The sequence below is a fragment of the Photobacterium nomapromontoriensis genome, assembly GCF_050336815.1.
Lineage (GTDB): Bacteria > Pseudomonadota > Gammaproteobacteria > Enterobacterales > Vibrionaceae > Photobacterium > Photobacterium nomapromontoriensis.
Window position 1 is genome coordinate 1 of sequence record NZ_JAKJSL010000017.1, and the last position, 57,671, is coordinate 57,671.

Annotated in this window: 53 protein-coding genes and 1 riboswitch (1 of these 54 running past the window's edge); of the genes, 34 read left to right on the forward strand and 19 right to left on the reverse strand. The window is 44.4% G+C overall.

Features of this window, described 5'->3' with window-relative positions; genetic code table 11:
* Window positions 1-127: 127 nt before the first annotated feature.
* The 3 genes from L4D12_RS03120 to rsuA all read right to left on the reverse strand — a co-directional run bounded on the left by L4D12_RS03120 (window position 128) and on the right by rsuA (window position 2,861).
* Window positions 128-775 carry a DUF2913 family protein gene (locus L4D12_RS03120; RefSeq protein WP_428446370.1) on the reverse strand — a complete coding sequence of 216 codons (648 nt, stop codon included), beginning with the start codon at window positions 773-775 and terminating at the stop codon, window positions 128-130.
* A gap of 8 nt (window positions 776-783) precedes the next feature.
* The gene (locus L4D12_RS03125) at window positions 784-1,974 is read right to left on the reverse strand and encodes a Bcr/CflA family multidrug efflux MFS transporter (RefSeq protein WP_428446371.1); all 1,191 of its coding nucleotides are present in this window, start codon (window positions 1,972-1,974) and stop codon (window positions 784-786) included.
* A 191-nt stretch (window positions 1,975-2,165) separates the two neighbouring features.
* Complete coding sequence (gene rsuA / locus L4D12_RS03130) at window positions 2,166-2,861, reverse strand: 16S rRNA pseudouridine(516) synthase RsuA (protein ID WP_428446372.1); 696 nt, start codon at window positions 2,859-2,861, stop codon at window positions 2,166-2,168.
* A gap of 336 nt (window positions 2,862-3,197) precedes the next feature.
* On the opposite strand from rsuA, the gene L4D12_RS03135 reads away from it, so the two are divergent.
* Window positions 3,198-3,692 (forward strand): GNAT family N-acetyltransferase, encoded by a 495-nt coding sequence (locus L4D12_RS03135; RefSeq protein WP_428446373.1) that lies wholly within the window; start codon window positions 3,198-3,200, stop codon window positions 3,690-3,692.
* Between the two features lie 171 nt (window positions 3,693-3,863).
* Window positions 3,864-5,615 carry a DNA repair helicase RadD gene (gene radD, locus L4D12_RS03140; protein ID WP_428446374.1) on the forward strand — a complete coding sequence of 584 codons (1,752 nt, stop codon included), beginning with the start codon at window positions 3,864-3,866 and terminating at the stop codon, window positions 5,613-5,615.
* Window positions 5,616-5,692: 77 nt separating this feature from the next.
* On the opposite strand, the gene L4D12_RS03145 is transcribed toward radD, so the two are convergent.
* Window positions 5,693-6,004, reverse strand: coding sequence for a hypothetical protein (locus L4D12_RS03145; RefSeq protein WP_428446375.1), 312 nt, complete (start codon window positions 6,002-6,004; stop codon window positions 5,693-5,695).
* Between the two features lie 365 nt (window positions 6,005-6,369).
* Between L4D12_RS03145 and rplY the strand changes: the two genes are divergently transcribed.
* Entirely contained in the window at window positions 6,370-6,648 is a 279-nt protein-coding gene (gene rplY / locus L4D12_RS03150) for a 50S ribosomal protein L25 (protein WP_428446376.1), read from the forward strand.
* A gap of 78 nt (window positions 6,649-6,726) precedes the next feature.
* On the opposite strand, the gene L4D12_RS03155 is transcribed toward rplY, so the two are convergent.
* Window positions 6,727-6,984 carry a DUF1289 domain-containing protein gene (locus L4D12_RS03155; protein ID WP_428446377.1) on the reverse strand — a complete coding sequence of 86 codons (258 nt, stop codon included), beginning with the start codon at window positions 6,982-6,984 and terminating at the stop codon, window positions 6,727-6,729.
* A gap of 154 nt (window positions 6,985-7,138) precedes the next feature.
* Here L4D12_RS03155 and L4D12_RS03160 point away from each other — a divergent pair, with 154 nt between their 5' ends.
* The gene (locus L4D12_RS03160) at window positions 7,139-7,456 is read left to right on the forward strand and encodes a hypothetical protein (RefSeq protein ID WP_428446378.1); all 318 of its coding nucleotides are present in this window, start codon (window positions 7,139-7,141) and stop codon (window positions 7,454-7,456) included.
* An 81-nt stretch (window positions 7,457-7,537) separates the two neighbouring features.
* Here the strand turns inward: L4D12_RS03160 and cobT are convergent, their stop codons facing one another.
* The 3 genes from cobT to L4D12_RS03175 are packed head-to-tail and all read right to left on the reverse strand — an operon-like array spanning window position 7,538 to window position 11,803.
* Entirely contained in the window at window positions 7,538-8,566 is a 1,029-nt protein-coding gene (gene cobT, locus L4D12_RS03165) for a nicotinate-nucleotide--dimethylbenzimidazole phosphoribosyltransferase (RefSeq protein ID WP_428446379.1), read from the reverse strand.
* Window positions 8,567-8,589: 23 nt separating this feature from the next.
* Window positions 8,590-10,968, reverse strand: a complete 2,379-nt coding sequence (locus L4D12_RS03170; protein WP_428446380.1) for a DNA polymerase II — start codon at window positions 10,966-10,968, stop codon at window positions 8,590-8,592.
* 25 nt (window positions 10,969-10,993) lie between these two features.
* Complete coding sequence (locus tag L4D12_RS03175; RefSeq protein ID WP_428446381.1) at window positions 10,994-11,803, reverse strand: nucleotidyltransferase domain-containing protein; 810 nt, start codon at window positions 11,801-11,803, stop codon at window positions 10,994-10,996.
* A gap of 321 nt (window positions 11,804-12,124) precedes the next feature.
* On the opposite strand from L4D12_RS03175, the gene L4D12_RS03180 reads away from it, so the two are divergent.
* From L4D12_RS03180 to L4D12_RS03190, 3 genes are all read left to right on the forward strand, one after another.
* A complete protein-coding gene (locus tag L4D12_RS03180) occupies window positions 12,125-13,645 on the forward strand; it encodes an EAL domain-containing protein (RefSeq protein ID WP_428446382.1) in 1,521 nt (506 codons plus the stop codon).
* Between the two features lie 113 nt (window positions 13,646-13,758).
* A complete protein-coding gene (efpL, locus tag L4D12_RS03185; protein WP_428446383.1) occupies window positions 13,759-14,325 on the forward strand; it encodes an elongation factor P-like protein EfpL in 567 nt (188 codons plus the stop codon).
* Window positions 14,326-14,500: 175 nt separating this feature from the next.
* A complete protein-coding gene (locus L4D12_RS03190; protein ID WP_428446384.1) occupies window positions 14,501-14,827 on the forward strand; it encodes an HI1450 family dsDNA-mimic protein in 327 nt (108 codons plus the stop codon).
* An 80-nt stretch (window positions 14,828-14,907) separates the two neighbouring features.
* Here L4D12_RS03190 and emrD read toward each other — a convergent pair whose 3' ends face one another.
* From emrD to L4D12_RS03205, 3 genes are all read right to left on the reverse strand, one after another.
* Window positions 14,908-16,092: a multidrug efflux MFS transporter EmrD gene (gene emrD, locus L4D12_RS03195; RefSeq protein WP_428446566.1), complete on the reverse strand. Its 1,185-nt coding sequence runs from the start codon at window positions 16,090-16,092 to the stop codon at window positions 14,908-14,910.
* A 436-nt stretch (window positions 16,093-16,528) separates the two neighbouring features.
* Window positions 16,529-17,128 (reverse strand): GTP cyclohydrolase II, encoded by a 600-nt coding sequence (locus L4D12_RS03200; RefSeq protein ID WP_428446385.1) that lies wholly within the window; start codon window positions 17,126-17,128, stop codon window positions 16,529-16,531.
* 289 nt (window positions 17,129-17,417) lie between these two features.
* Window positions 17,418-17,771 carry a hypothetical protein gene (locus tag L4D12_RS03205; protein WP_428446386.1) on the reverse strand — a complete coding sequence of 118 codons (354 nt, stop codon included), beginning with the start codon at window positions 17,769-17,771 and terminating at the stop codon, window positions 17,418-17,420.
* 243 nt (window positions 17,772-18,014) lie between these two features.
* Between L4D12_RS03205 and L4D12_RS03210 the strand changes: the two genes are divergently transcribed.
* Window positions 18,015-18,920, forward strand: coding sequence for a manganese-dependent inorganic pyrophosphatase (locus tag L4D12_RS03210; RefSeq protein WP_428446387.1), 906 nt, complete (start codon window positions 18,015-18,017; stop codon window positions 18,918-18,920).
* A 50-nt stretch (window positions 18,921-18,970) separates the two neighbouring features.
* Here the strand turns inward: L4D12_RS03210 and L4D12_RS03215 are convergent, their stop codons facing one another.
* A complete protein-coding gene (locus tag L4D12_RS03215; RefSeq protein WP_428446388.1) occupies window positions 18,971-20,182 on the reverse strand; it encodes a patatin-like phospholipase family protein in 1,212 nt (403 codons plus the stop codon).
* Window positions 20,183-20,277: 95 nt separating this feature from the next.
* Window positions 20,278-20,370 carry a cytochrome bd-I oxidase subunit CydH gene (gene cydH / locus L4D12_RS03220; protein WP_428446389.1) on the reverse strand — a complete coding sequence of 31 codons (93 nt, stop codon included), beginning with the start codon at window positions 20,368-20,370 and terminating at the stop codon, window positions 20,278-20,280.
* 137 nt (window positions 20,371-20,507) lie between these two features.
* Between cydH and L4D12_RS03225 the strand changes: the two genes are divergently transcribed.
* The 6 genes from L4D12_RS03225 (at window position 20,508) to panP (ending at window position 26,432) form a co-directional block, all read left to right on the forward strand.
* Window positions 20,508-21,098: a hypothetical protein gene (locus L4D12_RS03225; protein WP_428446390.1), complete on the forward strand. Its 591-nt coding sequence runs from the start codon at window positions 20,508-20,510 to the stop codon at window positions 21,096-21,098.
* 234 nt (window positions 21,099-21,332) lie between these two features.
* The gene (locus L4D12_RS03230) at window positions 21,333-22,817 is read left to right on the forward strand and encodes a sodium-dependent transporter (RefSeq protein WP_428446391.1); all 1,485 of its coding nucleotides are present in this window, start codon (window positions 21,333-21,335) and stop codon (window positions 22,815-22,817) included.
* Window positions 22,814-22,915 carry a MetS family NSS transporter small subunit gene (locus tag L4D12_RS03235; RefSeq protein ID WP_428446392.1) on the forward strand — a complete coding sequence of 34 codons (102 nt, stop codon included), beginning with the start codon at window positions 22,814-22,816 and terminating at the stop codon, window positions 22,913-22,915. Before L4D12_RS03230 ends, L4D12_RS03235 begins: the two co-directional genes overlap by 4 nt.
* Before the next feature lie 104 nt (window positions 22,916-23,019).
* Window positions 23,020-23,931, forward strand: coding sequence for a sensor domain-containing diguanylate cyclase (locus L4D12_RS03240; RefSeq protein WP_428446393.1), 912 nt, complete (start codon window positions 23,020-23,022; stop codon window positions 23,929-23,931).
* Between the two features lie 157 nt (window positions 23,932-24,088).
* On the forward strand, window positions 24,089-24,604 hold the full coding sequence (locus tag L4D12_RS03245; RefSeq protein WP_428446394.1) for a hypothetical protein: 516 nt from the start codon (window positions 24,089-24,091) through the stop codon (window positions 24,602-24,604).
* Between the two features lie 154 nt (window positions 24,605-24,758).
* A complete protein-coding gene (gene panP / locus L4D12_RS03250; protein WP_428446395.1) occupies window positions 24,759-26,432 on the forward strand; it encodes a pyridoxal-dependent aspartate 1-decarboxylase PanP in 1,674 nt (557 codons plus the stop codon).
* A 545-nt stretch (window positions 26,433-26,977) separates the two neighbouring features.
* Here panP and torR read toward each other — a convergent pair.
* Window positions 26,978-27,691 (reverse strand): two-component system response regulator TorR, encoded by a 714-nt coding sequence (torR, locus tag L4D12_RS03255; protein WP_428446396.1) that lies wholly within the window; start codon window positions 27,689-27,691, stop codon window positions 26,978-26,980.
* Between the two features lie 201 nt (window positions 27,692-27,892).
* On the opposite strand from torR, the gene torC reads away from it, so the two are divergent.
* The 4 genes from torC (at window position 27,893) to L4D12_RS03275 (ending at window position 33,286) form a co-directional block, all read left to right on the forward strand.
* Complete coding sequence (torC, locus tag L4D12_RS03260; protein ID WP_428446397.1) at window positions 27,893-29,059, forward strand: pentaheme c-type cytochrome TorC; 1,167 nt, start codon at window positions 27,893-27,895, stop codon at window positions 29,057-29,059.
* Between the two features lie 67 nt (window positions 29,060-29,126).
* Window positions 29,127-31,658 (forward strand): trimethylamine-N-oxide reductase TorA, encoded by a 2,532-nt coding sequence (torA, locus tag L4D12_RS03265; protein WP_428446398.1) that lies wholly within the window; start codon window positions 29,127-29,129, stop codon window positions 31,656-31,658.
* A gap of 164 nt (window positions 31,659-31,822) precedes the next feature.
* Window positions 31,823-32,476, forward strand: a complete 654-nt coding sequence (gene torD / locus L4D12_RS03270; protein ID WP_428446399.1) for a molecular chaperone TorD — start codon at window positions 31,823-31,825, stop codon at window positions 32,474-32,476.
* 204 nt (window positions 32,477-32,680) lie between these two features.
* The gene (locus L4D12_RS03275; RefSeq protein WP_428446400.1) at window positions 32,681-33,286 is read left to right on the forward strand and encodes a hypothetical protein; all 606 of its coding nucleotides are present in this window, start codon (window positions 32,681-32,683) and stop codon (window positions 33,284-33,286) included.
* A 70-nt stretch (window positions 33,287-33,356) separates the two neighbouring features.
* Here L4D12_RS03275 and L4D12_RS03280 read toward each other — a convergent pair whose 3' ends face one another.
* Window positions 33,357-33,563 (reverse strand): hypothetical protein, encoded by a 207-nt coding sequence (locus L4D12_RS03280; RefSeq protein WP_428446401.1) that lies wholly within the window; start codon window positions 33,561-33,563, stop codon window positions 33,357-33,359.
* Between the two features lie 138 nt (window positions 33,564-33,701).
* The gene (locus L4D12_RS03285; protein ID WP_428446402.1) at window positions 33,702-34,097 is read right to left on the reverse strand and encodes a hypothetical protein; all 396 of its coding nucleotides are present in this window, start codon (window positions 34,095-34,097) and stop codon (window positions 33,702-33,704) included.
* Between the two features lie 542 nt (window positions 34,098-34,639).
* Here L4D12_RS03285 and purR point away from each other — a divergent pair.
* The 13 genes from purR (at window position 34,640) to L4D12_RS03350 (ending at window position 51,489) form a co-directional block, all read left to right on the forward strand.
* Entirely contained in the window at window positions 34,640-35,647 is a 1,008-nt protein-coding gene (gene purR, locus L4D12_RS03290) for an HTH-type transcriptional repressor PurR (protein ID WP_428446403.1), read from the forward strand.
* Window positions 35,648-35,845: 198 nt separating this feature from the next.
* Window positions 35,846-35,949: riboswitch (cyclic di-GMP riboswitch) on the forward strand.
* A 23-nt stretch (window positions 35,950-35,972) separates the two neighbouring features.
* Entirely contained in the window at window positions 35,973-36,563 is a 591-nt protein-coding gene (locus L4D12_RS03295) for a TfoX/Sxy family DNA transformation protein (RefSeq protein WP_428446404.1), read from the forward strand.
* A 242-nt stretch (window positions 36,564-36,805) separates the two neighbouring features.
* On the forward strand, window positions 36,806-37,576 hold the full coding sequence (locus L4D12_RS03300; RefSeq protein WP_428446405.1) for a phospholipase A: 771 nt from the start codon (window positions 36,806-36,808) through the stop codon (window positions 37,574-37,576).
* Window positions 37,577-37,788: 212 nt separating this feature from the next.
* Window positions 37,789-38,955 (forward strand): efflux RND transporter periplasmic adaptor subunit, encoded by a 1,167-nt coding sequence (locus L4D12_RS03305; RefSeq protein ID WP_428446567.1) that lies wholly within the window; start codon window positions 37,789-37,791, stop codon window positions 38,953-38,955.
* Between the two features lie 9 nt (window positions 38,956-38,964).
* Window positions 38,965-42,135 carry an efflux RND transporter permease subunit gene (locus L4D12_RS03310; protein ID WP_428446406.1) on the forward strand — a complete coding sequence of 1,057 codons (3,171 nt, stop codon included), beginning with the start codon at window positions 38,965-38,967 and terminating at the stop codon, window positions 42,133-42,135.
* Window positions 42,128-43,747 carry an efflux transporter outer membrane subunit gene (locus L4D12_RS03315; protein WP_428446407.1) on the forward strand — a complete coding sequence of 540 codons (1,620 nt, stop codon included), beginning with the start codon at window positions 42,128-42,130 and terminating at the stop codon, window positions 43,745-43,747. Before L4D12_RS03310 ends, L4D12_RS03315 begins: the two co-directional genes overlap by 8 nt.
* 245 nt (window positions 43,748-43,992) lie before the next feature.
* The gene (locus L4D12_RS03320) at window positions 43,993-44,307 is read left to right on the forward strand and encodes a hypothetical protein (protein WP_428446408.1); all 315 of its coding nucleotides are present in this window, start codon (window positions 43,993-43,995) and stop codon (window positions 44,305-44,307) included.
* Between the two features lie 148 nt (window positions 44,308-44,455).
* Window positions 44,456-45,046, forward strand: coding sequence for a carboxymuconolactone decarboxylase family protein (locus L4D12_RS03325; RefSeq protein ID WP_428446409.1), 591 nt, complete (start codon window positions 44,456-44,458; stop codon window positions 45,044-45,046).
* 9 nt (window positions 45,047-45,055) lie between these two features.
* Window positions 45,056-47,299: a dihydrolipoyl dehydrogenase family protein gene (locus tag L4D12_RS03330; protein ID WP_428446410.1), complete on the forward strand. Its 2,244-nt coding sequence runs from the start codon at window positions 45,056-45,058 to the stop codon at window positions 47,297-47,299.
* Window positions 47,300-47,301: 2 nt separating this feature from the next.
* The gene (locus tag L4D12_RS03335; RefSeq protein WP_428446411.1) at window positions 47,302-48,477 is read left to right on the forward strand and encodes an ABC transporter substrate-binding protein; all 1,176 of its coding nucleotides are present in this window, start codon (window positions 47,302-47,304) and stop codon (window positions 48,475-48,477) included.
* A 54-nt stretch (window positions 48,478-48,531) separates the two neighbouring features.
* Window positions 48,532-50,259, forward strand: a complete 1,728-nt coding sequence (locus L4D12_RS03340; protein WP_428446412.1) for an ABC transporter permease — start codon at window positions 48,532-48,534, stop codon at window positions 50,257-50,259.
* On the forward strand, window positions 50,225-50,884 hold the full coding sequence (locus L4D12_RS03345) for an ATP-binding cassette domain-containing protein (RefSeq protein WP_428446413.1): 660 nt from the start codon (window positions 50,225-50,227) through the stop codon (window positions 50,882-50,884). Before L4D12_RS03340 ends, L4D12_RS03345 begins: the two co-directional genes overlap by 35 nt.
* The gene (locus L4D12_RS03350; protein ID WP_428446414.1) at window positions 50,878-51,489 is read left to right on the forward strand and encodes a CDP-alcohol phosphatidyltransferase family protein; all 612 of its coding nucleotides are present in this window, start codon (window positions 50,878-50,880) and stop codon (window positions 51,487-51,489) included. Before L4D12_RS03345 ends, L4D12_RS03350 begins: the two co-directional genes overlap by 7 nt.
* A 99-nt stretch (window positions 51,490-51,588) precedes the next feature.
* Here the strand turns inward: L4D12_RS03350 and L4D12_RS03355 are convergent, their stop codons facing one another.
* Together L4D12_RS03355 and L4D12_RS03360 are read right to left on the reverse strand one after the other, a co-directional pair.
* Complete coding sequence (locus L4D12_RS03355; RefSeq protein WP_428446415.1) at window positions 51,589-52,929, reverse strand: hypothetical protein; 1,341 nt, start codon at window positions 52,927-52,929, stop codon at window positions 51,589-51,591.
* A gap of 11 nt (window positions 52,930-52,940) precedes the next feature.
* Window positions 52,941-54,131: a hypothetical protein gene (locus L4D12_RS03360; RefSeq protein WP_428446416.1), complete on the reverse strand. Its 1,191-nt coding sequence runs from the start codon at window positions 54,129-54,131 to the stop codon at window positions 52,941-52,943.
* Window positions 54,132-54,626: 495 nt separating this feature from the next.
* On the opposite strand from L4D12_RS03360, the gene L4D12_RS03365 reads away from it, so the two are divergent.
* Window positions 54,627-54,863, forward strand: coding sequence for a DUF2986 domain-containing protein (locus L4D12_RS03365; protein ID WP_428446417.1), 237 nt, complete (start codon window positions 54,627-54,629; stop codon window positions 54,861-54,863).
* 78 nt (window positions 54,864-54,941) lie between these two features.
* On the opposite strand, the gene punR is transcribed toward L4D12_RS03365, so the two are convergent.
* On the reverse strand, window positions 54,942-55,844 hold the full coding sequence (gene punR, locus L4D12_RS03370) for a DNA-binding transcriptional activator PunR (protein ID WP_428446418.1): 903 nt from the start codon (window positions 55,842-55,844) through the stop codon (window positions 54,942-54,944).
* 130 nt (window positions 55,845-55,974) lie between these two features.
* Between punR and punC the strand changes: the two genes are divergently transcribed.
* A complete protein-coding gene (punC, locus tag L4D12_RS03375) occupies window positions 55,975-57,183 on the forward strand; it encodes a purine nucleoside transporter PunC (RefSeq protein WP_428446419.1) in 1,209 nt (402 codons plus the stop codon).
* 303 nt (window positions 57,184-57,486) lie between these two features.
* Window positions 57,487-57,671 carry the 5' end (the start) of an arginine ABC transporter ATP-binding protein ArtP gene (gene artP / locus L4D12_RS03380; protein WP_428446420.1) on the forward strand. Its footprint extends 544 nt past the window's final position, so only the first 185 of its 729 coding nucleotides appear in the window; its start codon is at window positions 57,487-57,489; the stop codon falls past the right edge of the window.

Sequence of the window (57,671 nt, forward strand, 5' to 3'; positions counted from 1 at the left end):
GTGCGAGGTGCGAGGTGCGAGGTGCGAGGTGCGAGGTGCGAGGTGCGAGGTGCGAGGTGCGAGGTGCGAAAATATCAAGTTTTAGAGAAAAAGCGAGATGTTTCTCGCTTTTTCTCGTCTTACGGTATTACTGAACAATAAGCTCTGGAATATGTTTCCCTGCATTGTGCGGGTACACAATGTATTCGCCGTGATATTTCACTATCGACTTATAGTCCGTCACTTTATACAACAAGATACCCTGCTGATAAGCGATAGATACCAGTTGTTTCACATCGCCACGAACGAAAAGTGACAAGGGTTTTACCAGTTCGCCATCTTCAGCAAATGCCAGCTTGGCTTTCGCGGCACAGACCACTAATGAGCCCTGACCGTCAGTATGGTGGGTCACTTTACGGTTAATTTCATACTCAGTTGCGACCATCCAATCAGCCTGCTGCATCTCTGCATATAACGCATTAAACTGCTTAATGGAGACAGCGCTAAGCACGTCACCATCACGGGGGATCCCAGCATATGTCGTTTGGATTTGCTCAAACTGTTGCTTTAACAGGGAATGCTTACCCATGCTACGGGCTTGTTTTTGCCACGCAACCAGTGTATCTGCGACACAGTTATCATAGCGTTGCTGTTTAATCGCCTTCGTTACCCAAGCACTGAAAAAGTGCGTTTCACTCACCGGGTTTTTCGGTGTTTTGCCCGCTAATTGTGATTCTGATAATTCCTTTAAACCATCAGACACTAATGTATAAATTTCTTGATAAAACGTAGCCATGTGTTTCCTTAAGCGTCACGCGATAAGAACCAGTAAAAAATCGCAGATAAAACGGCACAAGCCGCCATCGACAGTGCCATCGGCCATGCGGTGGCATCTGGCATCATTGCCACTAACCCACCGACCACTGTTCCGGTTCCAAAGCGCATTGTACCTGCCAATGATGAGGCCGTTCCCGCCATATGCGGATACTTACCTAACAAGCAAGCCATTGTGTTACTACCAATAATAGAAATGGTACCGACAAACAGCATGACAGGGATAACTACCCCCCACAAGCCCAGATTAAGCAGTTGACCACATACCAAGCCTATTCCGGCGATTAACTGAACCGTCAGGCCAAACCGTAGCATCCAATGTGAGCCCTTCTTCTTCACCAGCCGACCATTGATGCTCGTCATCATAATCAAACAGACCACATTCAAGCCGAACAATAATCCGAAATGCTCAGTGCCAACATGGTATAGGTCAATGTATACAAACGCACCGACAGTCAGGAAGGTAAACATACCGGCAAAAGAGAAACCACTACAAAATATCAGCCCAACCGCTTGAGGGGTCGTTAGCATCTTGGCGTAATTACGCAGTGTGGTTCCTAAATGAAAAGGTAAGCGCTTTTCAACTGGCAGTGTTTCTGGGATCTTCAGGGTCACCGCGAGCATAATTAACACCGCAAACCCTGCCAGTACCCAAAATATAGCGCGCCAGCCAAACCAAATGGCAAGATAACCACCCAGCATAGGGGCAATCAACGGCGCGACTGTCATCACTAAGGTAATAAACGACATCATTCGAGCGAAATCTTCCCGCTCGAACATATCCCGGACTAACGCTTGAATGATGACGGCTGCCGCCGCACCAGCAAACCCCTGAGCAGCACGGATCCAAGTCAGCTCTACAATACCTTGAGATAATGCGCTACATATCGCCGCAAACGCAAATGCCATGATCCCGATAACCAATATCGGTTTACGACCATAACTGTCGGCCAATGGTCCATGCAATAACTGACCAATCGCAAAACCAGCAGTATAAGACGTCAATGTTGCCTGAACTAAGCTTGGTGATACCGCCAGGTCGCGCGCAATCGTCGGCATAGCGGGCAGATACATATCGATAGCTAAGGGGGTTAATGCACCGATCGCACCTAGGATCAGGATCAATTGAAAGCTCAGCGTTGGGCTGTCTTTTGTGGTCATGTTGTCTCAATAAAAAGTGATGGTTCTATCAAAGATAGATATTGTACGATGATTTAGCTGAATAAACTCTTTCTAACGAGGAAAGAGTCACTTTCTGTGATGATATATCTTTATATTCCAATAAATGAATATAAAAAAGAGGAGTCTGCACTCCTCCTTCACAATAACTATAGACGTTAAACAAGCTAGATTTACTTCATGAACGCCTGAACTTCAGCTTCCGTCAGTGGGCGATATTCACCTGGCTCTAACGCTTCATCAAGCTCAACGATACCCACCTTTTCACGGTGCAAGGCTTCGACTTTATTGCCTACTGCAGCAAACATTCGCTTCACTTGATGGTACTTACCTTCAGAAATGGTAATGATCGCCTCTCGTTCGCCCACGATTTCCAACTTAGCAGGACGAGTCAGCTCTTTTTCACCACGAAGCTGCACACCTTCAGCAAATTGTTGGATAGTCTCTTCCGGCACAGGATCGGCCAACTCGACATAATAGACTTTTTCACACTCATGACGAGGTGATGTGATCCGATGTGACCACTGACCGTCATCAGTCAACAGCACTAATCCGGTAGTATCGCCATCTAGTCGACCAGCAACATGCAGCTTTTCAGGACTGACGATATCAAGCAATACAAACACGGTTGGATTGTGATCATCAACGTGAGAGCAAACGAAACCCTGTGGCTTATTCAGCATATAATAACGAGGGCCCTCTAATCGCAAAGTACGGCCATTGAATTCAACATCACAATCATCTGTGATTTTCAATGACGTGCTCTTAACAACCTCACCATTTACTTCGATAAGTTTGTCTTTAAGCAGCTTAGCTGCCTCTCTGCGAGTGATACCGAGGGTGGTACACAGGAATTTATCAAGCCTCATTATTGGCTCCAGATGATACAAAAGGGGCATATCATAGCAACTTATGCCATGCGTTCACATGCCCATTGCTGGTTTTAGACTAAAATGGGAGCATAATGACTATACTCAAGCTACCTCAAGGTACCTCAAGGTATCGGTGCTTATGCAACATTGCGAATTCGTACTTATTTGTAAGTTCATTGCACTTTCCTATTATTCAACTAACCTCAAAATCTCAAACATTTTTAATAATTATTGGTCTTATTCAATGGACACATCGGATAGTGGTTTTGTATAAATGGACGTACACCTACTCTTCACTTCTAGGTGGCAATGCCTAACTGCAAAGGTCTAATTATGAACATCTCACTTGTTGCGCCGAGTCTGTCATCAACAGATATGCTTGTTAAGCTCGTTGAAGAGCTGTTTGAGTATGAAGTTCTCCCTCAAAAGAAAGAGCGCACCTTGAATGCAATTCATCAATTGCTTAGCAATCCGGAGCTTGGACAAGCTTGGTACATCGAAGTCAACGATGGCAATGATACTTTCATCGCCGGTCATATCATCATCAGCTATAGCTTCAGTCTGGAACATGGCGGTCGCATTGGGCTTATTGACCAATTTTATCTTAAACCAGAATGGCGCCAGCAAGGTATTGGCACCGAACTCATTCCTCAAATAGAACAACATGCTGCTGCGGCAGGTGTTAATGCTCTGTCTCTCGAGGTCAATATCGGCAACAAAGGGGCCCGTAAATTTTATGAAAATCACGGTTTTATTCCTCGTCGCCAATTCTGCATGATGACCAAAGTGATCCAACCCAGCGAAGTGTCTTTGACCATCGCATCATAAAACCATTCACTAATACGCATTAACATGATGTGACTGCCTCTTGTAGGCAGTCGCTATTACACGCTCTGCCCTGCTTGATCGCGGAACCAAGCATCTTGAGGTAACTAAGGTATGTAGATACACTATCACCGGTAATTATCACTCTCTGGCAGGCTTTGTCCGTTTCATCTTATGTATACTCTTCGTCCTTATCAGCAAGACAGCGTTAACGCCACTCTTCACTATTTTCGTAAACATAGCACTCCCGCCGTGCTCGCCTTACCAACCGGGGCCGGAAAAAGCTTGGTTGTCGCCGAGTTAGCCCGCATCGCTCGAGGGCGGGTACTGGTACTGACCCATGTCAAAGAGTTGGTGGAGCAAAACCACAGCAAATACGAAAGTTACGGCCTGAAAGCCTCGATCTTCTCAGCCGGATTAGGCCGTAAAGAAACAGACCGACAAGTTGTCTTTGCCTCTGTTCAATCAATGGCTAACAGCCTTGACCAGTTTGCTAATGAGTTTTCACTGTTGGTCATTGATGAGTGTCACCGTGTACCCGATGATGAAAACAGCGCCTACCGGAAAGTCATTAGTCATTTACAGACAATTAACCCCGGAATAAAAATCCTCGGCTTAACCGCGACCCCTTATCGTCTGGGGATGGGATGGATCTACAAATACCATACCCGTGGTCAGGTGCGCACCGAACAAGATCGCTTCTTCCGTGACTGCATTTTCGAGTTACCTATCCGCTATTTACTTGATGAAGGTTTTTTAACGGAGCCAAAAATGATGGATATGGCGGTAATGGGTTACGACTTTTCAACCCTAAAGCCCTCTGTCAATGGTCGCTATAAAGACGCTGACCTGGATAGCGTAATTGAGAATTCGCACCGAGCGACCCCCATGATCATTGAGCAGGTCATCGACTACGCCAAGGATCGCCGTGGGGTCATGATTTTTGCCTCTACAGTAAACCATGCAAAGGAGATCATGGGTTACCTTACTAATGAAAATGCCGCGTTGGTGATCGGCGATACACCACTTGATGAACGCGATCGGATCATTAACCAATTTAAGCAGCAAAAAATAAAATTTTTGGTCAATGTCTCTGTACTCACCACGGGATTCGATGCGCCTCATGTTGATCTCATTGCTGTGTTGCGACCAACCGAATCCATCAGCTTATATCAACAAATCGTCGGTCGAGGCTTACGCTTATTTGAGGGAAAAAAAGATTGCTTAGTACTGGAGTACGCGGGTAATTGCTATGACCTTTATCAACCGGAGGTCGGCGATCCTAAGCCTAACAGTGACAGTGAAGTGATCATGGTCCCTTGCCCGGCCTGTGGCTTTAACAATAGCTTCTGGGGGAAACTCGACCCTGCGGGTTTTTTGATTGAACACTATGGTCGTCGCTGCCAAGGCTATTTTGAAGATGATGACACCGGTGAGCGTGAAGAGTGTGGCTATCGCTTTCGTGCAAAATATTGTGAAGAATGCGGTGCTGACAATGACATTGCAGCTCGCCGCTGCCATGTGTGTGAAGCGGTCATGGTGGATCCAGATAAAAAACTGCGAGATGCCCTAAAACTGAAAGATGCGATGATAATGAACTGCACCGATTTACGTCTTGAGCCGGGGAAAAACAAATTTGGCAAGCCCCAGTTAAAAGTCATCTATATCAGTGATGAAAGTGCTGAAATCAGCGAAGTATGGACACTGTCGACCAAAGGACAAAAGCAAGAGTTCCTACAAAAGTTCATCAACCCGCATTTAGTTGATCGTCATCGCCCTTTCACCGATACCGCACCGACTAAGGTCGCTAACAATGAACACAGGTTACGCCCACCAGAGATCATCATCGCTCGAAAAAGCGGTCGATTCTGGGCTATCCGCGACAAACTGTTTGATCTAGACCAATATCAAAAGTCGAATAACTAACTAGTCACCAAACCACACTAAAAATCAAGCTCAACGTCAATGACTGGCAATGAAATTCGCTCTTCATCGTCAGTCAATTAATATGCCGTTTCTAGATGTTTTATCGCAGCATTACAATTAGTTAAGCGCTCTTTATCCACCATCATCATCTCAGCGGCTGTCATACTTCCTGGTTCATAATCCAGAATATTTGCCAATTCCATATGGTAACGATTTAATTCTCGTAACACTTGTTTCTTATCATGTGTATCCAGCAATACGTTTAACGCAGCGAACGTTATATCTGTCGACGATTCTTCCTTACTGTCGAAGGGGTTATTTGATACCGCAATACATCCCCGGACTTTTTCTTTCAGTTGTATAAAAGGCATTTCATTATTTGTCGTCATTACATCCACCCATCACTCAAAAATCAGTTATACATCTGTTACATAAATTACGTAAAATCATGATGGATAGCTAAATTTTCCCCCAAAACCCCCCAACCAACTTCATGTTTTGTGATGCAATACCCATTTTAAAGCATGGGTTACACCTCACCAGTTTTTAAGTAAAAAACCAGAATTAGCTCCCCACCCCATCATAAATAATACAAATACGGTAAAATTGATTAAAATATCTGTCATTGATGATGAATACTGACTATTACACTTGCTGTAAGCACAGATCATTGGTAATATCCGCGCTCGATTTATGGCAATGGATATGGTCGCATTTCCATTGTCTTATTTAGTTAACTTAAAGAGAATTTAAGATGAAATTTGAAGCAGTAGTACGTACTGATCTAGGTAAAGGTGCGAGCCGCCGCCTACGTCACGCAAACAAGTTCCCAGCAATCGTATACGGTGGCGAAGCCGCTCCTATCTCTATCGAGCTTGATCACGATAGCGTGATCAACCAGATGGACAAAGCTGCGTTCTACGAAGCAATCACTCTAGTGATCGATGGCCAGGAAGTTAAGGTTAAGCCTCAAGACATCCAGCGTCACGTGTTCAAGCCAAAAGTTGAGCACATGGACTTCAAACGCATCTAATTGCGGGTTCATACTCTTCAAAAAAGCGCCTTATAGGCGCTTTTTTATTAGCATCTGATATCAAATACATCGTAACTCTCAAAATAATTCTTGCTGTTTTGGCTCATCACCTGTTTGCTTAATCTCTTCCCATTGTTGATTTTTTTTTGCCCGCATAACACGTAGGTATCTTTGTCTACATAACCGAATAACATGGCGTTTTTGGGCGTTACTGAACTGCTGCCAATTAAAGCGCTCTTCCCGACTTCGAAAGCACCCTTTGCAATATCCACGATTGTTCACCTGACAAATTCCAACACAGGGGCTTGGAATCGAAAAAAAATCTAATTGTTCCATTACACTTCCCCCCCTCCGTAATAATCATATACCCAACCTGATACGAATAGGAAAAATCTCACTTGAGAATACATGTATAAAATTTGCACAGCAGACAATAATTTTGCTAGTCTTTGAAGGCTATCAAGGTAGATAGCGTAATCAGGAGGGAACCATGGATTTCTTTGTGCCATCGGCAACTAACCCACAACAAGCGGAAGCTGTTTTTAATTCAATTGCCACTCATATCGCGGCACCACAACAAAATAAACGTATTTACAAGCTCTCATGGCAGCATGAAGGGCAAGATTGTATCTGTGAAATTGGTCAGCCACTTCCCGCAATTTTTAGACTTAATGAAGCCGTGCTTGCTATTTTTGATTGCGGCAACGAGTATCAGATCTGCACCCCTAATCGTGGTGCGATAAAATTTGAACCGATTCATGCAGCAAAATCAGCCGTTAGTAATATTGAGTATTTTGATAGCCACTAATGACAAGAACTGGCCATCAAATACAGAAAAACGCGCATTTGCGCGTTTTTTTCTATTACTTTACGGTGTTAGCGACAACCGCTATACCGTCACACCTGCATCTGCAAAGCTTGCCATGTGATTATAGAACTCAGCTGCCGCATTAAGTAAAGGTACTGCTAAGACTGCACCAGTACCCTCACCTAAACGTAACGACAAATCCAATAATGGCTCAGCCTGAAGTAATTCCATTGCCAATCGATGACCTGATTCATGAGATTGATGAGCAAAAATCAGATAGTCTCTGCATGCGGGATCAATTGTCGTTGCTAATAATGCCGCAACAGTCACAATAAAGCCATCCACCAGCACAGGCGTTTGTTTTTCCATCGCGCCTAAAAAGGCACCTACCATCTGTACAATCTCAAAGCCACCCACTTCAGCCATTATCACCTCTGGGGTCTGTGACTGACATCTGGCGACACCTTGAGTAACCAATGCCTGCTTTTTAATATACTGCTCTTCAGATATACCCGTACCCAACCCGACACAACGTGTGATTGGTTCGCCAGAGATCGCAGCCAAAATTGCAGCAGCACTACTGGTATTCCCGATCCCCATTTCACCAAACATCACAAGATTACTGCCATCAGCAATCACGCCCTGTACAATCTCTCGGCCCCACGCTAAGCCATGTTTAACCTGAGATTCTGTCATCGCAGGTTGCATCGCAAAATTAGCCGTGCGATCACCTAATCGTTGTTTTATAAAACTTGGATGATCACTTTCAACGGGATGCAAGATCCCGCAATCGATCACTTTTATCGCAACATTATTCGCTCGACAAAAACAGTTTACTGCCGCACCTCCTGCTAAAAAATTCATGACCATCTGCTGCGTCACTGCACTCGGGGCAATACTCACCCCTTGATCTGCAATGCCATGGTCGCCAGCAAATACCAGCACAGTCGGGTTATTAATGCTGATAGCTGTGACTGCCGACGCCTTGCCCTGACTCTGAATCAGCGCCAATTGGTAAGCAACCGTTTCTAGCTGCCCCAACGCCCCTACTGGCTTGGTTTTTTGATCAATCCGATGCTGAATCTGTTCACTGTACGCTGTATTAAACATAATCACTTCTTTGCCTTTCCTTGCTAAAACAGTCCTAATTGAGGAGCTGTCAGGGTTTCAAAATATTGCCCGATAAAGGGTAAAATGCCGTTAGCGACGGGTTTAAGTTGCTTATCAACATAATGGTCATAGTCAATGAGACTCTGGTGACTTTCAAGTGGCTCAGGCCCATTAACGGTGATCACATATTCTATCCACCCACCATTTTGATATTGTAATGGCCGACCCGCTCGAAGATTGAGATCATCAGCCATTCTTGCCGCTCTGACATGTGGCGGAATATTTTTTTTATACTCGCTTAAGTTACGCCGTAACCGCTTGCGATAAACAAGATCAGCATCGTGAAGCCCTTCACGTGTCTCTCTCACATAACGTCGTACATAATCTTCAACATCCTGCTCATGAAAAACCCGATGATATAGCGATTGCTGAAAAGTCTGAGCTAACCGCGTCCAATCTGTACGAACGGTTTCTAACCCCTTATAAACAATCTGCTCCTTGTCCCCTTTTATCACCAAGCCAGCATAACGCTTTTTACTTCCCGTCTCCTGTCCTCGTATAGTTGGCATCAGAAACTTGTGGTAATGCGTTTCATACTCGATCTCTAACGCTGAATGAATATTATATTGCGTACGTAAATGATCCCGCCACCACTGGTTAATATGCGTCACCAGCATGTCGCCGATTTCATCCGCCTGTTCTGAACTGTAAGGCTTATTCAGTGAGACAAATGTTGAGTCTGTATCACCATAAATGACTTCATATCCTTTAGCTTCAATCAGTTCACGTGTCAACTTCATGATCTCATGACTGCGCATCGTGATTGAAGACGCGAGTCTATGATCAAAGAAACGGCAACCTGAAGAGCCTAGTACACCGTAAAATGAGTTCATGATGATCTTTATGGCCTGTGAGAAGGCTTTTTCACCATCGCGCTTTGCCTGATCTCTTGCTGCCCACAAGTTTTCAATCATCTTAGGCAAAAAATGTTTGTCGCGATGAAAACGCCCGCCTCGAAATCCCGCTATCGCCTGATCATCATCGCATCCTTCGTCAAGCAACAGCCCTTCAATCAAACCTACAGGATCAATCCGAAATGAGCGGATGATAGAAGGATACAGTGATTTAAAATCAAGCACTAACACAGAAGGATACAAGCCCGGTTTCGAGTCCATCACATACCCCCCCGGACTGGCTATCCAATTATCACTGGCGAGACTCGGCGCAACGTATCCTGCACGGTGAAGCTGTGGCAGATAAAGGTTAGTAAACGCCGCGACCGATCCGCCAATACGATCAAGCTCAACACCGGTTAAACAGCTACGCTCAATCACAAAATCCAGCATATGGGTATGATCAAAAATTCGTGATACTAACTTGCAGTCTTGTAGGTTATAGCGCGCTAACGCCACTTTATCATCCTGAAACATCTGATTGATTTCAGCCATCCGATCACTGACTTTATGGATGCTTTTACCCTCACCAAGCAGCTCCTGAGCGACGGATTCCAGCGACCAAGAACGGAAGTTATAAGTAGCCGTTTTTAAGGTATCAATACCATCCAGTACGACCCGTCCAGGGAGCGTCAAAAAGCCTTGATTGACATGCTGAGTTGATTGGCGCCAATGCGGTGGCTGCTTTCCACGACCAATACGCAAACTCAGCGCATTCCATTCAGCTCGCTTAAGTAAAAGTCGGAAATCGAAATCAATAACATTCCAGCCAATAACGACATCAGGATCAAACGCTAAAAACCACGCTTCCAGCGCAAGCAATAGTGCCTTTTCGGATTCTACCCACTGGATCCACGTTATGTCTGGCGCATCAGAGCAAGGGGAACCGACCATAATGACACGGCTATCCATCTCACTGTGTAATCCTACCGAATACAGCACGCCCTTTTCTGAGCACTCAATGTCGAGCGACACTATCGATAAGCACGGCTTATAATCAGCCGACTTGGCTTTTACCTCAGTAAATTCCCGAAAGCCCGCCTTCTGTTGACTACGACCACTGAACGCAACCCCGCCGCAAATAAAGCGCTCCATCAAATATCGGTCAGCCAAACGAATATCAGCTTCAAAGGATTCTATTCCGTTATGGGATAAAATAGTCGACAGCTGCAAGTAATCTTTGATTGAGTTGCAATAACAGGCTGACATGGGATTGTGCTGAAAATTCTTAAGCGCAAGTGGTTTACAGACAACAATAATACCGACTTTATGAAGTTCGGCCTCAGCCAACGCCTGATCTTGCTGACGAATAAAGCACACGGGGTTTTCACCACGAACAACAAGTTTTGTTGGCCCATCACTGGTGCTCAGCCAGAGTATAATTTCCGGTACACCACGGACATCTCGCGCTTGTCTCGTCAGAACAAAGCCTTTAGATTGAGTAAGCAATAAAACCTCTGCAATACGCTAAAAATTAGCCAATCCTTCGATCTATCTTATCAAATTCATCCTTGATCCACCGACCAAAGTCATTAATCATAAAAAGTGATGCTTTTTTGGGTACTTGAGTACCCGATACCAGCAGAAACAAACGCTCAATCTCCACGCGCTTGTCTGGGTAAAACAGGAGAAATGCATCTGCAGCCTCCGCCAAAGACAACGCCAATCCCTTGCTACGATGCAAGACCAGCGAATAGCATGTCCAAATCATTTTTTTTGCAATTTCACGGCAATAATCGAGATAATGAGCCAACACCTTCGTTTGCATTATTTTCTGCCGATACTCACCAAGTTGCTCGGCAATATCGCCATTAAGTGTTTTTGCAATATCCCAGCTGGCTTCAAAGCGTCCATAACGAGTAGATAAGTCATCACCAGTGTAACAACGGCAACAATGTTTAAGCCAAAAACCCCAACTAAATACCGACTCAAGAGCCAGTACCTCATCTTTGGTCACTATTTGAAACACCAGTTTCGTTAACAAACGCTGCCTTCCCTCAAAGCGGAGGCGAATTGCACTGATTATAGATTGCTCTTCAGCGGTTAAATCACGCAAGATGATGACGGTCAGGTTAAGATCAGATCTTCCTGGAATAGCTGTGCATCGTGCGATGCTTCCTGCCACATACACACTATGCAGTGTTGCACCTAATCCCACTTTCAACTGATGAATAACATCCTCAACAATGGGATGAAATTGAGCTTGAAATCCTAATTGACTATCTAGTAGCGGTAGAGCGAGTGTCACTGCAGGCCTTTGTACAAATTCGAATCGATAATGCATTATACCTAAGTGCTCTGAGTATACCCAATGTCCTCAAACATATTGAAGCCATTGATAATGTCGAATTTAGATCGTCACGGAAACCATTGAAACAAGATGCTTATATCAGGCAAATGCAACAACTTGGTTAGATAAAATGCTGCTTTTTTGATTAAAGCGATATATTCAGCTAAATTAGCACAAAGCCACATTCCAAGAAGGAATAGAATAGCTGAATTTATGAGAAGATGGCATATTTTATCTGTACTTTTATTTACTTATGTAAAATCGAATATATTTAATATATAGTTAATACTCTTACTCGAATGCTCCTATTTTACAATGATAAAAAAACAAAATTATTTTATTTTCCTGGTCGCATTCCTCTGGGGCTGTGTAACATTCTTGTATTATATTGAGCACTATGCTGAAACAAAATCAGAAACGCTCTCCCACTGCATAATGGCATCATTCGAGAAAAACATTGCCACTATTGATGGGAAATTAACATCCGTTAATAAACTGTATCCAAACTGTAGCATAGAAAGCCGTAAGGCTTTAGAAGATCTAACTTTTGATACCAGCATAATGCAGGAAATCAGTTTAATTAAAGATAATAAATTTATTTGTAGCGATCGTATATTCGATATTAATACTATTAACTACAATCAACATTATCTCCACGAATTTAATTCCAACGATCAGTACATTCTATATCGAGGAATAAGCCAACGACGCGGTGTTAATGCTGTTTTCTTTATGATTCAATTTGATAGCAGTTGGTACCGTGTACTTCTTGACCCTAGATATATAGACTTCTGGATCAAAGATCTTGCCAATCAACGAAACATATATGCTGGTATTTATAATACACATGATGAGCTATTATCAGAAAGTAACAATATATCTGATCTTGCTGTTCAATTTAAGTCAAAAAGTCATTCACCAACCTACCCTTATTATGTAACAACTGGTTACACAAAATCTATGTTAGTCGAGTTAATGATAGATTTATTACCCTATGGGCTTCTAATTATATTTTTTGTTTCTCTCTTAGTAACATTTGCCATGCACCATTTTATGACATGGCGTGAGTCTCAGTTTGCTGAAATACAGAGAGGCATAGAGAAAAAAGAATTCCATGGCTTTTATCAACCTATCGTTGATTCTACAACTGGGGCTTGGATTGGCGCTGAATTACTTGTCCGCTGGCTACATCCAAAACGAAAAGTTATTTATCCCAACGAGTTCATTCCAGCCACCGAACAATCGGGGCAAATTAATGAGATATCATTACAACTTATTGAGCATGCCGCCTTCCAAAAAATGGAAATTATGGCCTTAAATAAGCCATTCTATATCACGATCAACGTCACGGCCTCTATGATTGCAAACCCTCTGTTTGTTGATGCCGTCATTAAATTAACTGAACAATATCCAGTCCTTACCCATGGCACTGTGTTGGAGTTTTCTGAAAGGGACAACTTCTCCAATACCAATCTCAAATTATTGCACAGTGGTATGCAGAAGCTACGTGATATAGGCATTCAATGGGCCCTGGACGATTTTGGAACGGGTTATGCTGGATTTTCCACCTTACAGGCTCTTAGCTTTGACATCATCAAAATTGATCGTTCGTTTGTCGCATCGTCAGTAACAGACTCTGTCACCCAATCTATCTTAGGTAATATGGCCGAAATGGGGCATAAGCTCAATTGTAAACTGGTTGCCGAAGGCGTTGAAACACAAGCGCAAGTTGATCAAATCAAGGCGCTGAATATTGAATGTTGCCAAGGGTATTTCTACGCAAAACCGATGCCTTATAGCCGTTTTGTTGCGAAGTTTAAAATTCACTCACTTTAAGTACGCCAATACTGACACAAAGCACTAAACAAAGTGATGATTAACTGCTTTTTCAGTTGTATAATCCGGCCACATTAAAGTAAGAAGCTTTATTAACGCAATAGGTAATAAGAATGCCAAGAGCAAGTGAGATAAAAAAAGGTTTTGCCATTGTTAATAACGGCAAGACATTGCTAGTTAAAGACATCGAAGTAACGACTCCTGGTGGTCGTGGCGGAACAAAAATCTATAAGATGCGTTGTGTTGAAATCGCAACAGGTGCGCGCGTAGACGAGCGTCTAAAAGCGGATGATGTTGTAGAAACTGTAGACATGACTAAGCGTCCAATCGCGTACTCTTACGCTGATGGCGACACTATCATCTTTATGGATACTGAAAACTATGACCAGCACACTTTCAATGCCTCTGACATTGAAGACGAAATGCTGTTCATTAATGAAGACACTCAAGGTCTACACCTTATCCTTGTAAATGATAAGCCTGCTGGTCTAGAACTACCTTCTACCGTAGAGCTTTCTATTGTTGAAACTGACCCTTCAATCAAGGGCGCGTCAGCATCTGCGCGTACAAAACCAGCACGTCTAACAACTGGTCTTGTGGTTCAGGTACCTGAATACATTTCTCCTGAAGATCGTATCATTATCAACACAGCAGAACGCAAATACACTAGCCGTGCATAATTGATACTATATCAAGCTTAGCCCGACAGTTACCCTCATTGAGCCGTAGCTGTCGGGCTTTTTACTGGCCTTTCATCACCACACTAATCTGTTTTCTTCCGCTATCTAATGGGTTGGTATTCCTACCCTCTATCGCTATACTGTCCCTTCACTCAATGATAGATAGATAAAGTTCATGGATACACCAAACCTCATTTCTTACGACGACGTAATTGACGCTGCATATGACATTTTTCTTGAAATGGCCGCAGATAACCTTGATTCAGCAGATGTATTGCTATTCACCCTGCAGTTTGATGACCGTGGCGCAGCGGAACTCGTTGAAACAAAAGATGACTGGGAAGAGCATGTTGGCTTTGATGTCGATAAAGAAGTGTACGCGGAAGTGCGTATCGGTCTTGTAAATGAAGAAAACGACGAGCTTGATGATGTGTTTGCGCGCCTATTAGTGAGCCGTGATCCGGACAACAAATTCTGTCACATTCTGTGGAAGCGCGATTAATAATACCCAGCGCTCTCAACAGACAAAAAAAGCAGCGTAAATACGCTGCTTTTTTGTTTTCGGCTTTTATATCTGTGCCATCATTGCATAACGGCATGTGTCTCTTCGTGCTCACTGCGGCGTACCCAGAACATGCTGATCACCACCAAAATAGCCATCACGCTCATCACCGCCCCAAGGTTGTACTGATCTTCTGCGCGCATCATGGATGCTGCCAGTGTCGCAATGCCTGCACCCAAGTTTTGTAAGCCACCTAATACTGCCCCTGCGGTGCCCGCATGGTGTGGAAAAGGCTGAATCGCCGCTGTTGTTGCTGCTGGAAATAAAACACCGGCCCCGATAAAGTAAACAAATGCGCCACCAATCAAAGAGCTAACAGTAACAAGCCCTGCCATACCAGGTATTAAAACAGTAAGTGAACCCGCAATGATTGCCATAATACCCACATACATAGCATGAGTATTTCCCCAACGCTTCGCAAACGCAGATGATAGCCATGCCCCTGCCATGTAACCGGGCAACGGCAACACAAAAAGCAAGCTCACAGTTTTTGGATCCAACTTCAATACACTGCCGAGTAACACACCCGCAGCCGCTTCAAAGACGGCAATACCGGCAAAGGTCGCAATCAAACACAGTACATAGCCTTGAAAACGGCGGTTACCCAAGACGTAACGGTAACTCACCATTACACGTTCATGACGGCGTTTTTCCGCCGGCAAGGTTTCAGCAAACAGGCACATCATCGCGACCGTGACGATCACCCCGAACACCAACAGGAATACATAGCTGGCTTGCCATGCAAATACGGTAGACAGGTAGCCACCCAGTACTGGCGCAAGCAATGGAGAGAAAATCACGCCCATGCTGACCAAACTGTTGGCGCGGTGCAAATCGGCACCGTCATAGCAATCTCGTGTTACGGTACGGCTCATTGCGCCGCTACAGCCGGTACCCATACCTTGCACAAAGCTGGCCATCAAGAACCACTCAAAACTTGGTGCTAACAACGCTACAATCGCACCAATTAAGTAGATACACATACCCATCATAATAACAGGGCGACGGCCGATACGATCAGACAGTGGACCATAAATGAACTGAGATAAACCGTAAGGGATCAAGTAAGCCGCCATCACCGCTTGTAGGTAAGACGACTTAACTGAGAAAAACTCAGACATAGCAGGAATAGATGGCACATACATGGTTTGTGTCATTTGCCCTACCGCCACCAGCAAGATAATCAGAAATAGCAGCTTGCCCATGTTCGTAGAAGATGATTGCTGATCCACAATCAGTACCCTCTCATAGAATATAATTTTGAAAAATTGAGTGATTTTTGCAATTCACCGACGACACTCAGAATAAAAGACCGATATTACAAAATTAAGCAGCTAATCTTACCTGCTTGATGAGAATATTTGGTAGTAGTTGCTGAGGAATTGGCGCAGATAGTAGTCGTGAAATTGAATAGTGGCAAGAATTTAACGTGTTATAAAGCACGATTGTTTATTATGAATCGCATTACAAAAACTAATTCATATCATGTAGATTTCACTGCCATGCACTGACTTGCTTATTTATAATGTTATCCAGTGGTTACACAACTTAACTTTTGAGGAGAAATATGAGGGGAAATAAGTGTGTAATAAAAAAGCCTCGCCATTAACGAGGCATCTTCATAACCAATCAAAACGAGGATTAATCAAAATGAAAACGATGCTTGCCATGGCTTGCTTTGGTTTTTAAATAACTTTCATTGCCATCTTTAACATGCGCTTTTGTACCAACCACTTCTGTGATCACAATACCTAACGCCTCAAGCTCACGGATTTTCTTCGGGTTATTAGTGATTAGCCGAATAGCATTCATACCCAGGGCTCTTAGCATCAAAGCCGCCTCAGTAAAGTCGCGTAGATCATCACCAAAGCCAAGATGATTATTGGCTTCATAGGTATTCATACCTTGGCTTTGAAGCTCATAAGCATCGATTTTATTATATAGACCAATACCTCGGCCTTCCTGACGAAGATAGAGTAATACACCTCCCTCTTGACCCATTTTTTCAATGGTTTCATCAAGCTGCTCGCCACAATCACAACGAGATGAGTGAAAAACATCCCCCGTCAGACATTCAGAATGCATACGTACGAGAGGTGGTTCAGTGCGTTCATCAGCATTTTGAAAAATCAGTGCAACGTGTTCTTTGCCTGATTCCAGACCATTAAATGAAAGCAGATCAGCCGCGATATTGCTTTTTAGACCAACTTTAAAAGGCACTCTTGCCCTGACATTAACCATGTTGTTCCTAAGTACTTCTACAGCCAAGCAGTTGACACTCAATCAGATATCATCAAAGTCAATATCAACATGAGCCCACTAATAGGCTAAATTCGTTAAATACACCCAATACTCTACGGTCAATCGACGATAGACCTGCACCAGATGTTACTTATTTTCGATGATCATTTGGCGCGTAATGATATCTAAAATTATTACACTAAAACAGCCTAAAGACATCAGTCGCTATCAATCAAGCACAACCACTGAACATAACTAGCCACAATGTCGCATTAGACGTACCACTCTTTTACTCGAACGTCCGTGGCCTTCCTCTATAATAACTTTGGACCTTTTCCATAGAAAAACAAAAGATTGACGCTAGAGTTACACTAATCACAGCCATCATGATCGCAGCCAGACGTTGCCAATCAGCCCCCATCATCAAACGCAGGTTAATTAAGTCATAGGTGATCAATACCCATTGCCCTGCAATAAGAACAAGGAATAGAGACATCAGTTTAGGGATACTTGCTTGACGAACAGACAGTATCAGGGGCAACAGTAGCAGCATAATGAACGGTAACCACAGACTAAAGCGCAGGAAGTGCGCGGCCAACAGCCAGCAACTGATAGTAACGGGAAGCAATCTAATGAATAACATCTTTTGTATCTCACGATTTGCACTACACACATATAGATGCATTATATATACACCTTATCATTTCACATTAAAAGCGCTGCTGAAATAGACAACCAACATTTTTTTATTCAACTTCAATTGTTATTTTCGGCAGACACTCTAAAATTGCGCGGTTAGAATTCCTGATTTTCTGGACTACCAGACAGGATAAATTGATTTGTCTTGCAGCCAGTGAGCTGCATATGGCGCAGTTAAGGAAACGACATGATTCAAGTAGTTGGTCACAAAAACCCTGATAGCGATAGCATTTGCTCTGCTCTAGTCGGTGCAGAACTTCTTAAAGCACGTGGCCTTGAAGCGAAAGCTGTTCGCCAAGGTGAGCTAAACCGTGAAACTCAGCATATCCTAGCGCAAGCTGGTGTTGAACAACCTGAAATGTGTACTGGTGTAGCTGGCGAGAAAATCTGGCTTGTCGACTACTCCGATCTTGCACAAGGTCCTGATGACATCGCTGATGCTGAAATCATGGGCATTGTTGACCATCACCGCCTAGGCGACGTGACTACAGTTAATCCACTTGAAGCTTGGATCTGGCCTGTAGGTTGTACTTGTACCATCATGTTCAATCTATTTAAGATGGAAAATACTGAAATCACTCGCCCACTTGCAATCCTTATGATGTCAGCCATCCTAAGTGATACTGTAGGCTTCGCTTCTCCAACTTGTACTCAAAAAGATCAAGATGCAGTTGCTGAACTTGCGACAATTGCAGATATTCAAGATCTTGATGCTTTCACCAAAGCTTTGCTTATCGCAAAAACAGACATCGATGGTCTTTCAGCTGCACAGCTGGTTGAAAAAGATCTTAAAGCTTACCCATTTAACAACCGTGATGTTGTTGTGGGCCAAATCGAGCTTGCAACGCTTGAACAAGTTTGCGAGATGATCGCTGAACTTGAAGCCGATCTACAACGCCGTTGTGACGAAGAAAACCTTGCGATGGCAGCGCTTATGCTGACAGACATCACCACAAGCACCACACGCCTGCTTTACAAAGGTGAGTGGAATACGACGCTTGATCAGTTCGCTGACAACGGCGTACTCATGATGGAAGATACATTAAGCCGTAAGAAGCAAGGCTGGCCTTGGCTTCAAAAAGTACTGGCTTAATTTAGCGAGTATACACATTGAAGGAACGCACTCAGCGTTCCTTTTTAATTTTACCTTTTGTTTATCTTACTTATTGATGATGTTTCATTGAGAATATCAGCAAACTGCGTCACGAACTTTCGTCCAACCATCTTACCTTCGCGATAATCTGTTTCTAAATCATCCTTATCACTGAGCAAAGCACGACTCCGCAGGCTCTTTTCTGGGGCAATTTGAATAACGTTAAGCCCGGCAGGTGGTGCCAGCATAAAGTCATGCGCGTCGCGATATGTCGTGTAATACCGACTAAGCATTTCGATGATTTCAGCACTTTTGCTATTACCCGTCATAGCGACAAAGCGCTCGATGTTCGTTGCGGTGAGTAAGTTCCAGCCTGTTGTTTTCTCTGTCTCTAAGACCCGCGCTTTCTCTTCCACCAGCACGTTATTGCCTTCTTCTGAGCGCCCTTGTTTCCAGTTGTCATATTTTGTCGCTAATTCAGCATGAAGGGATTTAACGCGATCCAGTGACTGATTAAGGCTCAACCGCTCAATATAATCAGGCAGTACGGTCTCTATCTTCCCTCTCCAATCATGAAAACGATGACTATACTCCTGGTTGATCATTAGCGGCTCAGTACGAACAACGATCACCAGATCGGCACCTCGCTTCCAAGCTTCTTTTACCGGAACAGCAGCACTCACACCACCATCAACCCACTCCAGTTCATCAAAGTTCACAGGCAAATTATAAATAAGAGGAATGGCACATGAAGCCCTTAATACCTCTCGCCAATTATCTTGGTACATCGGCATATACATATCTTGCAATGTATCTTTTCGGGTTGCGCACGCAAGTGCCATTCTGTTTTGCAAAACATCACGAGCGGTGCTTACATCAAGCGGCAAACTTCCCTGTGAGCAAACTGCATCTAGCGCCCAGTCTAAATTCATCGACTGCTGTTTGCTAAGATAATGGTACAAATTAAAAAATGCATTATCCGTGGTGTAATTGACAATGAAATTATAACCAAAATTTGATTGGCGACTAATGAATGAAGAAAGATTAAGGGCGCCGGCAGATGTGCCAATATACAACTCAAACGGGTCGAAGTTTGCCTCTAAAAAAGCATCAAAAACACCGGCAGTAAATATCCCCCGTTGTCCGCCCCCCTGAACAACAAGTGCTATCTTTTTTCTATTCACTGACAATAATTGCTGAGAGAATCTGTTAACTAATTGTATATCACATTCTTTCAGACTGAATGGTAAATGATTCGTCATACCATCATCTCACTCACTACAGAGACTCATCTGCTGACAGAACTCCATTCTTTACACAGCAAAATAATAATTTAAAAAACTTATTTATCAAAATGTTATACGGCAATCGCAATAATACCAAAACCCAATATCACAGCCATCGTGACCGCGGTCACTATTAATGAAAGCTTCAAGTCAAAGTCCATCATAACATCATCTCCGCTCAGCGTACGTTAACACATTGTTAACTCTATTTTAGAGAGACATCAAGGTTCTGGCTATTGAAAAAGCACTATTATAAGAAAGGTGTCACAATATTTAGTAACTAGAACAATAAGGAAAAGGTATGAAAACAACGAATTTTCTTATCGTTGCAGCAGGCATTATTTCATCAATGCCCGCATGGGCTGAAAACACAATTTATATTACACCTTATATTGGCTACAGCTTTTCTAACAGCATAACGGATGAAAATGGCACTAAGATCGCCATCGACGATGATTTACATTATGCGCTTAGTATTGAAACCGATTTAAGTCCCGGCCGGGCCGGCCTTTTTATCAGTCATCAACCAAATACTACCGCTTATTTTGATGACAGTTCATTCACCTACGTCCATTTCCAAAGTTCGCTACAATTTAAACCATTCAAAAATATCGACACTTACTTTGGTGCCAGCTTGGGAACAACTATTGTTGATGCAAAATGGACTGATGATGATTTACTGTGGTCTGGAGGCTTACAAGCAGGAGCCTCTTATCACATTGCTAACAACCTCGAGCTTATTTTCGAAGGCCGATGGTTAGCCAATCTTATTGATAGCGACACAACAACACGCTGCACCCTGCCTACGGGCTCTGAAACATGCAATATCAAAATTGAATCAAAATGGTTAAGCCAATTCCAGACCAACCTCGGCTTACGTTATTCTTTCTAGTCTGACATCAGTATCAATCCCCACAAAGAGGCCAGAATAACTGGCCTTTCAGTTTCGTACCCGTACATGCCTTCTTGGATGATTCAATCCTTGTTCAAGGCTTAGCCTCGCTATGACTCTGCAGCACATGATGACAGCACTTCTCTCAAATCATTAACTTGGTCTAACCTTTCTATTACTGCGTGAGTTTCCGTTAATGGTTAGAGATTTACAGCGCACAAGGGAGGAGTGTATATGAATAGAGAACAATGGGGCTCGCGGGCAGGGTTTATTTTAGCCGCTGTTGGCTCAGCGATTGGCTTAGGCAACATCTGGCGATTTCCTTACATGGCTTATGAGAATGGTGGTGGCGCATTTTTTATTCCCTACCTTTTTGCCATGATCACTGCCGGTATCCCATTTATGATTATGGAATTTAGCCTCGGTCATAAACTCCGGAGTGCTGCACCACGTGCTTTCTCTAAACTAGGGGGGAAATTCGAATGGCTAGGTTGGTTTCAGGTCTTTATTGCTGCCATCATTGGTATCTACTATGTTGCTATTATTGGATGGGCGATCTCGTATCTTAGTTTCTCTTTTACTCAAAGTTGGGGAACAGATACCAACACCTTCTTTTTTAGTCAATATCTTCGACTTGGAGATAACTCTCCCAGCCAATTAGGCAGCTTGCAATTTCACATCGCAATCCCAATGGCCATTGCTTGGGTGATTACCTTTGCCGCCATATATACAGGCGTTAAAGGCGGTATCGAACGCGCCAGTAAAATTATGATGCCATTACTGTTTATTATGGTCATCGCATTAATCGCCCGTATTCTTTTCCTACCCGGTGCTCTTGACGGCCTTAACTATCTGTTTAAGCCTGATTTCAGTAAAATCCTTGACGCAAAAGTATGGTCTGCGGCCTACGGACAAATCTTCTTCACCCTGAGTGTGGGGTTTGCCATCATGATTGCGTACTCGAGTTATTTACCCGAAAAATCAGATATCAATAATAATGCGTTCATGACCATATTGATTAACTGTGGTTTCTCAATCACTTCTGGAGCCATGATCTTTGGTGTCCTTGGCTATATGGCACAAGAGCAAGCTAAACCAATCACAGAAGTGGTGTCAGCAGGTGTCGGACTCGCTTTTGTAACGATACCTGCAGCCATTAACTTGCTACCTATTCCCTATGTTCTAGGACCATTATTTTTTCTTGCGCTTGTCGTTGCGGGCTTAAGTTCACATATTTCAATCATTGAAGCGGTAACCTCAGCCATTATCGATAAGTTGAACTGCTCACGGAAAAAAGCCGCTTTGCTTGTTTGTGGTACAGGTTTCATTATTTCAATGGCGTTTGCGACCAATGGCGGATTGCTATTGCTCGATCTTATAGACTATTTCATTAATAACATTGCGCTGCTCTCAAGCTGCCTCATTGAACTGATTATTATCGCCTGGTTACTTAAAATCTCCGATATCCGCAGTTATGTAAATAACATCTCTGAATTTAGGATTGGAAAATGGTTTGAAATCTGCCTCCGATTCCTAAGCCCCGCCATGCTTGCGGTAATTCTTGGCACTAACCTGATACGTACTGTAAGAGATGGCTATGGCAACTACCAAACACCTGACTTATTAATGTACGGATGGGGCCTCGTCGCAGCCATGTTCATCATTGCAATCATCATTAATCTAAGATCTAAACCACAACAACAAGAGGCTAAATTATGACAACAGGTGCAATCATCATGATGGTATTTGGTCTCGGTATCACTTGGGGAGGGGCGGCTTACTGCGTTCTTCTGGCCATGAGTAAACAAAAGCAGTGATCTCTCACTAATGAAGAAAGGGTTGCGCCTTTCTTCTTGTTTATCTTGATTAAATCATCAGCGATACCGTATAGTTAACAAAAAATCATCAAGACGCATGAACTATGCTTATCTCAAATGAAGACATATTAACCCCTGACAATGTCGGTAGCATTTTCCCCTCTATTATCAATCATATAGGTGGATACCTTTATGTTAAGAACACCAAAGGAGAATATATCTACGCCAATGAACTAATCTGCCAACTATTTAACCAACCGTTAGCGAATATCTTACACAAAAGAGACAGTGATTTTTTCCCTGATCCCTACCTCACTGAGGTATTAAACAATGATCAACAAGTCTTTCAAAGTAAGCAACCTCTTGTATTTAATGAGCAGAATACTTTCTCAGCAAACCAAAAGCTCAACGTTTTTAAATCAGTCAAAGCACCTATTTTCAATAAAGACAATGAAGTCATCGCACTTTACGGAATATCCACTGATGTAACGGATATTTACGACATGATTTTATTTCTTGAAGCACAAGCTAATACTGATTTTCTGACCAATCTGCCTAATAGACGCTATTTCATTGATCAAATCGAAAGAGGCATATCGCTAGCTAATAGGCACGACAAACCGCTAACCATCATGTCCATCGATATCGATCACTTCAAACAAATTAATGATCAGTACGGGCACGATGTTGGTGATCAAATGCTTGTTCAATTCGGTCGCATTCTAGACAAAAATATACGTCGAGAAGATACTGCCGGACGGCTTGGTGGGGATGAATTTGCAATTATTTTACCACACACCACATTAGCAGTAGGTAGGGAAATAGCGGAAAGGGTGCGCCAAGCAGTACACAACAAAATCTTTAATTTATCCAATAATCAAATCAACATAACACTCAGCATCGGTATCGCGGCACTGAAACCGTCAGACACTGGCTATAAGGATCTATTTCTTAGAGTGGATAAGGCGTTATATAAAGCAAAAGAAAATGGACGAAACCAAGTCGAAGAACTGTGAGCCGAACTCAAATAGTAGATCACATCTTCAGTAAGAAATATTTTCCTTATTGCAACTATCGATTTACAATCACAAGCCGAAAATGACAAACTCAAGTACGGATGGTCGCTCAGAACCCACTTGAGCACCTTGGAATCGACATCGTCAAGGAAAGGCAATGAAGTTAGCTGCTATTTTATTTCTCTCGGCTGCGGTATTACCCTCTGCTGCTTTTGCATCATCAACCCAGTGCGAAAGCGACAAGTACCATCAATACGTCGATGCCTCACTCGCATGGTATCAAGATCTTATTGATCTGGCAGTCGCAAAAGATGCGAGCCTAACAGAAGTGGGAAAATGGTTTCTTAACGGAAGAAAACATCACTTCGAATTTAACCGCGATGCAGTAGACTGGTATCTTGAAAACGACAGAGAGAAACTTAACTTATCGCAGCCCGTCGAATCATGGTTAGACCTCAGCCAACACAATGTCAAAATACTGGCTAAGCAAGATACTCGTCTTGGTAAGGCTGCCAAACAAGCATTCGACGATAGGCAGAACAAACCCCATGCAAAAAACTATGCGTTAAGAACGGCTTTTGCCACACTCTTAACCCACCCAGGAAAGATCGAACAGCCGCTCAATAACTATAACCATAAAATGAATCTCATCGCTATGACTGAATGCCCATAGCCGTTCTAGCCAGCATACTCATCTAAGAAATGGCAGCTTAAGCTTATTCACTACGTGCTGGCTTAAGCAACCATTTGTAATTTTTTTCGACAGCGGCGAAAAATTACATTAAATTAGCAGTAATTTGCGACAAAGTGACAAGTTATCAATCGATATGGCAGTAGTGAATAATAAAATAGCTGATGCAACTAGAGAATCTTTGCATCGCATCTTTACGGTGCCAGAAGCACCAGATTCGACACTCGGCAGAATCGAGAAAGAGATTTCAGAAAACCTCAATGTGTTCTTACAAACACACATTGCTGCTCGTGAGAAGCCTTTGGCTCAAATTGAGCAAGATTTCTTATCTGCAGATATTCCTGAAACGCCCAGCTTTGTCTCTGAGCATACCCAGTTTTTGCTCAATAAGCTGGTCGCACAATCTGTTAATACCTCTGCCCCCACCTTCATTGGTCACATGACATCAGCATTGCCCTATTTTCTGATGCCATTGTCCAAAATCATGATTGCTCTGAATCAAAACCTGGTAAAAATTGAAACATCTAAGGCTTTTACGCCATTAGAGCGTCAGGTTCTGGGGATGTTACACAATCTGATTTACCATGAAAAAAGCAGCTTCTATCAACAATGGATGCACAGTGCCAACCATTCGTTGGGAGCGTTTTGTTCAGGCGGTACGATCGCTAATATCACCGCGCTATGGGTCGCCAGAAATTCGGCACTCAAACCAGAAGGGAATTTCCGTGGCGTTGCACAAGAAGGCTTATTCAGAGCCATGAAACATTACGGCTATGACGATCTTGCCGTCTTGGTATCTGAACGGGGACACTACTCCTTGAAAAAGGCCGCGGATGTTCTGGGCCTAGGAAGAGATGGACTGATCCCTATCAAAACGGACAGTAACAATCGAGTCCGAGTTGATGATATGCGAGCTAAGCTCGACGAACTCCGCCGGAAAAACATCAAAGCCTTTGCTATCGTGGGTGTCGCAGGAACAACTGAAACCGGTAATATCGATCCGCTTAATGAATTGGCGGATCTGGCACAAGAATACGGATGCCACTTTCATGTTGACGCGGCCTGGGGCGGTGCCACATTAATGTCCAACACTTACCGTTCGCTATTAAAAGGGATTGAACGTGCTGATTCGGTGACGATTGATGCCCACAAGCAGCTCTATGTACCGATGGGTGCTGGCATGGTGATATTTAAAAACCCGGCATTGATGACCGCGATCGAACACCATGCCGAGTACATTCTACGTAAGGGATCCAAAGATCTAGGGAGTCACACCTTAGAAGGGTCACGCAGTGGTATGGCAATGCTGCTATATGCAAGCTTAAATATTATTAGCCGACCAGGCTATGAACTGCTGATCAATAGCAGCATCGAAAAAGCACATACATTTGCTCGCTTGATTGAGGCGCATCCCGATTTTGAATTGATTACGGAGCCAGAGCTCTGTTTGCTCACCTATCGCTACGTGCCCGCAAGTACCCAGAAAGCGCTTCTGCTCGCCACACGCGAAGAACGGGATGAACTACTCGATGCTCTTGATGACATCACGAAATTCATCCAAAAGCGTCAACGTGAATCGGGTAAATCGTTTGTCTCTCGTACTCGCATTACCCCAGAAAAGTGGGATCGTAAGCTGACAACCGTGTTCCGTGTCGTATTAGCTAACCCACTCACGACTGATCACATTTTGATTAGCGTTCTGGAAGAGCAACTTACCATTGCGAAACAAAGCCTGATTAGCTATCCCAAAATTGTCACGATGACAGATCATATTCTCGACCGTCACACAATATTCTCTCCACTGAATTAACACTCAACTCAATGATTGAAAGCCCAGCTTTGGCTGGGTTTTTTGTCCTTATTAGCCATTCACGCATAACAAGCTTATCTCCGTAGCCTCTCAATATTGTTAACAATGCATGAGTGATAGTGGTTAGCAACCACTAAGGTTATGATCAACCAGAAAATTCGTATTCATAACACGTTTATATTTAAGAAATAGGTCATAAAAAAAACCAACGATCGCATCACAATGGTGATATAAGCGTCACACAAGCGAGGGAGTTTTAACCGATCGAGTGGTTTAAGCTGATAATTTAGCATTGTTCGAACAATCATTTACACAGAATAATCTAAAAAAAAACTCATAAATTTCTACTTTTTCCTGATTTTCCATAAAAATACTGTGATAACCGTCATTTTTAGACAACTCTTCGCTGTTAACAACAATAAATACCCATTGATCAAGATCAATAAAAGTGACGATTTCCAAAGACAAAAAAGGCTAGCACCAAAAAAATGCTAGCCTTTTTATTACAGATTATGAATAGAGAGAATACGTGACTGACTAGCTAACTAGTCACCTGCAAACATATATCCTTCGCCGTGTACCGTGACAAAAATCTGTGGGTTTTTCGGATCAACTTCCATTTTCGAACGCATCCGACGAATCAATACATCAATGGTACGATCATTAGGCGCTTCTACACGATGACTCAGCATATTCAAGATACGTTCACGGCTCAATACCACATTGGGATGAGACGAAAATGCCACCAATAATTCATACTCAGCTTTGGTCAGTTTTACTGGAACACCATTATGTGTAAGAGCACGTTTATTGATATCAAACTGCCAATCACCAAAACGAATAATGCTGTCTTCCTGCAATTCAATCATGGTTTCATCACGCGCCTTTTCTACCAAAGAGATGCGCCACAGCAGGTTTTTCACTCGAACCAACAGCTCACGAAGCTCAAAGGGCTTTGTCACGTAATCATCCGCGCCCATCTCAAGGCCAACGATGCGATCAATACTGTCAACACGACCAGTAACAAGGATAATACCGACCTCTGAGCGACTACGAAGCTCACGCGTAAGCATCAGTCCATCTTCACCCGGAAGGTTGATATCCAACATCACTAAATCAATTCTTTCACTAGCCATAATATCGCGCATTTGCGCACCACTTTCGGCTTGGCTAACTTTATATCCTTCGTTTTCGAAATACCCGACTAGCTTAGTACGGGTAACAATTTCATCCTCTACAACAAGTACATGATGACTCATTTTATTCTCTTAATGTCTTATTTACTGTTCTTTTAAACGTTAGCACAACAGCCGGCTGTTCACACTCTTTAACAAGATTGAAAATCCTATTCATACCAGCCCTTATCCTTTTTCATATCGTCCGTTTAAGATTACCCCATAAAAATTTATACGTCACCGTACTTTATGGTCGACAAACATTCTAAATTGGAATCTTCCACTATGAAAAAACTTTGGCAAATGTTAACTAAACCTAGCAGCAAGTATTCAATCCTTGCTCTGGTCTTAGTTGGTATTGGTATCACCCTAGTGGGTGTAATGACGGTTCATAAGAGCTTTGAGTTTGCTTCGCAAACCGAGTTCTGTACGTCTTGCCACACTATGCAGCAGAACTACGAAGAATATAAACAAAGTATCCACTTCAAAAACGCCTCTGGCGTACGAGCTGAATGTGTTGACTGTCACCAGCCTAAAGATTTGCCTGGTGCTATCGAGCGTAAACTTGGTGCATGGAAAGATGTGTACCACCACTTCGTAACTGGCAAAATTGATACCCCAGAGAAATTGGAAGAACACCGTTTAGAACTCGCCCAAGTTGTTTGGGAACGAATGAAGAACCAGAACTCTAAAACATGTAAGAGCTGTCACTCATACGATGCGATGGATCACTCAAAGCAGTCTGCAAAAGCCGCGTTTGAGATGAATAAGGCCGCAGCAGAAGACATGAACTGCATCGAATGTCATAAAGGTATTGCGCACGAGCTACCAAATATGGCTGGCGGCTTCCAGAAAGACTATCAGGAACTTCAGGCAACGGCTAAGTCTCAAGGTGCAACAGCTAACAAGCTGTACTCTTTGGGTGAAAAAGATCTATACGCAGTAGCTGACGCAAACAGCAAAGCTGACGGTAAATTACTTCCTGCATCAGAAGTTATTGTGCTTGAGCGCAAAGACAACATGCTGAAAGTACAGATCGATGGCTGGTTAGAAAAATCAGGCAAAGGCCGTGTGATGACTGAATACATGGGTAAACGTGTATTCAAGGCAACTATCCGCGGTGAAGTTAAAGCAACCGAGAAGGTACTTGAAGAACAAACTGATAGTGCCACCAATATTGTTTGGCAGCATGTTTCTGTTCAAGCTTGGATCACGTCTGACGATATGATCGATAACATCCAGCCAATCTGGAACTACGCAGAAGACATGTACGGTGCAACGTGTAATGCCTGTCACGCGGCACCAGCACCAGGCCATTTTACGGCAAACGGCTGGATCTCAAGCCTGAATGCAATGAGCGCCTACTACCGTCTTACAAAAACAGAAGAGCGTACTCTGCTGAAATACCTGCAGAATCACGGTAGCGACACTGGCGGTGCTGGCGCGCACTAATTCCTGACAGGGTGGCGGAAGCTCTCTCCCACCCTAGATAATAAGAATTCAAATTAAGGATTTGCTAATGGCAACTCAAGTACTCAATAAAGGCGTTTCTCGCCGCCGCTTCTTGACTGGCATGGTTGCAGCAAGTGCTGCTTCTTTCGTTGGTACAAGCCTGCTAGCGCCTCGCAAGGCGATGGCTGCAACTGAAACCAAAGCGACATTTTCTGGTGAGATCCTGTCTGGCTCTCACTGGGGTGCATTCCGTGCCACCGTTGAAAACGGCGTTTGGGTAAACACTACACCATTCGAAAAAGACCCGCACCCAACTACCATGATCAATGGTGTACGTGAAGTGGTATACAACCCTGCGCGTGTAAAATACCCAATGGTACGTATTGACTGGTTGAAGCACGGCTTCAAATCAGACACAACACAGCGCGGTGACAACCGTTTTGTGCGTGTACCATGGTCTCAGGCGCTTGACTTCTTCTATCACGAAATGGAACGTATTCAGAATACTTACGGTCCAAGTGCGCTATACGCAGGTCATACTGGCTGGCAGTCTGTAGGTAAACTACATAATGCCGGTACCATGATGAAGCGTGGTATCAGTCTGCATGGTACGACTCTTGGTAAGATGGGTGACTACTCAACAGGTGCTGCGCAGGTGATCCTGCCGTACGTTGCGGGCGCAATGGAAGTTTATGAACAGCAAACTTCATGGCCGCTAGTACTTGAGCACTCTGACACTATCGTGGTTTGGGGTTCAGATCCAATCAAGAACCTGCAGGTGGGTTGGTTAGTCCCTGACCACAGCCCATACGCTTACTACGATCAGCTTGCTAAGAAAGTGAAGAGCGGCGACATCAAAGTTATCTTTGTTGACCCAGTGGTAACCGATACACAGAAAACTGTGGGCGGTGAACAAGTGCGTGTTAATCCACAAACTGACGTTCCACTGATGCTGGCTATCGCACATACGCTATACAGCGAGAATCTATACAACAAAGAATTCTTAGCTGACTACACCACAGGTTTTGACAAGTTCCTGCCTTACCTACTAGGTAAAACAGACGGCGTTGAAAAATCACCAGAGTGGGCAGAGAAGATCTGTGGCGTTAAAGCCGATGAAATCCGTGCCCTAGCACGTCAAATGGCGTCTGGTCGCACCCAGATTATTGGTGGCTGGTGTCTACAGCGTATGCAGCACGGTGAGCAGTACGCGTGGATGCTAGTCGTTGTTGCCGCAATGCTAGGCCAAATCGGTCTGCCTGGTGGTGGCTTCGGTTTCGGCTGGCACTACAACGATGCGGGTTCAATTACCTCTAACGGCCCACTAATGTCAGGCTTTAGCGGCGTAACTGGCGTTGACCCTATCCATAATGGTTCTTACAAGGGTTACTCAACATTTATCCCTGTAGCCCGTTTCGTTGATTGTATCGACAACCCTGGTCAAACCATCAAGTACAACGGCCAAAGCATCAAGTTCCCAGTGATGAAGATGGCGATCTTCAGTGGTAATAACCCGTTCCACCACCACCAGGATCGTAACAAAATGATCTCGGCATGGCAGAAGCTAGAAACTGTTGTGTCTATCGATCACCAGTGGACAGCAACATGTCGCTTTGCCGATATCGTTCTACCGGCGACAACCACGTACGAGCGTAACGATATTGAACAGTACGGTAATCACTCTAACGCAGGTATCATTGCCCTGCCGAAGATTGTTGAGCCTATGTACGAATCAAAAGATGACTTCGAAATCTTCCGTGAGCTTTGCACCCGTTATAACCGCGAAGAAGCGTTTACCGGTGGTAAAACTCAGATGGAATTGATCGAAGAGATTTATAACGGTGCGCGTCTGCAAGGCCGTGGTTTAGGCGTTCGTATGTCTAACTTCAAGAAATTCTGGGAAACTGAAGGTTTCATCGAATTCCCTGAAGGTGCAGAGTGGGTACGTCACGAATCATTCCGTAAAGAACCGGATCTAGAACCTCTGGGTACGGCTTCTGGCTTGATCGAGATCTACTGTAAGACTATCGCCGACATGGGTTACGATGACTGTCAGGGTCACCCAATGTGGTTCGAGAAAACAGAACGTAGCCACGGTGGTCCACGTTCTCAAAAGTTCCCACTGAACTTGCAAAGTACGCACCCTAAGCACCGCCTGCACTCACAGCTATGTTCGTCAACTGATCACCGTGCAACGTACGCGATTGCTGACCGTGAGCCTATCTTCATCAATACCAAAGATGCAGCAGCGCGTGGTATCAAGTCAGGCGATATCGTTCGAGTATTCAACGACCGAGGCCAAGTACTGGCTGGTGCTGTTGTGAGCGATGACTACATGTCAGGTGTATGCCGTATCCACGAAGGTGCATGGTACAGCCCGCTAGAAGGTGGCAAGGCGGGTACTATCTGTACTTACGGCGATCCAAACGTACTGACTCAAGACATCGGTTCATCGAAGCTGGCACAGGCAACATCTGCAGCTTCTGCACTGGTAGAAGTTGAGAAATTCACTGGTACAGTTCCAGCGGTAACAGGCTTTAACGGCCCAACAGAAGTTACCGACATTAACCCACTATTCCCAGCAATGGATCTAGCGTAAGTTAGTGTTACGAGTCAGAGGCCTCGGCCTCTGACTCAATCTTTACCGTTTTTCAAAAAAAATCTATTCACATAGAATAAGTTATAGAACTATTCTATCTGAATATGTTTTCTTTACGGTCCCCTCTTATTATTTTGACCGTATTGTCTTGATTTGGAGTAATCATGAAAGAGTTTATTGCTTTCAACGAGCAGCGTGCAGAAATTTACTGGTGGATGTCTTCGCTATTCGCCCGTGAATTAACCGAACAGGATATTGAACAGTACCAAAATGGTGAAATGGCAACCTTCCTTTCTGGACTGGCCATGACCGCAGAACTCAAAGCATCAGTTGAAACGTTCCGTGATGCACTACAACGTCTCGATAAGCGTGACGATGCTCAGCTAGAACTCGCCGCTGACTTCTGTGGCCTATTCTTAAGCACCCCCAAATCTGGTGCACTACCCTACGCGTCAATGTATGTAGGAAAAAGTGGATTAATGAACGATAAACCCGCTCAAGATATGAATAAGCTGATGGATGAATATGCGATTGCACAGCGAAAAGAATTCAATGAGCCAGCAGACCACTTAGCCATCGAATTGGATTTTATGGGCAACCTGATTATCATGGCTAACCAGCAATCTTCTGAAGCCGCAGCGGAAGAATTAATGCAGGCACAGCTTAACTTCATCAATACCATGTTGCTAAACTGGCTACCACTATTTGCTAAAGAAGCAAAACGACACGATAAATTTGGTTTTTATGCTGCTGCTGCTGAGATGCTACTTGCATTCTGCCAGCTTGATACCGCTTACCTCATCGGTGAAGAACAATAAATCCGACTGGCAATAGCCAGCGTGTCAACCGCACTATCTTCTTTTTGCCAGCATAGGATTGCTGGCTTTTTTAACACAAGCCTATTCAGGTACTATCCAGTATTCATGACATAATACTGACATTACCTTCCATCGTATTTTATACAGTGAAGTAACCCAATAACGCAGTGGCCATCCATTCATGGTCGTTAACAAGGTTCTGATATGAAAGTCAATCAATCCCCTATTGCTCAGTTTCTACACGCACCATACCGTCTATTTAAGTTCTCACTGCCGCTATTAATGGCAGCTGTTGTCACGATGGCGCCACACGTTCAGGCAAGTAACACAACAACAACCAGTACTCCTGCCACTAGCGCGGCTAGTGCGAGTATCACGGCTCATAACCAAACGGCTTACCGCATCAATGCAATACAACGTGACCTCACCAGTATTCGCCAACATGCGCTACAAACACATCCTGAGCTTGTGACACAAACTAAAGCCTTTGAAGCGGCTTATAAAAAGAAAGCGACTGACGTTGGTTATAATCCCGAAAGCTTCGTCAACAAAGCCCATGAACTCCAGAGCAAGGTACAAGACCAAGCTCTCAGTGAAAAAGAACGCAATGCACTGATAAAAGAATTTGCAGCAGCAAAACAAGAGCTCGCGAAGCAGCGTGAACGGATTTTATCGGATAAACAACTCATCGCAATGCAGACACAACTGCAAAATGATACGCTAGCCGCAATGCAAGCGTATGACCCGAAAACTGAAACACTCATAACCGAGCTGGCTCAGTTACTAAAAACGAAGCAAATCAGCAAATAAGCTTATCCTCTCGTTTATCCGCAATATGACATCGCAGCTGGCTGCGATGTCATCATCGCCATTCAGTAGCCTATTTGGGCTCTTTGCCTTCTTCATAATTACTGAGTGAGACGCCCAGCTCTTCGGCGTGATCTGCCCAATAAGGTTCAGCTTCACATACACAACAGTCACACCATATTGCAATACCTTCATGCATGCTCATTGGTTGCTCCTGTCTGTCTTCATGCACAATATTGATATCCTCTTTACGAGCAGGTAATTGAGACTTAGATACCATTAGCATAACTCCATCAATTGCGCCTCTTTAAGTATATAAGTCTGAGCATCCATTCTTCGTAAATAAAAAACCCGCTGCACTTGGCAACGGGTTTTGCTTTTACTTTCAGGCTATCAGCCTCTGCTAGAACTCAAGCAATTACAACTCGATCGCTTTGTTTTGGCTCAGCAAACGCATCCCACGGATAAGTTGAAAAAACCATCTGATGATAGCGATTAGCGCAATAATGACACCCACTACCGGGATCCCATCAAGCACATAATCCAGCACATCACTGTTCACCCAGTACTCCGCACCCGCGACCATACCAGTGGTTGTGGCAGCTGTTACACCTAACACGACAAAAAAAGTAAAGAATAGGAAAAATGATCGAATAATCGTGTAGTAGTGGCTGTAGCAGAGCTCATCCGTACCTTTATTAAGTTTATAGCCAGCGTAAATAATGGCAATAATGCCTGAAATCAATAAGGTAAAAGGTGTTAAAAAACTTGCGATATAAGCAAATCGTACACCCGCTTTGTTATTCGTTGACATGCGTCTGTCCGTTTTTAGAACTTGGATAATCCTAATTATCACACGTATTTGGGCTTCATCAAGTATGGATAAAACTGACGATGATCACGATCAAACGAATCCGACAGAGTCTGCCAGGATCCCCTATAACAACAACAGCCAGATAAATGCTATAGACCAATAGTAAAATTCAAACACGGTGACATACCGACAATTCTTTAAATTATGCATTTCTGATACAGATTCATACTCTCCCCATCGAATAGTGATGCAAGCAGCGCATAATTCTCATTAATTCAACTCAGAAACATTGCACTCTTGACCACACTAAGTAAAATGTGATCGCAAGCGATTACACAATGAAACGTATGCGTACGATAAGAACACATGTAGAATCGGTGTAGCAGAGCCGCCATTTGTTAATGCGGCTCTTTTTTGTTTCTGTTACCGACAGCCAATAGAACAGTGCTCTACTTCCACAAGCAGCCAACAGTTCATTGTTCTATTGGGTAACTAATTTGATTATTAAGGTCCTCTGACCTCTTATTATTAGAAGAATAATTATGGCAACGATTAAAGATGTTGCACGTATGGCTGGTGTCTCTACAACCACCGTCTCTCACGTGATTAACAAAACACGCTTCGTGGCAGAAGCAACACAGAAAAAAGTGCTAGCCGCCGTTGATGAGCTAAACTACGCGCCAAGTGCGGTTGCACGTAGCTTAAAATGTAACACTACGCGTACTATAGGGATGCTTGTAACCAAATCAACCAACCCGTTCTTCGCAGAAGTCGTACATGGCGTTGAAGAGTACTGCTACAGTGAAGGCTACACACTTATCTTGTGTAACACTGAAGGCAACTTAACCAAGCAACGTGATTACCTACGCATGCTTGCTGAAAAGCGCGTTGACGGCCTACTGGTGATGTGCTCAGATCTTGATGAAGAATTACTGGCGCTGCTTGAACGCCAGAAAGATTTACCTATGGTTGTCATGGATTGGGGTCCTGAAAGTCCGCATACAGATAAAATCCAAGACAATGCAGAATTAGGCGGCTATGTTGCCACTAAATTCTTTATCGAACACGGCCACAAAGCCATTGGTTGTTTGACTGGCCATCGTGAAAAAACAGCCTGTCGCGAACGTTTAAAAGGTTTTAATAAAGCCATGGCTGAAGCTGGCCTGCCCGTCAACGAAGCATGGATTTTAGAAGGCGATTTTGAATGTGAATCTGCCGTTAATGCCGCTAATCAAATCATCGCGATGGAAGAGCGTCCAACCGCTATCTTCTGCTTTAATGACATCATGGCAATGGGGTTAATCAGTACCTTCCAATTGGCAGGTATTAATGTACCAGATGACATATCCATCATTGGCTATGACAACATTGATTTAGCACCGTATTTCTCACCGCCACTTACAACCATCCACCAGCCTAAACGCCGGTTAGGTAAAAGTGCCGTAGAAATATTAATGTATCGCATGAGAGACAAGGATCATGCCACTCAAGTATTTGAAATGGTTCCTGAACTTGTTGTTCGTCAATCCGTGCGAAATTTAAACAACTGAGTGGCATCACGTCATTTTAGTAATTTAAACGGAGGCCTATGCCTCCGTTTTTTTGTGTCTATTTTCACCGATAATTTGCATTACATATGAAGTAAAAATGCTTACCTAGCAGAAACCAAATGCAATTAATGGAACCAATGTCACATTTTAAAAAATGGGAGCAGGTTCAAATATTCTAACTAGGATATTCTTGATTTATCACGAACAAGGCAAATCTGTCGAAAGATAGAGACGCAAAGCTTCCGACCTAAAAGTATTCAGTTTGTCATCATTCTGTCACTCATGGTAGCGGGGTCACCGATGGATATTTTCACCGAGAAAAAGCATGGACAAACCTGTATTAAAAGATTCATTACGCCTATTTAATTGTTTCAGTAACATGAAATCTCGCTCAATGTTTGGTGGTTTTGGTTTATTCGCGGGTGAAACAATGTTTGCCCTCGTTGTGAATAACAAACTTCATCTACGTGCCAATGCAACCAACGAACAAGAATTCAAGCAAGCTGGCTTGGAACCGTATGTTTATACTAAACGAGGTTTTCCCGTTGTAACTCGCCACTACGCTATTCCTGAAGAATGGTGGCAAGATACTACAAAAATTATCGAGCAAGCCGAGCGCTCCCTCGCTGCCGCACAAGTAGACAAAGAAACTAAAGTCAGTGCCGAACCCGATCGCATTAAAGATCTACCTAACTTACGATTAGCCAATGAACGCATGCTTAAAAAAGCGGGTATTGTGACCGTTAATGAATTACTCGAAGCGGGTTCGATCAATGCTTATAAAGCGCTGCAAAATAGCCACCAAGGAACAATAAGCCTTGAGTTACTCTGGGCACTTGAAGGAGCGATAAGTGGCCAACATTGGTCCGTGATCCCTCAGGAGCGACGTTCAGAACTTCTCGCTAAACTTAGCTAATCCTAGCAACATGAGTATGGATAGTGTGAAAATAAGCAATCGTTTGTGTGCTTATTTTCATACTGACCGCCTAACATCACGACTTTGATATCACTATCCATATCTTCAACCATTAAGTAACTTATTGCTCTGTATCTTTTTTTTGACGATTTAACTGTTCCTTTTGTGCCCACATTTTTTGCGAAAGAGCGACTCTTATCGCATACTTATACCTCTGGAACATGATAAGACCTCAAGCACATATGAAAAAAAGCAGTCTTCTTTTATCTATTTCACTGATAACTACCGCCAGCCCCGTTTGGGCAAATGAACCGAGCCGCGTATCGCATCACAAAGACACCTATCTATTACCACTCTACAAAGAGAGCCGAGTTAACCAAGCGAGATTCGAGCCACTCTCCCCTGATGGTGGTAAAGTTCACGATATTTTCGTTCAATTTCAAATTAGCCTTAAATACCATTTACTCGGAAACCATGAAGAAGGGGTGTTTCTGGCATACACACAAAAATCAAATTGGGAAGCGTACGCATCATCAGCCTACTTTCGCGATAATGATTTCAACCCAGAATTGTTTTACAACAAAAAGTTCAAGCACTTCGATGCTGCTTTTGGCGTTGAGCACCAATCTAATGGTGCAGGCGGATCGAATGAAGTAAGTTGGAACCGAGCCTATGTCAATGTCACCTATCATTTCCCTCAGGGATTTATTCGTATAAAGCCATGGATCAGAATTCATGACTCTAAAGACTACAACCCCGATATCACTGATTTTCTCGGTCATGGTGAATTTGTCTTCGGTTGGCAGCCAACCGATGAACAAGAAGTTAAGTTGCTCACTCGCAACATTATAGAAAGCGGTTTCGATAAACCTTATGGGGAACTGAGCTGGAACTTTAAAATTTACCAAGGATTACGAGGATACCTCAAAGCTGAAAGTGGCTATGGGGCTACCATTTCTAACTATAACTTTAAAGAAAGTGCTTTTGGCTTAGGGATTGATATCAAGTTTTGATCTAACGCTAAGTAAACCCGCCATTTTTTCATAGCGTTAAATCCTTGAATCAGTCACTGCGATGTTACCAATGCAACGCTTCACGCAAAGATAAGACACATCGAGCAGCAAAAGTTAAATAAGCTAATCAATGTTCCGCAAGGTTGTCCTATCTCCAACCTGCCCTTACGGTTAATAACCTTGTCGTGAGAAATAAGGGGTGAGCATTGTCAGTGTCTATGATCAATAAATTGCACGTAAACCCGCTGCAAACATCTGTTGTATTGTTGAGCATATTGCTACTCCAAGGGTGTGAAGACCATCAAGTTCCGACCCAGCAACGTCCGCAATACGATATCGGCTATGTCATAGTTGCACCACAGGCGGTTGAGTTGCACGATACCATGCCAGGACGCACTCTGCCGTCCTATGAAGCAGAGATCCGTCCGCAAGTAGGCGGAATTATTCAGCAGCAATTGTTCGAAGGTGGCACGATGGTCAAACAAGGCCAGCCACTTTATCAAATCGATTCTGCCCCCTTCCAACTAGCCCTCAAACAAGCGCAATCAGACTTACGCAAGGCACTTGCCAACCAAACATCAACCCGTAACCTGGCAAGCCGATACCAACGGTTAGTCAAAGAACGAGCCGTATCGCGTCAAGACTACGATAATGCCGTCGCTAGCTACCAAGAGGCACAATCTTCAGTTACTAATGCACGCGCTGCCGTTGACAACGCCAAAATCAATCTTGGTTATACCCGTGTTACCTCACCGATAGATGGTCGTGCAGGGCGCTCAAACGTCACAGCTGGCGCGTTGGTTACCGCGAACCAATCATCACCGCTTGTTACAGTGCAAACCTATGACCCAATGTATGTAGATCTCACTGCATCCAGTACTGAGTTGCTCCAATTTCGTCGGGATTTAGCCCAAGGGGTCATTACCCGGGATCAGAATGAGTCACGGCAGATCAAGCTGTTTCTTGAAGATGGCACATCGTATGACCATCTGGGTACCATCCTGTTTGCGGATGTTGATATCAATGAAACAACAGGATCGTTCATACTCAGAGTCAGCTTTCCTAACCCTGACCAAATCCTGCTTCCAGGGTTGTTTGTTCGAGCATCACTACCACGTGGGGTTGATCACAATGCGATATTGGTGCCAGCCAAGGCCCTGACGCGCAACCCTAAAGGTGATGCTCAAGTCAGTGTCATTGACAGCGATAACAAAACCCAAGTCGTTGAGGTTGATACCAGCTATCTCATTGATCATCACTGGCTGATCACCAAAGGATTAAGTGGGGGTGAAAAAGTCATCGTCGACGGTTTGCAATTTGTACATCCCGGATCTCCGGTGACTAAATCACACGAAATTAGCGCACAACCGCAAAAATAGGAGGGTGATATGGCCCATTTCTTCATCGTAAGACCTGTCTTTGCTTGGGTGTTAGCCATCATGGTGATGCTAGCGGGTCTCATCGCTATCGTGTTACTCCCCATCGCTCAGTACCCGACATTAGCACCACCAGCTATCCAAATTTCTGCCACCTACCCGGGAGCATCAGCAAAAACAGCTGAAGACTCAGTCACGCAGGTCATTGAACAACAAATGAATGGGTTAGATAACCTGCTCTATATGTCATCCACATCAGACTCATTCGGTAATATCGCGATTACTCTGACCTTTGCAGCAGGTACTGATCCTGATATCGCACAAGTTCAGGTACAAAACAAACTCTCTGCAGCCACCCCTCTATTACCCATGGCCGTGCAGACCCAAGGGGTGCGAGTTGAAAAAGCCAGTAACTCTATCTTGATGGTGATCGGTTTTGTATCCGATGATCCTGATATGAACAATGCTGATATTTCAGACTATATAGCCAGTAATGTGCTGGATCCGTTAAGTCGAGTCGATGGCGTAGGGCAAACTCAGCTATTTGGCGCTGAATATGCCATGCGCATCTGGCTGGCCCCTTATTCACTTGATAGTTTTAACCTGATGCCTTCAGATATCGTCGCGGCGATCAAAGAACAAAATGCCCAAGTGTCTGCGGGCCAGCTTGGTGCTTCACCAGCCGTCCAAGGCCAGCAGCTCAATGCCACCATTACGGCTCAGTCGCAGTTAAAAACGGTAGAACAATTTCAAAATATTCTACTCAAAGTCAACACTGATGGGTCTCAAGTTCGACTTAAAGATGTGGCTCGCGTTGAATTGGGCGCGGCATCTTACCAGACCGTCGCCAATTACAATAAACAGCCAGCGGCAGGGATATCAATCGCATTAGCGACAGGAAAAAATGCACTGGAAACCGCCAAATTAGTACGAGAAAAACTCAGCGAACTTGAGCCCTTTTTTCCAGATAGCCTCAACGTCGTATATCCCTATGATACGACCCCTTTTATCAAAATTTCCATTGAAGAAGTAGTCAAGACCTTACTTGAAGCTGTGTTCTTAGTCTTTTTAGTCATGTTACTGTTCTTACAGAGTTTTCGCGCAACCCTAATCCCAACTATTGCCGTCCCCGTTGTGGTATTAGGGACCTTCGCGGTGTTACTGATCTTAGGGTATTCGATTAATACCTTAACCATGTTTGCCTTAGTATTAGCGATTGGCTTACTGGTTGATGATGCGATTGTCGTGGTTGAGAACGTCGAACGTATTATGGAAGAAGAAGGACTAGATCCTCGTGCGGCGACAGAAAAATCAATGACAGAAATTACCAGTGCCCTTGTGGGGATTGGGATGGTATTGATCGCGGTATTTGTCCCTATGGCTTTCTTCGGTGGCTCAACGGGGGCCATATATCGCCAATTTTCAATCACCATTGTCACCGCCGTTGCCTTATCTGTCATGGTCGCCATTATCCTCACCCCGACATTGTGCATCAGCCTGCTAAAAACAACCGATGGTCATAAAGATACCGGCTTTGCTGGTTGGTTTAACCGTAACTTCAGTAAAGCAACAGATGGCTACACCAAAGCCGTCACATTTATTACCCATCGCAGTGTGCGTTTTTTACTCATCTACCTCGGTATTGGGGTCGTGATAGCCTTCCTCTTTCTTCGCTTACCCGGTGGTTTTCTACCTGATGAAGATCAGGGGGTTATGATGAGCATGGTACAGCTGCCTACGGGCTCAACCCAGGAAGAAACACTGGAAATTCTTGACCAAGTTGAAAATTACTTCCTCGTTGATGAGAAAAAAAATGTTAAATCTGTTTTCTCAGTGGCGGGCTTTAGCTTCGCGGGATCCGGGGCGAATACCGGGATGATGTTCATTTCACTGGTCGACTGGGATCAACGAACCAGCCCGAGTGACAAAGTGAATGCGATAGCCAGACGTGCTATGGGCGCGTTTACCCAAATTCCTGAAGCAATGATCTATGCGTTTGCGCCACCCGCAATCATGGAGCTGGGTAACGCCACCGGGTTTGATATGTTCTTACAAGATCGCGCCAACCTCGGACACGCTACCATGATGGAGGCACGTAACCAATTACTCGGGATGGCCGCACAAAATCCCCAATTAATGGCAGTCCGTCCCAATGGACTGGAAGATACCCCCCAATTTCATATCGATGTTGATCAGCTCAAAACCCGAGCATTAGGCGTTGCGATAAATGACGTCAATACAACGTTAGGTACAGCGTTAGGAGGCACCTACGTTAACGATTTCATCGACCGAGGCCGTATCAAGAAAGTCTATGTACAAGCCGACACCCCCTATCGGATGGATCCCAGTGATGTGATGGAATGGCGGGTCCGAAACAGTGAGGGCTCAATGGTTGCCATGAGTGCCATAAGTAAAGGGGAATGGGCATTTGGCTCTCCGCGCTTGGAGCGGTTCAACGGCATATCTGCCATGGAAATTCTTGGGGAACCAGCTCCTGGCGTGAGTACCGGAGATGCGATGCTCACCATGGAGCAACTGGTCAGCAAGCTACCCTCTGGGGTCGGCATGTCATGGACAGGCATGTCCTACCAAGAGAAGATATCCAGCGGTCAAGCCCCGTTATTGTACGCACTCTCTATTTTGATCGTTTTCTTATGCCTTGCGGCTTTGTATGAAAGCTGGGCGGTGCCGTTTTCGGTGATCCTGATTATTCCTCTGGGTATTCTAGGGGCGGTGAGTTCCACCCTGTTTTTCGGTCTGGATAATAATGTCTACTTTCAAGTTGGTTTACTCACCACCATTGGCTTAGCGTCAAAAAATGCCATTATGATCGTCGAATTTGCCAAGTCATACCATGAGTCCGGTGAAGACATGTTCAAATCAGCTATCCATGCCGCTAAAATCCGCCTTCGCCCAATTTTAATGACTTCGCTGGCTTTCGGTATGGGGGTTGTGCCCCTTGCGATCTCAGACGGTGCGGGATCTGGTGCACAAAACGCGGTCGGTACTGGTGTCGTAGGAGGCGTATTGACGGCTACCTTCCTTGGGATCTTCTTCGTACCTCTATTCTTTGTCGTGGTTACACGGGTATTCCAAGGTAAAGATCATGAAGAACTCACCGCCACCCCACCACGAAATAACGCCGCCAATAGCACAGGAAATAAGGAGCCACGCCATGACTAATCATCCGGGCTTTATTTTATCCGCACTTGCTACTGCGCTTTTATCAGGGTGTATCAGTTTCATTCCTGACTATCAACGGCCAGCATTACCCGTTAATCAAAACTGGCCGGTACAAACCAACGATACCTCCGGTGGGAATTACTCAATCTATACCCCCGCGGTCGTCACATATTCAACCGGCCCATTACAATTATCAAGCCAAGCCATGCCAACGCCCCGTTCAAGTTCAATAGCACCGGATACCCTTTCTGCCACACCACAGACGACGGCTTCGCCATCCCCGGTGTTACCCGAAGGCGACTGGCGGCAGTTTGTGCGTAATAATAAAATCCAACAAGTCGTTGAGCTCGCTTTAAATAACAACCGCGATGTACGTATCGCGATACTCAATATTCAACGTGCTGAGGCACTCTTTGGTATACAACGGGCAAACCGTCTACCCAATATTGATATCACCGCAGGCGCAAGTAACCAACGGCTATCAGAAAATGCCAACAATGGAAACTCAACGATCAGACGCCAATACAGTGTTGACTTAGGTGTCACCAACTACGAAATTGATTTCTGGGGTCGTATCGCCAGCTTAGAAAAGCAAGCTTTAGAACAATACCTAGCAACCATTGATGCCAGAAAAAGCACTCAACTCAGTCTGGTCAGCAGTGTCGTCGAGGCTTATCTCACCTTAATCGCTGATCAACACTTACTTCAACTGGCAAAAAATACCCTTATCATTCAAGAGCGATCACTTGCCTTGACAGAAAAAAGTTTCAACAATGGTGTAGTAACAGGCCTTGATCTGGCTCAAGCCCTGACCACAGTAGCAACGGCACAGAAAGATGTCGCCCAGTTCACGAGTCAAGTCAATATCGACCTCAATGCTCTCACTACGTTAGTCGGCACCCAAATCCCTCGTCATTTACAACCACAACAACCCGAGTTAATCCAATTTGCACCTATTCAGGTTGGCATGCCGTCACAAGTATTATTACGACGGCCTGATATTGTGGCAGCAGAACACAACTTAATCGCAGCAAACGCTAATATTGGCGCAGCTCGTGCCGCTTATTTCCCCTCGATATCACTTACCGCAACAGGTGGCTTATTAAGCACCTCTGCTGATCAATTGTTTTCAGGGGATAGCCGTAGTTGGGCATTTTCACCTGCACTGGTTTTGCCCATTTTTCGCTGGGGTGAGCTAGATGCGCAACTTGATATTGCACGGGCAAATCAACAAATAGCACTTAATCAATATGAACAAGCCATTCAAACAGCATTTCGTGAAGTGTCAGATGCCTTAGCAAATCAAGCGACCCTGAAAGACCAAGTAGCGGCTCAGCAGCGCTTAGTCGATGCAACCGGTGACAGCTTCCGACTATCAAATTTACGCTTTGACGAAGGAGTAGATAATTACTTTGTCGTCCTTGATTCACAGCGCTCTTATTACACAGCCCAACAAGAGTTAATCAACACTAAATTGTCGGAGCAGCTCAATTTCCTCACGTTATATAAGGTGCTGGGAGGCGGATGGGTAGACAGTGATATTGCAGTACCTGCTTCTGCTGATTATGTTCCAAATGATGCCACTTCAACACCATCCCCACTCTCTCAATGATCCAATTTGCGGATCATGCTCATAGCAACTTGAGTCGCTTATTGACAAATTTCTGTCAGTAAGCGTCAAAAATTGAATCGCCTCACAAAGCTGTTTATAAAAGCATCAACACACTTCCAATGCGTAGGTACATTTGTACAATAACTGGCACGCACTCATCGGGGGTTGATATGCACTGTTCCAGACCTTTTCCAGGGCAAAGTGATCGTATGTTCAAAGATACGTTTAGCAAATGGCCACGCCTGATGAGACTGCTCGTGCTATTTAGCCTTCTCCCCCCTATCGTTGTCGTGGTGCTTATCAACTATCACATCGCGCCAGTGCATGCCCTGCTGGATATCTTTATCTGTGTGGCGACCCTAAACGGCACACTATTCATCTGGGGCCTTATTCTTAAAATCCGAGCCAAAAAATATTGGTACCGTAATTACCACATTGGTAAAACCATGATGTTGGCCATTATCCCAATATTGGCTTGTGGTTATGTATTAATCACAGAGAAACCCGTCAACAAAATTGTGACGCAACAGACACAATCCGTACAATTATCCATCAATTAACTCTGTTTTTTCTTTAATTTAGTCTACACCTGAAATTAATTCACACTTCTCTTGGTCTTTGTCTCATAACTATCTGATAATTTCGGTAATATTTACCACCATCAGATTAATACTCAATCAGTATCACAAGACAAATCATGAGGCCCACGTGCGAATTTCAACCAAAAGCCGTTATTCCTTTATCATCAAACCATTACTTTGGTTACAGCAACGTCATTACGGTAAAGTGCTAAATCCAGCGCTACTCTGGGGCCGTCGGCCGACTCTATTCTGGCTTGTCGCTGGTTTTTTTGGTTATCTTGATCGTAAAACTTCGCCCGTAACACCATTAATTCGTTCATTGGTTTGTGTACGAGTTTCTCAGCTCAATGACTGTGCCTTTTGTGTTGATGCTAATGGCATGAAACTGGCTGAGCGCTGCAACTCTGTCGAAAAAATAAAGGCGCTCGCGAATTGGCAACACAGTGATTTGTTCAATGAGCAAGAACGCAAAGTATTGGAATATGTCGAGGCCATCACAATCACAGGCCAGCGCGTTACCGATACTATGATTGATGGATTAAAAGTCGACTTTGATGAAGATACAATTGTTGAGCTTACCGCTTTGATTGCATTTCAGAATCTATCCGCCAAATTTAACACTGCTCTAGATGTGCCCGAGCAAGGGTTTTGCTCTCTACCCATCCAACCCAATTCAACGCAATCCCCACCCGCGACATCCACTAAGGATGAGCAATAGGAGCCTTATATGAACAGAAAAAAAATCGTGGTTCTCGGCACTGTTATCGCAATTATTAGCATGTGGTTTGCCTTTGACCTTAGTCAGTACTTCACTCTGGAGCAGGCAAAGGCCTACCAATTGTCACTACAAGACACTATTGTGTTGCAACCTTTTCTCTCTAGCTTGATGTTCTTTGTTCTCTATATCGTCGTCACGGCTTTGTCATTACCTGGCGCCGCGATAATGACCTTATTAGGTGCCGCTCTGTTTGGTTTTTGGTGGAGTTTATTGCTCATTTCATTTGCCAGCACCATTGGCGCAACACTCGCATTCCTATTCAGTCGTTATATTCTTCATGACTGGGTACAACATCGATTTGGCTACCGTTTAGGTGCCATCAATGCAGGGATAAAAAAAGAAGGGGCTTTTTACCTATTTTCATTAAGACTGATCCCGATTTTTCCATTCTTTCTGGTCAACTTATTAATGGGCCTAACGCCGATTACAACCAGAATGTTCTATCTGGTCAGCCAAGTGGGCATGCTCGCTGGCACCATGGTCTATATCAATGCAGGAACTCAGCTAGGCCAGATTGATACATTAAGCGGCATTATCTCGATGCCTGTATTAATCTCTCTGGCGCTACTGGGGATCTTCCCTTTCATTGCAAAATCCATCATGGGGATAATTAATCAACGTCGCGTTTATGCCCAATGGGCCAAACCTGCACATTTTGACCAAAACATGGTCGTCATTGGCGCGGGTTCTGGCGGTCTTGTCAGTGCGTATATCGCAGCCGCAGTAAAAGCCAAAGTCACACTGATTGAACGCCATAAAATGGGCGGTGATTGCCTCAATACAGGCTGCGTGCCATCCAAAGCCATCATCCGCGCAGCGCATTCTATGGCAGAAATTACTCACGCAAAAGAGTTCGGCATCACAACCCGTGATGTGCAGGTGGATTTTGCCAAGGTAATGGGCCGTATTCAGGATGTCATAAAAAAAATCGAACCTCATGATAGCGTCGAACGCTACACGGAATTGGGCGTGAACTGCATCAGCGGTAATGCCACCGTTGTGTCACCGTGGGAAGTCGAGGTCAATGGCCAACGAATCACGACGCGTAATATCGTCATTGCAACAGGGGCTCGCCCGCTGGTACCTGCGATTCCAGGCCTCGAAGAGATCAACTACCTCACATCGGATTCCATCTGGAATCTAACTGAACAGCCAAAGCGCCTATTGGTGCTTGGCGGAGGGCCGATTGGTTGTGAACTCGCACAAAGCTTCTGTCGATTAGGCAGCCAAGTCACTGTCGTCGAAATGGCAGAGCAACTGCTTATCCGTGAAGACCAAGATGCTGCGGAAATTATACAGGCCAGCATGGAAAAAGACGGCGTCGACATTAAAATTGGCCTCAAAGCAGTGCGTTTTGAATCACTCACCGATACATCAGGCCATACCGTTCAAAAAGCCCATCTTGAATACGTTACGGGTGAGAAAGCGGGTGAGCATATCTGCATAGAATTTGATACGGTTATGCTCGCACTAGGCCGCGTTGCCAACGTTCAAGGATTTGGTCTTGAATCATTGGGCATATCAACTACCGCACGTGGTACTGTCGAGGTAAATGCCTACCTGCAAACCAAATACCCGAACATTTATGCGGTGGGTGATGTTGCCGGGCCATTTCAGCTCACACATGCAGCAGCGCACCAAGCTTGGTACGCCGCAGTTAATGGCTTATTTGGCCAATTCAAGAAATTTAAAGCCGATTATTCCGTTCTGCCAGCCGCGACCTATACCTCACCTGAACTGTCTCGGGTAGGTATCAATGAGAAAGAAGCCAAGCAACAAGGCATTAATTTTGACGTTGTTACCTATGGTATAGATGACCTAGATCGTGCCATTACTGATGGTACAGATGAAGGGTTCATTAAAGTCATCACACCAAAAGGCAAAGATAAAATATTAGGTGTGACTATTGTCGGCCATAATGCGGGCGAACTATTGGCCGAATTTACCCTCGCAATGCGCCACGGCCTCGGTCTCAATAAAATTTTAGGGACGGTTCATCCCTATCCGACCATGAGTGAAGCCGCCAAATACACCGCTGGTGTCTGGAAAAAAGCCAATGCACCGCAAGGGCTACTCGCCATTGTGGAGAAATACCACGGCTGGATGAGACATGGAAAAAAAACAGCAGATCCACAAAACAATAAACAACGCCCTGCTGACCATACACTTAATGGAAATGAGGACGATATATAACCATGAAAAAAACACTATTAGGACTGGCGTTGGCGCTCGCCACTAACGTCACAATGGCCCAAACAGCAGAGCCTGCAACTCAATACTGGCAACAGGTATTGAGTGAAGCCAAAGGGCAGACCGTTTACTTTAATGCTTGGGGTGGGAGTCAGGAAATTAATGATTACCTCCGCTGGGCAGGCAGACAGCTAAAAAGCCAATACGGGGTCAACCTTAAGCATGTCAAAGTGGCAGATATTGCAGAGACAACCCAACGCTTACTAGCGGAAAAAACGGCAGGGAAAGATCAAGCGGGTAGCGTTGATTTAGTCTGGATCAATGGTGAGAATTTTCGCTCAATGAAGCAAAACCATTTACTTTATGGCCCATTCACTCAACAGCTTCCTAATTGGCAATATGTCGATAAGTCCCTGCCTATCGACCGGGATTTTACCGAACCCACCGCTGGCCTAGAAGCACCTTGGGGGGTTGGCCAGCTTGTTTTTATTCATGATAAGCAAACACTGAATAATCCACCGCAAAACTTTTCTGAGCTACTCAGCTTAGCGAAAGCATTTCCTGGAAAAATCAGTTACCCACAACCACCAGAGTTTCATGGCAGCAGTTTCCTGAAAGCAGCACTGCTTGAACTGACTGATGATCCTGACTCACTGTATCAGCCAATCGACATAAAAACGGAACAGCCGCGATTTGAGCGTGTCACTGCGCCGTTGTGGCATTACCTTGACCAATTACATGCTGTCGCCTGGCAACACGGACAGCAGTTTCCGTCGGGGTCGAGTGAGACAATCCAACTCCTCGATGATCGACAACTACTATTAGCAATTACATTTAACCCCAATGCGGCAAATGCGGCAATTGAAAACGGGAACCTCGTTGACACCGCAGAGACATATGCCTTCCAGCAAGGAGCACTGTCAAATATTCATTTTTTGGCTATTCCATGGAATGCTAATGCCAAGGCTGGCGCCATGGTCACGATTAACTTCCTGATGAGCCCAGCCGCACAAGCGCGTAAAGCAGATGCGACTATCTGGGGAGACCCATCAATTCTTAAAAAAGACATACTCGCCACCAGCGGTGCACAAGGGTTCAGCTTATTTAAATCGATTCCTGAACCGCATCCAAGTTGGCTAACCGCTATCGAACAAGAATGGCAAAAACGATACGGTAGCTAATGAGCTGCCTGTTCAGATAATGGGAGGGGGCCCCCTCCCATGCTTGAGTAATTTATGATTCAACTGTTATACGTTATCGCGCTACTTTTATGCTTCACGCCGTTACTGCCCGGCCTGCTTGGGTTGTTACTGCCTGCTATCTCTTGGTTACCCCCGTTGGGTTATCACTCACCGGATCTCACCGCTTTTGGATTAGTGAGTGCATGGCCAGGACTCTCAACATCAATCTGTTTAACTCTATTTACCGGCATTGGCAGCTCCTGGCTCGCCCTACTTTTTTCCTTTTTCATTTTAAGGCGCTACTGGGATACCTCCCGCTGGCAATGGCTGGAAAATACTCTTTCTCCGATGTTGGCATTACCGCATGTCGCCTTCGCTATTGGCTTTGCCTTCCTATTTTCACCGTCTGGCTGGATATACAGGCTACTTGAGTGGGTTGGTATAAACACTCAGCAAGGACTCAGTATTATTCAAGACCCCTATGGCATTGGCCTATTGCTCGCGCTTGCCATAAAAGAAACACCTTTTCTATTACTCATGAGCATCCCGGTGTTACAGCAACTACAGACCAGTAGACTAAATGCCGTCAGTGCCAGTCTCGGCTACGACCACAAACAAAGTTGGTTACGGGTCGTTTTACCCCTGTTACTGCCAAAACTTCGGCTTCCCCTCTTTGCCGTCGCAGCATATGGGCTCTCAGTGGTTGATGTTGCCTTGATTATCGGACCGTCACGCCCTACCACCCTCGCGGTATTGGTCTGGCAATGGTTTAACGAACCTGATTTACAGCAACTGCCTCGTGCAGCTGTTGGTGCGCTGTTGTTGCTTACGATAACCCTAGTTGTACTGGGTGGTTTCCGTGCCATTGAATGGCTGCTACTTTCCCACCATCGTCGCTGGTTGCTCAAAGGGGCATTACCGCGAAAAGGCTCTCAGCCTGCTTGGTTTCACCAACTCATTCCACTGTATACGCCTTTTATCCTACTGCCGATCCTGGTGGTCCCAATATTGACCGTCTGGTCATTCGCACAACGCTGGCGTTTCCCTGAACTATTTCCTAGTCGCTTTAGCACACGCTTCTGGCAACAAGAACTGGAACCATTACTACAGTTAAGTACTAACAGTATTTTGTTGGCATTAATCAGTAGCGCAATCGCTTTAATTTTAGCCATTGGCTGTCTTGAATATCGCCAAAAACACCATCGAGGCTTGCCTAATTGGCTTATCGCGATACCTTTGGTCGTGCCCCAGTTATCATTGTTATTTGGTGTTCAAGTCGCAACCTATCTTATACCCGGCCAGCATTACTGGCTGTGGGTAGTATGGAGTCACTTATTCTTTGTTTTTCCCTATTTATATCTCACGCTTGATGGCGCTTGGCGCAGTTATGATGTACGTCTTGACCAATGCAGCCGTAGCCTTGGCATGACGGGCTGGCAGACATGGTGGCAGATTAAGCGCCCCCAAGTACAACCTGCCATCTTAATGGGCTTAGCGGTAGGGATAAGCGTCAGCCTCGCACAGTACTTATCAACCCAAATGCTGGGGGCTGGGCGGATCAGTACAGTGACCACTGAAGCCGTTGCCTTAGCAAGTGGTCAAGACCGACGAGTCACTGCGATATACGGCCTGCTTCAAGGCGTACTGCCTTTTATCTTTTTTTCTATGGCGTTCGTAACGAATCGGCTAACAACCCATTATCAGCACCACCGCCATACGACACAGCAACAACGGAGTACACATCAGGATGACACTGTCTGTAATAAACCTCACTGTAAGTAATGGTGAGCAGCGTTTATTCTCACCCGTGACATTTACTGTCAAACAAGGGGATATATTCACCCTGATGGGCCCCAGTGGCTGTGGTAAGTCAACGTTGCTAAGTGCCATTGCTGGGCACCTTTCCTATGAATTCAGTTGTCAAGGCCATGTCACGCTCAACGATATTGATGTCATGAATCTACAGCCCAATCTACGCAAAATTGGTCTGCTGTTTCAGGATGATTTATTGTTCCCACATTTTACTGTGGCTGAAAACCTGATGTTCGGCCTGCCTAAGCACTACCGAGGAAAATTGCGTGAACAGCGCATAGCCGATACGCTAACAGCAATCGGATTATCTGAATTAACCCATAAAATGCCTAATGAAATATCAGGTGGGCAGCGCGCACGGATCAGCGTAATGCGCATGCTACTTTCGGAACCAGATGCAGTGTTGCTGGATGAGCCTTTTAGCAAGCTGGATAAAGCCCTGCGCAACGAGTTCCGCCTGTTTGTCTTCGAACAGATTCGCTCACGCAATATTCCAGCCATTATGGTCACGCATGACGATGCCGATATTCCAAAAAACGGCCAAGTTCTGCAATGGCCTTGGACACCACAATTACAGGAACAAGTTACATGCTAGATCGCTACGCCATTAAAGTTATTCGCTGGCCATTAAAACAACTCTCTGCATTACCTGATCGGTTAGGTGTTACCGCCAACCAAGTCACTATTGCCGGTTTTGTCATCGGACTTTTTGCCCTGCCCGCGTTAATGTTTGAACACTATCTGTGGGCGTTGGGTTTCATTGCACTAAATCGTCTCTTCGATGGATTAGATGGAGCAATTGCTCGGCGACAAGGTATTACCGATTGCGGTGGTTTTTTAGATATCACGCTCGATTTCTTATTCTATTCAATGGTGCCATTTGGTTTTGTACTGGCTAACCCTGAGGCGAACGCCGTCGCAGGTGCATTCCTGATCTTCGCATTCATCGGTACGGGTTCAAGCTTTCTCAGCTTTGCCATTATGGCTGGCAAGCGCAATATCGAAAGCCCGATCTATAAGCAAAAATCCTTATACTATATTGGCGGCCTGACCGAAGGCACCGAAACCATTACTTGCTTTGTGCTGTTCTGCCTGTTCCCTCAGCATTTCGCTCTGATCGCTTGGGGCTTTGGCTCATTATGCTGGATAACGACAGTTACCCGTATCTGGGCGGGGTATCAAACGCTGAAAGTACAATAAAAAAATCATCAATACAGTTTATCAAAGCCACCATTCTATACATTATCGTGGTGGCTTTGACTGTACCTCAATTACCCCAAGATGCAGGCTTGAGATAGGTTAAGAAGCATCCTCAAAGCCTTCGTCGCCTTGTTCCATTTCCAGTATCGCGACATCAACGGCGTCTTCATTGAGCATCTCTACAGATTCATTCATCACGGTTGATGCCGCTGCGGCATCCAGCACCATATCTTCAGGCATATCAGCAAGTTCTGGCACCTCTGAATACACTTGATTGACGACATAATTGTCTACCTGATGCCCAGAAGCAAACACCGCAAACGAGCTGAACATCATGCCTGTAATGAACAGCTTAGAGAAACTGTTGTAGTCTTGATATTGAACGATAATATCGCGCTGAGAAGCATATGATGAACAGAAGCGATTGGTCCGGTTCTGACAATTGTTTGGAATATCAACCAGCCAGTTGGATTTGTTACTGCTCAGTGCGAAACGTGACGACCGACGCCATTTCATCAGTACAGATTCAACTTTATACCTTCTATTTTCGCGATCGCTTATCTCATTTTTACAGCTTTCTTTCTGATCCGACAAATGCTGCTTTTTCTTACGAAGTGCTTCCAGTTTGGCAAGCATCGGAATAGCTTCTTTTCGAATGGAGTCTTTCATCAACCCCAAATCGGCACTATAAAAATGGGATGCCAGCGTCGTGTGCAGAGAATCCAGCGCAATACTTTCAAAATTAGTAACGATTTCACTCAATGTCTCATGCTCTTTTACTAGCTCTTTAATGGCCGTAATTCGACATGAAAGATCTGTATTTAACGATTGGATATTATCCAGTTCCACTTTCTTGTCATCGTAGTCATTAAATGCCGTAATGAGCTCACCGACAACAGCCTCGCACTTAGCGTATTTCCGACCACGACCAACCCATGCGAACGAAATAGCATCAACGACCTTATCAAAAAAAGATGAACCACGATGAATGTCCTTTTTAATCCATAAAAAATGAGGAGCCTGTTCCCAGCGCAGAATCGACTCATTGAAGCTGGCAATTATCTGCTGATACTCTTTTTCATCTGCCGTTAATTTCCCCACAATCGGATGAATAAGTGATTCAGAATTGATGAACTCTTCTGTTCCTGCAATTTCATCAATTCGAGCCTGATTGCGAACGTTTTCCTTGTGACATTTTTTTAACTCGCCCGGTAAGTGGATAGCCCCTACCTCTTGCGCGATACCACCAACAGATTGCTCACTAATATCTGTCAGCAAACCGTGAGCAAGGTTTAGCCTTGTATCACCCATATCTTTCATGATCTCATCAAGCGAGCTATTTATCTGGACCATCTGCTGGTTCAGTTGATCTATTTGGCTGGTATAAGATGAAATTGCATCCTGAGCATCTTTCATCCCCCGTTTACGGGTATAAATCATTTCTTATTTCCTTATGCAGCAACATTTGTGCGAGTTAGCACATCATTTTTTTCAATTCTGTTATTGATGATCCTTTGAGCAATCACTTCTAATTCACTACTCTCGAGCTGCCATGATCGTTTACTGGCTGCTGTTTCAATCAGGCTTTTCGCTGCAAGCACGCTACCCGAGAATGACGCTATGCCGCTTAGCCTAGTCGCGATCATCTCTCGGTTCAGCAAGAATCGCCTAAGATCAGAATTTAAGGACTCTACCCGACCGAACATACAAAACCCTTCACTTTCTTTTTGACGAATTCTGTCAGCCTGATCATCCATCCCCTTTTCCAGTGAATAAAATAACGTCGGCACACCTGCGGCCTGTAACTCTTCAAAACTGTTATACCCTGCTGCACTGATAGCGAAGTCAAAACCGGTGAAGTAACCGCTGATATTTGTCCCGGTAAAAGGAATAACGTGGCGGTCACGATAGTTAAGTTTCCCCTTAAATAGCGGTCCGTAACCAATGACGATAAGTGCCTCTGGCAAAATGTCGCGAACACATGATGTCCATGCATCAATCACTTGCTCACTGTGCTTGTCACCGCCACCACCGCTAGAGAGGTAGACTAATTTTTGATTCGGTTTTACCCCGAAGTATTCCCGCACCGATTCTCTGGTTAAGGCTTTTTCTGGCTTATAGCCATGAATTTTACCGGTATAAGTGGTATTTGGATGTAACGGGAAAGATGCGCAACCAGCCACTTCAGGACAAATGACTTTATCGTATAGCGCGATATGCATTTTTGTTGAAGCGTCGATGGTTTCTTGCTTACGTGCCCGATCGATAAAAACCGTTGTTCGAGCGAGACTTTGGATAAATGAGAACTCACCGTATGAACCTTTCGGGTTCGTATCTAACACTAAGGCATCAGGTGAAGCCGTACTAATATGACTGACTATCTGAGCTTTGATTGCAGCCGTTGTTGACTTAATAGGAAGAGCGAGTTCCTTAATCGTTGTCTTGGATGGAAACTTTGTCGTAATAAAATCAGTCACGACAGCAGGTGCGTCGGAAGTGGTGATAAATTCGAATCGAGGCTCTATACCTAGTGCTTTACACATTATTGCCGCATCAGTAGCAATATTATTCAGTCGGGTTATATGACCCAATCCAGTCCCGTTAATTGCGTAAAATACAATTTTCAGTGCCTTCGCGGACATTAGGTGTTCCTGTTATCAATATGTGATTAATTTACTATTTTCTAGCGTGTTACATTCTTAATTTAAGCAGCATTGTTAATTATGCCGCCTGGGCAAAGGTGATAATTTTCGTAGCATACCTTATTTACCAAGCTCACCAGCGATGTTTTTCCCAATTTACGAGCTAATTCGAACCAATTTTCTTCATGCAACCTACTCCGTACATCAATATTGCGGGCATTATCTATTATCTATAACAATGTATGAGGTCATTGATTAAATCGCTTTAAAATCAATGATTTTAATTTTCCAGTATCAAGCGATGATTAACAACCGTCGACGGTCATTCAATCCATCTGTTCGCTGCTTGCCAATGACGAGCGGTATAATCCCAGATACGTAACCTCTAGAGGGTTTGGATATACAATAAAGAGCGGCGAATATCACCCCAACGCTTGCCAAGCGTATTATTCCCGCTACAATCGTGCCTCATTTTTACTGAGCGACAAATCACTCATGAACCGCAAGAAAAAAATCAACGAAGCACTGAAAAAACACCAGAAAAGAAAGAACGCGAAGTTACACCGTAGTAATAAGCCGCGTTATATTTCTAAAGCCGACCGTGCGAAATATGAAGAAGCTGCACAACTTGCTGGTATGACTGTTGAACAGTACATGGATACACTGGTTTCAGCGGCCACGACAGAAACTGCAGATGATGTTGAAGCTACCGATACTGAATCAGCTCAGTAATTCAGGCTAACTGATTTGGTAAAGCAGGCTGGCAGCTCGCACTGCCTGCTTTCTCTTTCCCGATTACCATGATCGGATTTAACGCATCCACTCGCGATGTAGCTGTTCACTATCGCCAAGGTATTCCAGCAGCCAGGCAATAGCCGGATTCTGACTTTCTTTATTCCATGCCAAGCAGCACGGGCTGACCGCAGGCTTTATGGCTAATTGCTTCTCCACCAGCTCACCACTGGCGATACGCGGCAATACCATGTGCTCTGGGACAACACAGATCCCTAAACCCGATTTTAAGCATGACATCACGCTGTGCCAGTTTGGGACCATGATCCGGCGCTGGTTATCCATCAGCCATGTGGTACGCTTTGGCAGTACCCGTGATGTATCTTCCAGACAGATTGCCGGATAGTGAGCCAACTCATCAGGCTCAAGCAGATGATCGGCACTTGCAAGCGGATGATCAGGTGCGACCACAAAACGCCATGTTAGTACCCCCATATCGCGGTAATCAAAATGACCACTAACGGGTACAGCCGCAGTTGCACCGATAGCGATATCCGCACGTCCGTCAGCCAGTGCATCCCAGACCCCGTTAAACACTTCCATCGTCAGGTGCAATTCCATATCAGGAAATTGCCGATAAAAGTCCCTCACAAGGATATTTACCCGACTTTCACGCACCACTGTATCCAGCGCGACAGAAACACTTTGCGACCACCCATTCGCCACCCTTTGTGTTTGCAGTTTTAATTGCTCCATTTGCTTAAGCAGGCCTCTGGCCTCCTCAACAAAGTACTCCCCCGCAGGGGTTAATTGAACCTGACGGTGTAATCGAACAAATAAATCGACAGCTAACCGCTCTTCTATCACACGGACAGTGTAACTGATTGCACTTGGTACTTTGTGCAATTCTTCAGCAGCTGCAGAGAAGCTACCTCTGCGTGCGACAACATCAATAACTTGCAGATCATTATATGAAAACATGGCTTACCACTGTGTAGCATTATTTGGCATCAAATATTTTGAAAGCAATGGTGAAATTTTACCGTTTCACAGTTCAGAAAACCATGTATAAACTTGCCAGCATAGAAAAACAGTATATAGACACCTTTTTATGACTAATCAACCTTCAAAAATCACCACGTTCTGGTTTGCCTGTTTAAGTATGCTAGGTTTCCTAGCTACAGACATGTACTTACCGGCTTTTGAAACTATCCGTGAAGATTTTAATACATCACAATCACTTATCGGTTTAACGTTAAGTATTTTCCTTTTGGGCATGGCACTGGGTCAACTTGTATATGGCCCGTTATCTGATCGTATCGGACGAATTAAAGTGCTACTTGGCGGCATGACACTATTTAGCGTCGCTTCTGTATTATGTGCCTTTGCGCCTAACGTTGAGCTTATGCTTGCAGCCCGATTCGCTCAGGCGCTAGGTGCATGTAGTGCAACGGTTATCTGGCAAGCCGTCGTTATCGACCGCTACGACGGTAAAGTATCAGAGCGTGTATTCGCAACTATTATGCCGCTCGTTGCTTTGTCTCCTGCGTTAGCACCACTTGCAGGCGCACTGCTTGAGAATCATTTTGGCTGGCGTAGTATTTTTGTGGCCCTTGTTGGATTTGGTGCTATTTTAGCCATAATGACACTTAAAGAGCCTGAAAGTGCCAAATTGGACAAAAAACAAGAAAAATTCACGGTTCAACTGCGACAAGATTACCAGCAAATACTGAGTTCAAAAAAATTCATTGGTAATATGATCATCTTTGCAGCGTGCTCAGCCGCTTTCTTTGCTTACCTAACCGGCTCACCGTTTGTCATGTCCGCAATGGGCTATTCAGGTGCTGATATCGGTCTGAGTTATGCGCCGCAAACTGTTGCCTTTATTGTAGGTGGCTATGGTTGCCGTACACTATTAAACAAATTCGACAGCCAACAATTGCTGCCGTGGATCCTAAAACTGTTCTTCGGTAGTGTGACCGTGATGTTCCTAATTTCACTCAACACTGAACCAAAAACAATTTGGCCAATACTGATCCCATTCTGTTTCTTGGCGGTTGCCAATGGTGCAATCTATCCAATCATCATTAGCAAAGCACTGGAAGATTTCAAAAACTGCAGTGCAACGGCTGCTGGTTTATTGAACTTCTTACAGACAATGGTCTGTTTCGCGGCCAGTGGCCTAGTATCGGCTTTTGCCGCTTATGGCCTAATGACTGTCACTACCGCCATGTTCGTCACAGGCTTCCTAGCGTTAGTTGGTTTTGCATTCGTTGTTAAAGCGCGCAACGAAAGTAGCCAGCAAGCACAAACCGCTTAATCCAGCCCAGAGAATATGAATAAATATCAAGGCCACCTCCGGGTGGCCTTTTTCTTTTCTGTTAATCGCCCCCCTTTTTCCATGTAACACGTCATTAGCATCTTTCCCTTTGTGCTTCTTGTTAATTTTCACATCTACCTTTTGTAGCGTTATAAACCAGTGAGTTAGTCGGAAAATACACTCATTACAGGAACAAACATTAAACCTTTTTGCAACCTGCGAGATTTTTTATACATTTATCTTGCATAAGCAGTCACTATAGGTAATATGAGACTTAAGTGACAATTAATGCAGAATGTAAGCATGAGTATTCAAGTAAAACATATCAATAAATTCTACGGTAATACTCAGGTACTCCATGATGTGGACTTCACCTGCCACCAAGGAGAAACTTTAGTATTACTGGGGCCAAGCGGTGCAGGTAAAAGCTCTTTACTCAGAGTGCTTAACTTGCTTGAAAGTGCCAATAGTGGCCAGCTTGAGATTGC

What these genes read in the sequence shown, in the direction of transcription:
- L4D12_RS03120 (WP_428446370.1), bottom strand. Translation starts at nt 775, where the DNA reads ATGGCTACGTTTTATCAAGAAATTTATACATTAGTGTCTGATGGTTTA.
- L4D12_RS03125 (WP_428446371.1), bottom strand. Translation starts at nt 1,974, where the DNA reads ATGACCACAAAAGACAGCCCAACGCTGAGCTTTCAATTGATCCTGATC.
- rsuA (WP_428446372.1), bottom strand. Translation starts at nt 2,861, where the DNA reads ATGAGGCTTGATAAATTCCTGTGTACCACCCTCGGTATCACTCGCAGA.
- L4D12_RS03135 (WP_428446373.1), top strand. Translation starts at nt 3,198, where the DNA reads ATGAACATCTCACTTGTTGCGCCGAGTCTGTCATCAACAGATATGCTT.
- radD (WP_428446374.1), top strand. Translation starts at nt 3,864, where the DNA reads ATGTATACTCTTCGTCCTTATCAGCAAGACAGCGTTAACGCCACTCTT.
- L4D12_RS03145 (WP_428446375.1), bottom strand. Translation starts at nt 6,004, where the DNA reads ATGACGACAAATAATGAAATGCCTTTTATACAACTGAAAGAAAAAGTC.
- rplY (WP_428446376.1), top strand. Translation starts at nt 6,370, where the DNA reads ATGAAATTTGAAGCAGTAGTACGTACTGATCTAGGTAAAGGTGCGAGC.
- L4D12_RS03155 (WP_428446377.1), bottom strand. Translation starts at nt 6,984, where the DNA reads ATGGAACAATTAGATTTTTTTTCGATTCCAAGCCCCTGTGTTGGAATT.
- L4D12_RS03160 (WP_428446378.1), top strand. Translation starts at nt 7,139, where the DNA reads ATGGATTTCTTTGTGCCATCGGCAACTAACCCACAACAAGCGGAAGCT.
- cobT (WP_428446379.1), bottom strand. Translation starts at nt 8,566, where the DNA reads ATGTTTAATACAGCGTACAGTGAACAGATTCAGCATCGGATTGATCAA.
- L4D12_RS03175 (WP_428446381.1), bottom strand. Translation starts at nt 11,803, where the DNA reads ATGCATTATCGATTCGAATTTGTACAAAGGCCTGCAGTGACACTCGCT.
- L4D12_RS03180 (WP_428446382.1), top strand. Translation starts at nt 12,125, where the DNA reads ATGATAAAAAAACAAAATTATTTTATTTTCCTGGTCGCATTCCTCTGG.
- efpL (WP_428446383.1), top strand. Translation starts at nt 13,759, where the DNA reads ATGCCAAGAGCAAGTGAGATAAAAAAAGGTTTTGCCATTGTTAATAAC.
- L4D12_RS03190 (WP_428446384.1), top strand. Translation starts at nt 14,501, where the DNA reads ATGGATACACCAAACCTCATTTCTTACGACGACGTAATTGACGCTGCA.
- emrD (WP_428446566.1), bottom strand. Translation starts at nt 16,092, where the DNA reads ATGGGCAAGCTGCTATTTCTGATTATCTTGCTGGTGGCGGTAGGGCAA.
- L4D12_RS03200 (WP_428446385.1), bottom strand. Translation starts at nt 17,128, where the DNA reads ATGGTTAATGTCAGGGCAAGAGTGCCTTTTAAAGTTGGTCTAAAAAGC.
- L4D12_RS03205 (WP_428446386.1), bottom strand. Translation starts at nt 17,771, where the DNA reads ATGTTATTCATTAGATTGCTTCCCGTTACTATCAGTTGCTGGCTGTTG.
- L4D12_RS03210 (WP_428446387.1), top strand. Translation starts at nt 18,015, where the DNA reads ATGATTCAAGTAGTTGGTCACAAAAACCCTGATAGCGATAGCATTTGC.
- L4D12_RS03215 (WP_428446388.1), bottom strand. Translation starts at nt 20,182, where the DNA reads ATGACGAATCATTTACCATTCAGTCTGAAAGAATGTGATATACAATTA.
- cydH (WP_428446389.1), bottom strand. Translation starts at nt 20,370, where the DNA reads ATGATGGACTTTGACTTGAAGCTTTCATTAATAGTGACCGCGGTCACG.
- L4D12_RS03225 (WP_428446390.1), top strand. Translation starts at nt 20,508, where the DNA reads ATGAAAACAACGAATTTTCTTATCGTTGCAGCAGGCATTATTTCATCA.
- L4D12_RS03230 (WP_428446391.1), top strand. Translation starts at nt 21,333, where the DNA reads ATGAATAGAGAACAATGGGGCTCGCGGGCAGGGTTTATTTTAGCCGCT.
- L4D12_RS03235 (WP_428446392.1), top strand. Translation starts at nt 22,814, where the DNA reads ATGACAACAGGTGCAATCATCATGATGGTATTTGGTCTCGGTATCACT.
- L4D12_RS03240 (WP_428446393.1), top strand. Translation starts at nt 23,020, where the DNA reads ATGCTTATCTCAAATGAAGACATATTAACCCCTGACAATGTCGGTAGC.
- L4D12_RS03245 (WP_428446394.1), top strand. Translation starts at nt 24,089, where the DNA reads ATGAAGTTAGCTGCTATTTTATTTCTCTCGGCTGCGGTATTACCCTCT.
- panP (WP_428446395.1), top strand. Translation starts at nt 24,759, where the DNA reads ATGGCAGTAGTGAATAATAAAATAGCTGATGCAACTAGAGAATCTTTG.
- torR (WP_428446396.1), bottom strand. Translation starts at nt 27,691, where the DNA reads ATGAGTCATCATGTACTTGTTGTAGAGGATGAAATTGTTACCCGTACT.
- torC (WP_428446397.1), top strand. Translation starts at nt 27,893, where the DNA reads ATGAAAAAACTTTGGCAAATGTTAACTAAACCTAGCAGCAAGTATTCA.
- torA (WP_428446398.1), top strand. Translation starts at nt 29,127, where the DNA reads ATGGCAACTCAAGTACTCAATAAAGGCGTTTCTCGCCGCCGCTTCTTG.
- torD (WP_428446399.1), top strand. Translation starts at nt 31,823, where the DNA reads ATGAAAGAGTTTATTGCTTTCAACGAGCAGCGTGCAGAAATTTACTGG.
- L4D12_RS03275 (WP_428446400.1), top strand. Translation starts at nt 32,681, where the DNA reads ATGAAAGTCAATCAATCCCCTATTGCTCAGTTTCTACACGCACCATAC.
- L4D12_RS03280 (WP_428446401.1), bottom strand. Translation starts at nt 33,563, where the DNA reads ATGGTATCTAAGTCTCAATTACCTGCTCGTAAAGAGGATATCAATATT.
- L4D12_RS03285 (WP_428446402.1), bottom strand. Translation starts at nt 34,097, where the DNA reads ATGTCAACGAATAACAAAGCGGGTGTACGATTTGCTTATATCGCAAGT.
- purR (WP_428446403.1), top strand. Translation starts at nt 34,640, where the DNA reads ATGGCAACGATTAAAGATGTTGCACGTATGGCTGGTGTCTCTACAACC.
- L4D12_RS03295 (WP_428446404.1), top strand. Translation starts at nt 35,973, where the DNA reads ATGGACAAACCTGTATTAAAAGATTCATTACGCCTATTTAATTGTTTC.
- L4D12_RS03300 (WP_428446405.1), top strand. Translation starts at nt 36,806, where the DNA reads ATGAAAAAAAGCAGTCTTCTTTTATCTATTTCACTGATAACTACCGCC.
- L4D12_RS03310 (WP_428446406.1), top strand. Translation starts at nt 38,965, where the DNA reads ATGGCCCATTTCTTCATCGTAAGACCTGTCTTTGCTTGGGTGTTAGCC.
- L4D12_RS03315 (WP_428446407.1), top strand. Translation starts at nt 42,128, where the DNA reads ATGACTAATCATCCGGGCTTTATTTTATCCGCACTTGCTACTGCGCTT.
- L4D12_RS03320 (WP_428446408.1), top strand. Translation starts at nt 43,993, where the DNA reads ATGAGACTGCTCGTGCTATTTAGCCTTCTCCCCCCTATCGTTGTCGTG.
- L4D12_RS03330 (WP_428446410.1), top strand. Translation starts at nt 45,056, where the DNA reads ATGAACAGAAAAAAAATCGTGGTTCTCGGCACTGTTATCGCAATTATT.
- L4D12_RS03335 (WP_428446411.1), top strand. Translation starts at nt 47,302, where the DNA reads ATGAAAAAAACACTATTAGGACTGGCGTTGGCGCTCGCCACTAACGTC.
- L4D12_RS03340 (WP_428446412.1), top strand. Translation starts at nt 48,532, where the DNA reads ATGATTCAACTGTTATACGTTATCGCGCTACTTTTATGCTTCACGCCG.
- L4D12_RS03345 (WP_428446413.1), top strand. Translation starts at nt 50,225, where the DNA reads ATGACACTGTCTGTAATAAACCTCACTGTAAGTAATGGTGAGCAGCGT.
- L4D12_RS03350 (WP_428446414.1), top strand. Translation starts at nt 50,878, where the DNA reads ATGCTAGATCGCTACGCCATTAAAGTTATTCGCTGGCCATTAAAACAA.
- L4D12_RS03355 (WP_428446415.1), bottom strand. Translation starts at nt 52,929, where the DNA reads ATGATTTATACCCGTAAACGGGGGATGAAAGATGCTCAGGATGCAATT.
- L4D12_RS03360 (WP_428446416.1), bottom strand. Translation starts at nt 54,131, where the DNA reads ATGTCCGCGAAGGCACTGAAAATTGTATTTTACGCAATTAACGGGACT.
- L4D12_RS03365 (WP_428446417.1), top strand. Translation starts at nt 54,627, where the DNA reads ATGAACCGCAAGAAAAAAATCAACGAAGCACTGAAAAAACACCAGAAA.
- punR (WP_428446418.1), bottom strand. Translation starts at nt 55,844, where the DNA reads ATGTTTTCATATAATGATCTGCAAGTTATTGATGTTGTCGCACGCAGA.
- punC (WP_428446419.1), top strand. Translation starts at nt 55,975, where the DNA reads ATGACTAATCAACCTTCAAAAATCACCACGTTCTGGTTTGCCTGTTTA.